The following is a 57,184-nucleotide window of genomic DNA, read 5'->3' on the forward strand; positions in this document are numbered from 1 at the left end:
AGTGGATATGTCCCCACCTACAATCAAAATTGTGAAACTTAAGGAAGAGATGGAGAAAATCTCTAGTATTAATGGAAGTAATGTAATTGTTAAAGTAGCGTTTGAATTAAAAATAGATAATCTTATAGACTCTAAACTTGTACAAATTGTTTCAGTTGAACATGCGAAACAAATGATAAATAAATTATTACAATTATCTGGTGGTGTGGAAGAAGGAATAGAAGAGCAGACGGAAGTGGCGGAAACTGAGGTTGTAGAAGAACATGTTGAGAAAGAGCAGTTAACACAAGAAGAGAAAGATGTGCTTGGTGAAATTGCGAATATTTCAATTGGTTCGGCTTCAACCGTACTATCGACGCTTTTAAATCAGCCTGTTTCTATTAGTACACCAAATGTAGAGGCAATTAATGTTCGTCATTATGACGGAGTGCCAGTCCCATTTGTTATATTAAATGTCGATTTTGTTGAAGGATTAAAGAATGAGAACGTATTCGTATTTACGAAAGATGTTGCTTTAACAATGGTAGATTTAATGATGATGGGAACGGGTGAGATCGATCCGGATAAAGAACTAAGTGAATTAGAGTTAAGCGGTATTAAAGAAATCATGAACCAAATGATGGGGCATGCTGCAACAGCAATGTCAGAAATATTTAAAGAAAAAATGGATATGACACCACCAGATGTTAAATTTGTTTCGTTAAAAGAAGAAATGGAATATTTGGGAGAAGCGATGGAAGTGGACGAGCTCGTTCAAATTACGTTTAACATTGAAATTGGTGACCTTCTTCAGTCAAAGATGTATCAAATACTACCAATATCAGAAGCAAAAGAAATGGCTAGACGACTTCTTTATCCGATGATGGAAGAGCAAGAAGTAATAGTTGAAGAAGTTATTGAAGAGGAAGAAATTCCTGCACCAGTCATACAGCCGATTGAATATCAAGAAGTTAAACAGGTAGAGCCAGTGTATATGGATGCATCTATTCTACAAAATGTAGAAATGAATGTTAAATTTGTATTTGGAAGTACAGTGAGGACAATTCAAGATATTTTAAGTTTACAAGAAAATGAAGCGGTCGTACTGGATGAAGATATTGATGAACCAATTCAAATTTATGTGAACGATGTATTGGTTGCTTATGGAGAGCTTGTAAATGTAGATGGATTTTTCGGAGTAAAAGTGACGAAATCGCTATAGGAGTTTGAACAAATAGATGAAAAACGTAAAGTTTTTTCTAGTGAGTTTGCTATTTTTACATATATGTACTTTCTTCCCGTTGCAGGGGCAAGCGGAAGAAATAAGTGTACAAGAGCAAAATGTAAGTGAAGTGAATGAGCAAGAAGAGCAAAAAGAGCAAAATATAAAAGATCGGGAACAGTCGGAACGAACGGAAATACCCCCGGTTGAAGATGAAAAAAAAGTAGTAGAGAATGAGCAGGAGAAAGAACAACGAGAAGAAAGAAAGATAGAAACAGACCGAGGAATTATTACAGTTAATAAGCAGGAATTACAGGTTGGCGAAGAATTGCGAATTGCTGTAGAGCCAAATGAAAAAAATACTCAAAGTGTAAAAGGTGTATTGCAATTACAAAAAAATGGTGAGCAGTACAGACAGGAAAGGGTAATATCTTTCGAGTATGAAGAAGAAACGAAACGATGGGTCGCTAATTACAAAGTCGGAATGTATGATTTGCAAGGTGATTGGAACCTTCAGTTCGTTGAAAGCTATAAAGAAGATGAGAAGGAAGAAGTAGTAGAGAATGAATTAAATATTCCGCTCATTCGAATAAATAACGAAACACCGACTATAGATAAAGAATTGCCGAAGTTAGAGAAGGTTACTATTGATGAGGCGAAAGAGAACTTCATTGAACGGAAAAAGGGAGAATCCGTTCATATACGAGTAAAGACGGTAGATATAGAATCCGTTGTTAAAGAAGTGCGAGTTATATTAAAGGGAAAAGAAGAAGGTAACGATATTACTTTTTTATTAGACTATAATAAACACGACCTGGATTGGCAGAAAATAATTGAAATAACAGAAGCGTTACCTAGTGGTCCGCACCAACTTATTGTGGAAGTAACAGATGCAGCAGGTAACAAACTTGTGACAGAGAGTGAATATATCATTTCTATCATCGAACAAAAAGTGGAAGATAATGAAAAGATAGAAGAACATGAGAATCAAAATAAACTAGAAGATAAGAAAGAAGCTGAGAAGCAGGAAGATTCGAAAATAGCGACTCCGCTTCCGGAAGAAAAACTTCCAGTTGTTCAAATCCCAAAACAAGAAGAGACAGTAAACTATTTTATAAAAGAGCCGTTGAAAGAGAAAGAGGAAATAAATTACGTTATAAAAGAGTCAGCGACAGACAATAAGGAAGTAAATAATGTGAAGGCTCATAAAGAGAAAAAAAGTAAAAATGATGATCAAGTTGTTTCTAAAAAGAAAGAAAAAATAGAAGAACAACAAGAGAAGAAAGAAGAAAAAAGTGAGCAGGGAGTACAAGCCTCTAATGTGTTTGCTATTATGTCAGGATTATTTGTACTGTTTTTAGTTTTAAAGAGTAATAAAGAGTGGGGCTAATAATTTGATAGTAGTGGAGGCGCTTAAATGGAAATTAAACGTACTACAATTGAAAATAAGACGCTACACCCATTAAAACAGCCTGCAGCTATTTCAGAACATGAAATTCAGAAAGAACGAAAACAAAGTAACCTTGTGTTTACGGGGCAGTCCCAAATCATTTCGAAAAATAATGAAATAGGGATTATACTTGCGAGTTTAGGTGATGGAAAGATTGTAAAAGAAATGCTTTCTAAAGAAATGGATACAGTGTTGCAGTTGTTTTCAAAGCTACATATGTTGTCCGAGGAGGGAAAGCAATCGGAAAAAATATATGAACAGATTGTTAGAAGTTTGCATGGGCTTATTAAACAAGCGCATATAAAGGGAGTTCCGTTATTAGACGGAACGTATGATTTTGCTGAAGTGCAGCTTTCGTTTGGAAGAAAAGTGCATATTCCGTTACTTGATGTAAGTGCGCTCATTTCTAGAGTGGAACAAGATACATCAGAAGGAAATACGAATTTAATGATCACAGTTATTACAGCTTACATGACAAAATTGTCTAACGAAACAATTTTAATTAGCGGTACGGATCGCATTTCTAAAGAACGTGATGCAAGTGTGTGGAGAGCACTTGCAGAAATGAATATGACGCAATTATCGCATGCGTTGAAACATACGATTCAAGAGCATAAATGGTCTGTTACAGCTCTATTTCTCTTTATATGGGTTATAGGTATTATATTGATTCGTATTATATAATAAAAAAAGGTCGTCATTTCAATTATGACGACCTTTTTCTATATTTTTTCGTAGAAGAATGTATCAAAACGCTGAAGGTTGTAGCGTTCGGGTGTTAAAATTTGTTCTGTGCTACCAACGAATAGTACGCCGCCTTTTCGTAAAGAACGACTAAATTTTTCATAGAGCTTTATTCTGGCTTCTTCTGTAAAGTAAATCATTACATTTCGACAAATGATTAAGTCGTAGTTCGTATCAAATGTCTGCATTAATAAATCATGTTGTTTGAATGTAACTTGCTGTTTAATATTTTGATGCAATATATATGTATCATCTTCTTTTGTGAAATGACGTTGTTTTAAATCATTAGGTAATTCTTTCAAAGAGCGTTCTATATATTGACCACGCTTCGCAGTTTCTAAAACATGAAAATCAAGATCCGTTGCTTGAATGTCATACCGAAACGGAGCTAGATGCTTCGATAAGATTAAAGAAAGCGTATATGGTTCTTCACCGGCAGCACAAGCAGCACTCCAAATTTTTAATTTGCCGTTATTTTGTTCAAGTAGCTTTGGTAGAGCTTTTGTCTCTAGTGTTTGCCAGCGTTCTTTATTTCTGAAAAACTCTGAAACGTTAATCGTAATGTAGTCAATAAAACTTAAAAATAATGTTTGATCGGTGCGTAAACTGTTTAAAAAGTTTGTATAATTGTCAAAACCTTTTCTTGAAATGAAAGCATCGATTCTTCTGCGCATTCTATCTTGCTTATAGGAAGCGATATCCATATTAAATAGCTGTTTAAAACTCGTAATAAAATGATCATAATCTTGTTCAGTTTTCATATTTACAATAGGCACAATAACGATATTGTGCCTCCCCCTTTACATCATACGAATTTTTTGTTCAAAGCTTTTTTTCATCTGCTTTTCATGTAAGCCTGGTAAATCATAAATAACTGCGTCAACTCCTGCTTCTTTTGCAATGTCAATAGGAATGACAGACGTATGTTTATCCCCATTATAAAAACAGAGAACTAAATCAGTATCTTCGACAATTTGCTTTACAAAAAACATATAATCTGATCGATAAATGGAGTCGGAAGGATGATCAAAAGCAATATATTCAGCCCCGTGTTTTTTTAAATAATCAACGACTTCTTGAAATTCGTCTGTTAATACATGTAACGGTTGTAGCGTATAAAGGCATAAATTTTGAGCGAGTCTTTCGTTTTCAATGAAAAAACGAAGAACTTCATTTTCAATAGCTTTATAGCATAATATGTAAATTTTATGTTTGTGAGCATAGTCAATTAAAAATTTTTTTATTTCTTCTTGATCTAATGCTGTTAATTGATTTGAACCACAAAGAAAAATATTCATAGATTTGTGCCACCTCATGCTAAATTGTAACATATCTTCTATAAAAAATAACTGCAAAATATGAGTGTTCAGAGTATAATTATAAATAACTGGATTTTACGATTAAGTTTTGAAAGAAATAAAAAAATAAATAGGTGATATATATGCTGCGTTCTATCTCGCATAATCCAATTTTATCGCATATACCGCCTGCTACTCAAATGCCGAAAGAAGCAAATGTCAGGACAGGACTTGCATTTTCGGATAATTTGCATGCAGATCCGAAAAAAGATAAATTGTTAGAACAAATGGAAGCGCTAGTTGATAACATTGGGGAAATTAAAGAGAAAATTGAATTAGAGTTAACGCTTGATAATGTTATGGAATACAAAAATACTGTGAAATCATTTTTGAATTTTTACGTTGATAACTTACTGCAATATAAAGACGTTATGTCTCGTCATCCGCGTTATGGATATTCGCAGAAAATGACAATTGTAAAACAAGCTGAAGTGGGATTAAATGAAATGGAAGATGTTATGAATTTAATTAATACGAAAACAGGGCATTTAGAAATGTTAAATCAAATTGGAGAAATTCATGGTTTAATTGTAAATTTAGTCTTGTAAAAGGGAAGGAAGCTATATGTACATACAATTATATGAAAAGCTTGTTATCATTCAAAAAGCATATGAAAATATTCAAACGCTTGGAGAACAAATATATGAGAATTTAAAACATAAAAATGTAAATGCAGTTCAAAAGCTGCAAGTGGAACAATTGCAGTACATAGAAGGTGTAAAAGGATTATCTCGCTCTTTTGAGGAGATGGTTGTTCAGTTTTGTGAAGAAAAGAAAGTCGAACCATTGCGTATGCGTTCGCTATTTTCGTATTTTTCACCGGAAGAAATTGAAAAAATAGAAGAATTGCAAAAAAGTTTAAATAAATTAGAAGAAAATGTAAAAATGATTCTTTTGAAAAATCAATATTACTTAAACGTACTATTAAAAACTACAGAGAGTATTGTAGATTCCGTTTCTGAATACAATTTGGAGAAAAACAATAATTCGCAAATCTTTATGAATGAACTATTGTAAAGGAGAAGTGAAGCATTATGAGGTTATCTGATTATAATACACCGCTATCTGGTATGCTAGCGGCCCAAATGGGATTACAAACGACGAAACAAAACTTATCTAACATTCATACACCTGGCTATGTGCGTCAAGCCGTGAATTTAGGGTCTGTAGGAGCAAGTAATGGTCATACACCAGGACAGAGAATTGGTTCGGGTGTACAAACATTAGGTGTTGACCGAATTACTGATGAAGTGAAAACGAAGCAATTTAATGATCAGTTGTCACAGTTCTCTTACTATGCATATATGAATTCTACTTTATCACGAGTAGAGTCTATGGTAGGAACTACAGGAAAGAATTCATTATCTAGTTTAATGGATGGTTTTTTTAATGCTTTTCGTGAAGTTGCGAAAAATCCAGAACAATCAAACTACTTCGATACATTAGTTGCTGAAACTGGAAAGTTCACAAGTCAAATAAATCGTCTTGCGAAAAACTTAGATGCAGCGGAAGTACAGACGACAGAAGATATTGAAGCGCATGTCAATGAATTTAATCGTCTTGGTGCTAGTTTAGCAGAAGCGAATAAAAAAATTGGACAGGCAGGAACACAAGTACCTAATCAACTATTAGATGAACGTGATCGCATTATTACAGAGATGTCTAAATATACCAATATAGAAGTGTCTTATGAATCTATGAATCCTAATATCGCGAGTGTTAGAATAAATGGCGTTTTAACAGTAAATGGACAAGACACATATCCACTTCAATTAAATAAGGGGAGCGAACCGATGACTGTTGCGATTTATGGATCGGATATTTCTTTAACAGGTGGAGCCATTCAATCAGCAATAGATACGAAAGGAAAGATTGCTAGTTATAAGAAAAATATTGAAGACTTAATGAGTTCTGTGAAAAATCAAGTGAATACAGTGATGGGAAAAGATTTCTTCGTTGGAGATCATGCGAAAGATATTCAGTTAAATCCTGAATTCGCAAAAGATGTTTCAAAAATGAAAATTTCTGCTGAAACAGCAAATAAACTGGCAGGAATTACAGATGGAGATTATAAAGAAGGTCTTTCTTATAAACAAGCGTTAGACCAATTCATAGTTGGTGTAGCTTCTGATAAAAGTGCAGTGAATGCTTATCAAAATATTCATAAAGACTTATTAGAAGGTATTCAGCAAGAAAAGATGAGTATAGAAGGCGTCAATATGGAAGAGGAAATGGTTAATTTAATGGCCTTTCAGAAATACTTCGTGGCAAACTCTAAGGCCATTACAACGATGAATGAAGTATTTGACAGTCTGTTTTCGATTATTAGATAAAACGTAATAAAAAAGAAAAAGCTTTTTTTATGCTGGAAGAGAGGATCCAGCATAGTGTGGAAGCGGATAGAGCGATGTGAGACCAGAGATATGAAATGATTGGATGGTAGGGAAGAAAATAGCCATACAGTTGTGGTTGCTTCCCCGCGCCAAGTCAAATATAGATAAAGGAGGAGATAGGGATGAGAGTATCTACATTTCAAAATGCAAACTGGGCAAAGAATCAGATGATGGATTTGAATGTGCAGCAGCAATACCACCGAAATCAAGTAACTTCTGGGAAGAAAAACCTTCTTATGAGTGAAGATCCACTTGCAGCAAGTAAATCATTTGCGATTCAACATTCGTTAGCAAATATTGAACAGATGCAAAAAGATATAGCGGATTCTAGAAATGTATTAAGTCAAACGGAAAATACATTACAAGGTATTGTGAAATCTTTAACGAGAGTGGATCAATTAACGATACAAGCGTTAAATGGGACTAATAGTGAAAAAGAATTGCAAGCAATCGGAACGGAAATTGATCAAATTGTAAAACAAGTTGTATATTTAGCAAATACGAAAGAACAAGGACGATATCTTTTTGGTGGTGATAGCGCAGAGCAGCCACCATTTACAGACGATGGTACGTACCAAGGTGGAAAAGATGATGTAATGTGGAAGTTGAACGACGGTTATGAAATAAAAGCGTTTCGTAAAGGTGATGATTTATTAACTCCTGTAATTCAAACGTTGGTAAAGATGAAAGATGCTATGCAAAGTGGTAATCAGGAAGCATTGCAGCCGTTATTGGGAGAAAATAAGAAAAACTTAGATAATGTTATCAACCGTACGACGGAAGTTGGTTCAACGATGAACACTGTTGATACGTTTAAGACCATTTTAAGTGAACAAAATTTAGCGCTTCAAGAAAATCGTAAAGAAATTGAAGATGTTGATTTAGCGGTAGCGATTTCTGACTTAGCTTATATTAATGCGACATATGAAGCAACGCTGAAAGCAGTTAGTACGATGAGTAAAACGAGCATTTTAGATTATATGTAACTAAGATAGGAAGTGAGAAAAATGGCAGGAACAATATCTGATTATGGTGGCAGACAGCAAATATGGAATTTAGGAAATAACATGATAGATACATCTAAGTTAGTAGATTTAGAACTACAAGCATTGGAAATGAAAAAGTCACCATATGCTACAAAAAAGCAAACATTAGCAAATGAAAAAAATGTGTATGCAAGCATGAAAAAAGAGTTTGGAAACTTGGTGCAAGTATTTAAAGATTTTTACGCATTTAAAGGTGACGAAAAGAAAACCACTCTATCGAAAGATGGCTTTATTACAGCACAAGCGGATTCTGCTGTAATTCCTGGAACTCATACAATTACAGTAGAACGATTAGCAGAAAGGCATCAAATAACTACAGCTTCACTTACTCCACCAAAAACTCCTGAAGGCACAGAGCAAAAATTTAGTTTAGATTTAAAACTTGGGGTAGACGATGTATTTAAGATAAATGGAAAAGAAGTTGAAATCACGAAAGACATGACGTATAAAGATCTTGTCAATAAAATTAATAATGGAAATTATGGTGCATCAGTATACACATTAGGGGATCAACTGTTTTTTACAGCTACTACTGCCGGAGAAGAAGGAAAGCTAAAATTAACTGATGGTCCAAATGGATTTTTACAAAATATAGGGCTGGTTACTTCTGAAAAAGATAAGTATGGAGTGAATACCATTGCGCATCAAGTGACAGGAGCGAAAAATGCTGAATATACAATTAATGGGATTAAGGGAACTAGTAAAACAAATAAAATAGATGCAATTCCGGGATTAACCATTAATTTAGACAAGGTGACTACAGAGCCAATTACATTAACTATCGAAGATTCTGATATAAAGAATTCGATAGATTTAATTAAAAAAATGAAAGATGAGTATAATAAGGCTGTTAAAAGTTTAGATTTATTTGCTGGTGAAAATGGAGTAATGCAGGGTAATAATGTTTCGTTTGCAATTAAAAATGCAATGACAAGTATTTTTAAATTTTCTCAAGATGATAAATTTTTATTTTCTTTTGGGGTTCAAATTGATAAATCTGGGAATATGAATCTTGATGAAGAAAAATTAAAAGCGGCTTTTAAAGATAATCCAGAAACTACGAAACAATTTTTCTTTGGTCTCAGTGGTTTAGGTCATGATACAGAGAAAAGATTTGAAGGAATATTTGGAGATGAAGGGATTATTGGAAAACGCTCTAAAAGTATTGAAAAGCAAGTAATAGATTTAGAGAGAAAAATTCAAGATATTGATACGGTTAATAAGGAAAAACAAAAAACAATTATTGATAAATATGCAAAACTAGAAAGCCAGTTAGCATTGCTAGATAGTCAGCTGAAGACAATTCAAGCAATGACAAAAACAAAAAGTGACGATTAATGAAAGATGAGGAAGTGATTATATGCAAGCATGGCAACGTTATATGCAAAATGATATTATGACGAGTAATCCGATTAAAAATACAATTTATATTTATGAGAGATGTATCGTAGAGTTTCGCAAATTAGAAGATTTGTTAAACGGTTTTAAATTACAAGATGGCGATGCTATTCTTGAAAAATTAGAACGTATTTTTGAAGAGTTAAAGCTTCAATTAAATCCTGAGATTACTAAAGATTTATATGATAGTCTATTTGGTTTATACGATTGGATTAGCATTCAAATTCAAACGATGAAAGTAACACGTGAAGCAAAAGACATGGATGCGATTGTGCAAGTGTTACAAGATTTAATAGACGGTTACCGCGGAGCACTTGAAAATGAACAATGATATTTATCGAGCGTTTGTCGGCTGTTTTAATGAAATCGGTGAATTGCAAGTGTCAGATGAAGAATTTGCTGAGAAAAGTGCTATGTTAAATCGCTGGATGATGACCTTGGATGAAAAGACGCGAGCAGATGTTGCAGCGGAAGTGAGTCCATTAATAATAAAGGCAGCTCAACATATTCGAGATAAGCAAAAGATTTTGGAAGAAATGATTATGACAAATGATGGACGAATGAAAGCTAATTCGTTTTACGGTAAATATTAATTGTAAAGTATGGAAACGGGTTCTCCTTATTATAAGGGGAATCCATTCCGTTGTTTGAATAAAAGCGTTCCGCTGATTGAGGTTTCACTTTATGACTGTAATGAAAAAACAGAAATAATCTAAATAATAAAAAAATGAACTTTATTTTATTGTTCTTATATAGAAATGTTATATAGATTACTAAGTGAATACAGTTTTTTTATTCTTTTATATATTTTTGTATTTTTCTAAAGACAACAATGGGAAAATGGAATAAAATATGAAAGGGTACATAATAGATAACATTTTAATAAATACATATAAGGAAATGAATAATAAAGTGAAACTTCCATCAGTGGATGATCATGCCGTAAGCGAGCATGATGGAAAAAAGAAGGGTGTGGAATATGCCGGACTTAGTTAGTGATGTTAGTCATTATATGAATTATTTAGTAACGAAGCGAAATACTGTTTCTAGTAATATTGCAAATGCGAATACACCAGGGTTTAAAGCACAAGATGTAACATTTGCTGAAAAAATGAATATGAATAATCCGCTATTCAAAAAAAATGCTGCGGATTTAAAGAGTAATTCAGACTTATATCAAACGAATGAAATGCACTTACCAACAGTAAATGCGAAAAATACATATGCAAAGATTCAAACGAAATCAATGCAAACGAATAAAGATGGAAATAGTGTGGACGTAACGACAGAAATGCTAGATTTAATGAAAACAAACCAATTATACGGTATCTCAATTAATGCGATTAATACGCAATACGCAATTAACCAAGCAGCACGTGGACGTTAAGAGTAGAAGGAGAGACAACGATGTTCCAAGCAATTAATGCAAGTGGCTCAGGACTAACTACAGCGAGAAAATGGATGGAAGTTACTTCTAACAATATCGTAAATGCAAATACGACGGGAGCGCCGGGCGCAGAGCCGTATCACCGCCGAAGTGTGGTGCTAGAATCAAACAATAGTTTTGCAAGTATGCTAGATGAAGCTCCTACTAACGGAGTGAAAATAAAAAGTATTGAAACGGATCGAAATGAAAATCTTGTGTATGATCCGACGCATCCACATGCAAATGAAGAAGGATATGTACGTTATCCGAACATTGATGTGACAGCTGAGATGACGAATGTAATGGTTGCTCAAAAAATGTATGAAGCAAATACGAGTGTATTAAATGCGAACAAAAAAATGCTCGATAAAGATTTAGAAATCGGCCAAGGATAAGAGGGAAGAGGGGAAATATGAAAATCCAACCAATGTTAAATACACAGCCATTTGGAGCAATTCAGCCAATTGGCGTACCGAAAACTTCAGAAACATCTGTAGTTGAAGGCAAAAAGTTTATTGATTTATTGGAAGATATGAATCAAACGCAAAATAATGCACAAACAGCAGTATATGATTTACTGACAAAAGGGGTAGGAGAAACGCATGATGTTTTAATTCAGCAGAAGAAAGCTGAATCACAAATGAAAACGGCTGCTCTTGTACGAGATAATCTTATTGAGAATTATAAGTCACTAATTAATATGCAAATTTAGGAAAATGGACGGGTGTGTTTAAATGGAAAAGATAAAAAATGTTTTCCAATCGTTGAAAACGTGGCATAAGTTAGTAATTGGTGCTGCGCTTTTAGCGATTGTAACAGGAGCACTTTTATACTTCACCTTGCCAGATAAATATGTTGTTGTATATCAAAATTTAAACGATACAGATAAGCAAGAGATTACAGCAGAATTATCGAAGCTAGGTGTTGATTATCAATTAGCAGCTGATGGTTCGATTCGAGTGCAAAAGAACGATGCTCCATGGGTTCGAAAAGAAATGAATGGAATGGGTTTACCGTTTAATTCAAAAAGCGGTGAGGAAATTTTATTAGAAAGCTCGCTCGGTTCAAGTGAGCAAGATAAGAAAATGAAGCAGATTGTCGGTACGAAAAAGCAATTGGAGCAAGATATTGTAAGAAACTTTGCGACAGTTGAAACGGCGAATGTGCAAATTACATTACCTGAAAAAGAAACCATTTTTGATGAAGAAAAGGCAAAGGGAACAGCAGCAATTACTATTGGTGTGAAACGTGGACAACTATTAACAGCTGATCAAGTTGCAGGTATACAGCAAATGATTAGTGCGGCAGTTCCTGGGGTGAAAGCAGAAGAAGTAAGTGTTATTGATAGTAAAAAAGGTATTATCTCGAAAGGAGCAGATGAAGCACATTCTACTAGTTCCTCTTCTTATGAAAAAGAAGTTGAGATGCAACAACAAATTGAAGGTAAATTAAAGCAAGATATTGATGCGACGTTAATGACGATGTTTAAGCCAAATGAATATAAAGTGAATACGAAAGTGTCTGTAAATTATGATGAAGTTACACGTCAGTCAGAAAAATATGGGGATAAAGGTGTACTTCGCAGTAAACAAGAGCAAGAGGAAAGCTCTACTGCGCAAGAAGGAGCGGATACGAAGCCAAGTGCTGGTATTAAAGCGAATGGTGAAGTGCCAAACTACGGTACGAACAATAATCAAAATGGTAAAATCGTCTACGATAATAAAAATGGTAACAAAGTTGAAAACTATGAGATAGATAAAACAGTTGAAACGATTAAGAAACATCCAGAATTAACGAAAACAAATGTTGTTGTATGGGTCGATAATGATACGTTAGTAAAACGAAGAATTGATATGACAACGTTTAAAGAAGCAATTGGTACAGCTGCTGGACTTCAAGCTGATCCGAATGGAAACTTTATAAATGGTCAAGTTAACGTTGTAACTGTTCAGTTTGATCAACCGAAAGCAGAGAAAGAGAAAGAGCCAGAAAAAATCGGCATTAACTGGTGGTTATTCGGTGGAATTACAGGTGGATTGTTAGCGCTTGGTGGCCTATTATGGTTCTTCTTAGCAAGACGTAAGAAAAAGAAAGAAGAAGAGGAATATGATGAATACTTAGCAGAAGAGGAAGTTGCTGCAAGTAGTGAAAGTATTATGGAAATTCCTGAGGAAAAAATGGTGCCAGAGCCAAAACTAGAACCAGTGCCAGTGAAACCGGCAGAACCTACATTAGATGACCAAGTGCAGGAAGCTACGAGAGAGCATGTAGAAGGTACTGCAAAAGTTATTAAAAAATGGCTAAACGGATAGTAAGGGAGGAAAAACAATGTTAGATGAAATCTCCTCCAAAGAAAAAGCTGCCATCCTCATTCGTACATTAGACGAAGAGGTGGCAGCAAAAGTCATTGAATATATGACGGCTGAGGAAAAAGAAGTGTTACTTCGTGAAATTGCGAAGTTTCGTATATATAAACCAGAAACGTTAGAAAATGTACTAGGGGAGTTTCTGTATGAACTAAATGTAAAAGAATTGAATTTAGTGACTCCAGATAAAGAATACATTCGTCGTATATTTAAAAATATGCCAGAAGACGAATTGGAAAAATTATTGGAAGACCTTTGGTACAACAAAGATAATCCATTTGAATTCTTAAATTCACTTACAGATTTAGAACCACTTCTTACAGTGCTTAATGATGAATCGCCACAAACGATAGCAATTATTGCTTCTTATATTAAGCCTCAACTAGCATCTCAATTAATTGAGAGATTACCAGATCATAAACGTGTAGAAACGGTAATGGGCATTGCGAAGCTAGAGCAAGTAGATGGTGAATTAATTAATCAAATTGGTGAGTTGTTAAAAGCAAAATTAAATAATATGGCATTTAGTGCTATTAATAAAACAGATGGATTGAAAACGATTGTGAACATTTTAAATAACGTTTCACGAGGCGTTGAAAAAACAGTCTTTCAAAAGCTCGATGAAGTCGATTATGAGTTATCTGAGAAAATTAAAGAAAATATGTTTGTCTTTGAAGACTTACTCGGTCTTGAAGATCTTGCACTTCGCCGCGTATTAGAGGAAATTACAGATAACGGTGTTATTGCGAAAGCAATTAAAATTGCAAAAGAAGAAATTAAAGAGAAATTATTTACATGTATGTCTTCAAACCGTAAAGAGATGATTCTAGAAGAGTTAGATGGCTTAGGACCGCTTAAGATGACGGATGCTGAAAAAGCGCAGCAAACGATTACAGGTACAGTGAAAAAACTAGAAAAAGAAGGAAGAATTATCGTTCAAAGAGGTGAAGATGATGTCCTTATTTAAAAACAGAATTCCGAAGAATTCTGTTTCTTTTTCTGAAGAAACGTATGAATTACAATTCCCGAAACCAATATCAGTTCACGCCCAAGAAGAAATACAAGTAGATTATGCAGAACTTCTAGCACAGCAAGATGTATTACATATTGAAATGCATCAACTAAGGCAGCAGCAGCAAATGCTAGAGCAAGAGCGTCAGCGGTTGTTACAGGATAAAGAACAGTTTCAAATGCATATTCATGAACAAATGGAGCAGATGGAAGTAGCGCGTATACAGTTTCAAAAAGAGCAACAAGAAACGGCATATGAATGGACAGAGTTATTATGGAATCAATCTTTTCAATTAGCAGAAAAAATCGTGAATCAAGCGGTAGATTCACGATTATTAGACGTTTTGCCGATTTTAACAGGTATCGTGCAAACATTGCCTACTTCATTTGAAAAATTAACTATAACGGTTCATCCAGAAACATTTGAGCGTATACAAGAAGAGAAAGAAAATACGAAAGAGTATTGGTTACTACAATTAGTAGAATGGAAGTATGATTTTTCTTTACAGTTTGGCGAATTTGTTTTGGAAGAAGAGAAAGAGTTTTTTGAATTTAAATTTGCACCTATATTTGCGAAACTTCGTCATAAATGGGAAGAGGAAAAGTTGTTTGAGGAGCAAAAGGTATGAACAATAAGCTCATGAACGAACATAATAAATGGAATACGTTTATTGAAACGCCGTTTTATACGAAAGTTGGCAAAGTTCATAGTGTACAAGAGCAGTTTTTTGTAGCGAAAGGTCCGAAAGCGAAGATTGGAGATGTTTGTCTCGTTGGAGAACATAGCGTCTTATGTGAAGTTATTGCAATTGAAAAAGAAAACAATATGTTACTCCCATTTGAACAGACAGAAAAAGTGTGTTATGGAGATTCAGTTACATTAATTGCAGAAGATGTCGTTGTGCCCCGTGGTAATCATTTGCTTGGCAAAGTGTTAAGTGCAAATGGCAAAGTGTTAAACGAAGAGGCTGAAAATATTCCAGTGCAAAAAATAAAATTAGATGCACCGCCGATTCATGCATTTGAGCGTGAAGAAATTACAGATGTATTTGAAACGGGAATTAAATCGATTGATTCTATGTTAACGATTGGGATCGGTCAAAAGATTGGTATTTTCGCTGGATCGGGTGTTGGGAAATCTACATTACTTGGAATGATTGCGAAAAACGCAAAAGCTGATATTAACGTTATTAGTTTAGTAGGTGAGCGTGGCCGGGAAGTAAAAGACTTTATTCGAAAAGAATTAGGCGAAGAAGGTATGAAAAAAAGCGTCGTTGTTGTAGCGACGTCAGATGAAAGTCACCTTATGCAACTGCGTGCGGCTAAGCTTGCAACGTCGATTGCCGAATATTTCCGTGATCAAGGTAATAATGTACTACTTATGATGGATTCTGTTACTCGTTTTGCTGATGCACGCCGCAGTGTTGATATTGCAGTAAAGGAATTACCGATCGGTGGTAAAACACTGTTAATGGAAAGTTATATGAAAAAGTTATTAGAGCGATCCGGAAAAACGCAAAAAGGCTCTATAACAGGTATTTATACGGTACTAGTTGATGGTGACGATTTAAATGGTCCCGTACCAGATTTAGCACGTGGTATTTTAGATGGACATATTGTATTAAAGCGTGAGCTTGCGACGCTTAGCCATTATCCTGCCATTTCCGTACTAGATTCGGTGAGTAGGATTATGGAAGAAATCGTATCGCAGAATCATTGGCAACTTGCCAATGAAATGAGAAAAATTTTATCTATTTATAAAGAGAATGAATTGTATTTTAAATTAGGAACAATTCAAGAAAATGAAGAAAATGCTTATATTTTTGAATGTAAAAATAAAGTGGAAGCTATAAATAAGTTTTTAAAACAAGGTCGAACGGATAGCTTTCATTTTGAAGATATTGTCCAAGCGATGTACCATATTGTATAAGACCTCGCCCTTTGAGGTCTTATTTTTTTGATTTTAATATTTCACAGATTTTTTTGTAAAAAAACTATATAATAGAAAAAGGGAACGTTATAATAGGAAGGGGCTATGAAAACAGGTGGATAAGCAGCAGTACGACACGATAAAATTGCAGATTAATCAAGAGAAAGAACAAATCTTGAAAGAAGTGTACGAACTAACAGCTGAAAAAAGAAAAATAGAACAAAAAAAAGAATATGATCTGTATGTTGTGAAATCACGTAGTAAAGTCGTACAAACTGGGCAACGTATTATGGCTGGTATGCTGTCTTCACATACATTTTCACCTGAAAGAATAGAAGAATGGAATCGGAAAATTAAAAAAACAGAAGGTTTTATTCAAAAAAATGAAAGCCTTTTAGAGAAAATAAAAGAAAAAGAACGTGTCATTGATGAAATGTATCAAGAAGATTGTAAGAAGCTTGTGAAAGTAAAAGAAAAGTTAGAAGAAAAAATGCTTCTTGATTTAAAAATGTGTATGAACGGATGAGGTGGATGTAGTGATACAATTTGTATTACCGGTGCAGCAAAGTTTACCTCCGCAAAAAGATAAAGGGCTAGAAGTGCAATCAAAAAATGAAAATTCTTCATTCGATAATACAATGAGAATTGAAAATAAAAAACAGCCGAAAACGGAGAAACCGAAACGAGAAGAAGCACCAGAAGAAGAGAAGAAAGAATATCTTCTCGCAAAAAAAACGGTAACGAAAGAAGAGCCGATTGTAAAGAAAGAAGAAAAAAAAGAGACAGAAAAATTATTACTAGCTGTATCTGAGCAAATGATTGCAATTGAGCAATTACGTGTGCAGCCAGAATTGTTATATCAATACATACAAAAAATACAAGAATTATATAAAGAATACGGAAATATTAAACTGAACGAATTGCCTGCAGCTGAATTACAACAATTACAAGAACTCCTTTCGAACATGAATATTAAAAATGTCATATGTTTAGAAGATACAATGCAAATGGCGTTAGACAAGGTGACAATGCCAGAGCAGACGTTGCAAGTATTAAAAGTCGTAGAATCAGAAACTTGTAATATTGCAAAGAAACAAGAGGAGTCTAAGGAAGTAGAACTCCCGAAAGCAGAGAGCGATGATGTGAAGGTAGAGTTACCAAAAGTCGATCAGTTAAATGATTCCAGTTCAGCCGGAGCTGAGTTATTAAATAAAGCAACGGGTACTGACCAAATAGGAAAACAAAATAGTGGAGCTGAGAAGGTTACATTGCCTGACTTAGGCAAGAAAATGGAAGCACAAGTAGAAGCTCTGCAAAAGTTTGTAGTGAAACAAGAACGTGTTTTATTCCAGCTAAATCCAGAGAAACTTGGTACATTAACTGTATTTATGAAAAAGCATGGAGATCAAATTGAGGTTCATGTAGAAATGGAAAAACACGATGCGAAAAAACGTATTGAAATGATTTTTGACGATTTGAAGCTAAAGTTAAAAGAAAAAGAAATTAATATTCAAATTAGTTATTCAGAAAAAGATGAACATCGTAAAGAACAACGAGAACAAGAGCAAAGGCAAAAACAAAAATTAGCAAATACGAAACATGAGAAACAACAATCAAAAGAATTTGCGGGATTATTGGAGGAATAAAGCGTGCCAACAGTTGGATTAAATACAACGAGTACAAATCATATTCCGTTACAAGCAGGAGCGCAAAAAAGTAATGTACCTGTTAACGGTGTACAATCGCCAGTTCAACAAACAAATGGAGTTTCAGCAGGGGAGCAAAAAACTCCTGGGGTAATGGGAAAAGATGATTTCCTAAAATTGTTTTTATCGAGTTTCCAACATCAAGATCCATTTAATGCGATGGATATGAATCAAATGATGAACCAAACAGCGCAGTTATCTCTTATGGAACAAGTACAAAATATGACAAAAGCAGTTGACTCTTTAAGAACGACGATGCATTCGACAGCGCTTGATGGTGGAATGAAGTTTTTAGGAAAGTATGTAAGAGGTATTGACGGTGAAGGGAACAAAGTAACTGGTCAAGTAGAAACAGTTCGCCTTGCAGAAAATAACGAAGTACAGCTCGTTATTGATAATAAAGTAGTGTCTCTTCGTTTCGTGGAAAGAGTGTCTGATAAACCAATTGGAGAAACGAATCCAGAAGATGCAAAGAAAGACGATCAAAAAGTAGCTGAAGAAGTAAAAATAACAAATTCATAAGGGAGTGTCCATACGTTATGATTAAAGCGTTATATACAAGTATTACAGGAATGAATGCAACACAAAATGCATTAAGTGTTACTTCAAATAATATTGCCAATGCACAAACAGTTGGTTATAAAAAACAAAAAGCAATGTTTGATGATTTACTGTACAACAATTCAATTGGTGCAAAAGGTGATGGTAAATACGCAGGAACGAACCCGAAAAGTATCGGTAACGGTGTGAAAATGAGCGGAACAGTTACGGACTATAGCGATGGTACAATTACGTTAACGGGTGGTAAAACACAAGCAGCGATGGAAGGTAATGGTTTCTTCGTAGTTGGTGATTCAAAAGGCGGCAACACGGAATTTACGCGTAAAGGTACATTTGGGATATCTTCAGATTACTATATTACGAATACAGAAGGCCAATACGTATTCGCATATCCTGCAAATGCAGCAACTGGTGAAGTAGATTTATCTGGTATTCCAGGACCGTTGCAAATTCCAATGGGATCAGCAATCGGTGGTATTCGAACGTCAAAAGGAGTAATTGGAGGGAATATTCCAACTGATGCAAAACAGATTACGCAAGAATTGCCTGTATATGATGATGCCGGTAATACATGGACAATGCGTGTAGAATTTAAACAAACGAGCGAACATAATTATACATATAAAGTACAGATGCGTAATGATTCGAAAAAAGAAACAGAGTTTCAGGATGTTCAAGGTTCAGGTGGTAATATGACATTTGATGCAGTAGGAAATCCAAATCAGCAAAATCCAGGAGCAGCTATTCCGTTTAATGGCGGAACAGTAAATTTAGATTTTAGTAAATTAACAAACCATCCGACAGAGAAAACATTATCAGTAACAAACGTAGATGGTAGAGCGGCGGCGACTGTTAAAGATTGCTTTATTGCTGACGGTGGATATGTGATGGTAAAATATTCTGATGGAAGTATGAAATCTGCTGGTCAATTAGCTGTTGCAATGTTCCCAAATGAGGGCGGTTTAATGAAAAACGGAAATGGTAACTATACAGCGACAAATACAACTGGTATTTTAGCAATGGGCGTATCTGGTCAAAACGGTGCAGGAAAAGTACGTGGTGGCGCACAAGAAGGTGCAAACGTAGATTTATCTGTAGAATTCGTTGATTTAATGTTATACCAACGCGGATTCCAAGGAAATGCGAAAGTAATTAAAATTTCAGATGAAGTATTAAATGAAGTTGTGAACTTAATTCGATAATACATCGTAAAGAAAAATTGTAACGTAGTAGAAAGGGTTTTTTATTCGTATGACAAGACAAGAGCGAATTTTACAATTGCCTTTTTTCGAAAATAAACGTGAGCTTGCTGAGCAAGTGTTAAAAATAGAACGAGAAGAGCATGTATATTTACCAGATCAATTTGAAATCAAACAAGTGCCTCCATATTCGTTTGGTGAAAAACAAGCAGTCATTGGCCTTATACACGAGTTTTATTTCGTAAGTATTGGTAGTAATGGTGTTTGGCAGTATCAATTGTTTAAAGATGAGATGAAGTGCCGTGAGTTTTTCGTTATGTTGCCGGATATTACGGATCAGCAGCTTGCTTTTTGGTTCAATAACATTGAGTTGTTGAAAGGGGCTTAAAAGCTTTCTTTTTAGGTTTTGAGAGAGGGCCTATGAGCAGTGATTTGAAATAGATTTAGATTAATTTAAGATAGTTGTGCTATAGTGTACAATTAGACTAAGTTTATATAAAAGGAGAGGTGAGGAGGATGGCGCAGAATAAGTATCGCGTTACATTCATTTCGCCAAGTGAGGTTGAGCAACGTACTGTAATGACGGCGAGTAGTTTGCCTAATTTAATACGTCAAGTAGAGAGTATTATTGCAGATCCGAACGGTTATTTTGTAAATGATAAAAAGAATAATTGCTATTTTAAAGTGATTAAAGAAAATGTTACGTTTATTCAATATGAGTTACTATTTTCGGATAAGGAAATTCACATTGAAAAGTTAAAACATATAGCACCGGCGGTATTGAAACAAGTATTTAAAAAAATAAACGATCCGGAATTATATGCACTTGCACTCCTTGATGTTGATATAGCTACAAAGGAATATGTGCTAGGAGAAATGAATCCAGAGTTTAGAGTGAGAGTGGAAACAGAGCTTACAAAAAAATGGGAAGCGATGCCGACAGAAATTGTAGGAGCGCAAGAAGTGTTACTAGAGGCACTTGCTTCGTTTATACAAGATTAAGCTTTACCACTGTTTTTATTACTTTAAAACTATAAGGCTCAGTCAACTACCCCTATTTTCATATAGGTAGTTGACTTTTGGGATTTATTAAAGCTTAATAATTAGATATACGGAATTAATGAAAGGGGAGCGACACCTTTATGTCACAAGCACAAAGTATTTTATTAGAAAGTGGAACAAACGAATTAGAAATCGTAACTTATACTGTTGGTGAAAATTTATTTAGCATCAATGTAATGAAAGTGCGTGAAATTATTAATCCATTCCCTGTTACAACTGTGCCGGAATCTCATCATGCAGTTGAAGGTGTTGTTCAAGTACGCGGTGAAATCTTACCTGTTATTAACTTAGCGACAGCTCTTAATTTAAAATCTATAAAGCCACTTGATCAAACGAAATTTATCATCTCGGAATTAAACCAAATGAAAGTTATCTTTCGTGTTGATGAAGTGCATCGTATTCAACGCATTTCTTGGGAACAAATTGATGAACCAGCTTCATTATCTATGGGACTAGAAGAAACGACGTCTGGAATTGTAAAACTAGATGGGAAAATTATCTTATTGTTAGATTATGAAAAAATTGTTTGCGAAATTAGTAACAGTGGTTATGACAATAAAACACTTTCAGGATTAGAGCAAAAAACAGATCGCGCTGAAAAAGTTATTTATATTGCAGAAGATTCAGCGATGCTTCGCCAAATACTAGAAGAAACATTATCAACAGCTGGATATACGAAAATGAATTTCTTCAGCAATGGTGCAGAAGCGTTAGCGCAAATTGAAAAACTAGCAAAAGAGCAAGATGAAAAAATGTTTGAACATATTCATCTGCTTATTACAGATATTGAAATGCCAAAAATGGATGGACATCATTTAACGAAAGTAATTAAAGACAGTGAAGTAATGAAGCAATTACCAGTTATTATTTTCTCTTCTTTAATTACGAATGAATTATTCCATAAAGGTGAGGCAGTTGGAGCGAATGCTCAAGTGAGTAAGCCGGATATTCAAGAGTTAATTGGTTTAGTTGATAAGTTAGTGTTGTAAAAAAGTTTTGAAAAGCGTTTTTTTTTGTTGGGATAGAGGAACTAGCCGAGTGAGGAAGCGGTCAGTGCCTAATAGGTTTCCATGCGATGTAAGACCATAAATATTGAGTGTTTTTAGGTAAGTGAAAGAAGTGAGCCTCCGAGTGAGGGTTTGAAGAACCGGTTTACAACTCTTTTCTATTTAGTGGGAATAGAGGAACTAGCCATGTATAGTACTGGTTAGTTCCTTTTTAGTATTCTATGCTTTGTACAGGCAGAGAAATCAAACGTTTCTGGAGTGTTTATGACTGTATGTATTAATAATCTTTTTCGTGTAGTTAGCTGTTTTTATTTAGGGATTATTGATTGGTTTAATTAATAAGTAGTAGGCTTTTCATTTAAAAATATAAGAGAATGTATCTTTGGATAGTGTTAGTAATATTTCGTGATAGCGCAAAATTTTTCGGTGAAATTATATTGGGAATACCGTATAATATAATTAAACACATTTTATTAATATAGCATCGTGTTGGATTTTTTTATTATTTTCTTTAAAAAAATCTTTACTATTATTTACAAACTTTTTATACCTTTTTGTATGTTTATTATTTGACGGACAATTTTGAAATGTTATAATATGGATATGTGGAAATTTCTATTTTCTTAAAAGGCATGGGAGTCAGATGAGAATTGTGAAAGGATGAGGGGGAAGTGACACAGAATATGTATCACCACACAGCAATCAACGTATTAAATATTTTACAAAACATGTCAAATAATAAAACGAACGATATGAAATTAGAGGCGGAATTTAAAAAAATAGAGAAACAATTCCGAATAAAGTATGAAGAGCTTATCGATTTATATAATAGAATGGTATTATTTCAAATAGATATAGAAAAAAATGGCGGTATGCGAGTATATGAAAAATCAGAGATTACATGGTTAAAGTCTGAGCTAGAACTATTGTATGAAGTATATCAATTTTGTCAGCGTCAAGGTTTAAACATCGCAAATATTTCAAAATATGTTAGTAAAAATGAACTGAATTTATTTCCAAAAACGGAAAGTCAATTACAGAACACGTATTATAAATTAAAAAAACAAGAAATCCCGTTTGAAAATATTGAAAAACAAAAGCCGGGTCGAAAACGCAAATATACACCTGTAAAAGATATAGTTTTTGAGGCGAAACAAGAAAGAAAACAGGAAGTAAAAGAAGAATTCCGAAGTGAAGAGGACGAAAAAAATCTCGTAACAGTCATATCTGGTATCGTTGATAATTTTGAAACAATTAGTCAATCCCGTGAAAAGAAAGAGCATGAATTACATCAGTTTATGGAGGGAATCTATAAACTTTCTAGCATGGCTGCAGAGCGTTCGAAAGAAGAAAAGAATGCTCGAGGTCTTGAAGGTGAAGTACATTCATTACGAGCTGAAAATGAAAGATTAAAACGAGAGAAGGAAGACCTTGTACATGATATTAAAGAAATGACGCATCATTTAACTCATTTCATTAAGAGCTCTGATATCGATCAAATTCGTACGTTGCCTTTCTTCGTAAAAGAGTGCAAACAAGATTTACATAAGTTGGGATTATATAACGCTCAAGACGGAAAAATGAAAATTATGGTTGATAGTAGCGGTCAGGTTATGACCGTACCACAATAAAAATGGGTACAAAATAAAAGGGAAATACATATACACTATGTATTTCCCTTTTATTTTGTATGAAAATGTTCAAAAAAAGAAATATGTATTTTGTAAAAACATTGGTAGTGAAACTGAAATTAATAATGTGTGATTAACGATAAATCAAATGTCGACGTGGCTTGGAAAAAGAGGCCATGTCATTCGTTTACGGTTTTGATACGGATGAAAAGCACAATCTAAACCTGTTTTTTTGTAGAAATTCTAAAAAATAGAGGACAGAAAATTGACTGTCTAAATGTTTTAGTCGTAAGTTTTAGCATTTAATTTGGCTTAATAGGAAATTCTATTGATAGCAAAGTCTTTACCTCATTTTTGTTTTAGAAAGGAGAGAAGTGGATGGATTCAATATGGCTAGAGTATGCGTGGGCATTATTAATTTTAATCGGATTAGAAGGATTGTTATCGGCTGACAATGCCCTTGTACTAGCAGTTATAGCCAAGCATTTACCTGAAGAAGAGAAAAAACGAGCTATAAATTATGGGATCATTATGGCCTTCGTTTTTCGATTCGCAGCCCTTTTTGCCATATCATTTATTGCAAATGTGTGGCAAATACAGGCGATAGGAGCAGCTTATCTCCTTTATTTAGGATTAAAGCATGTCATTCAGGCGCAATTCAGAAAAGACAATCAAAAAATTCATGAGGAAGATGAAAAGGCAGCAGCAGGTAAAAGCTACTGGTTCACGGTAGGAAAGATTGCATTAGCTGATCTTGCTTTCGCGATTGATTCAATATTAGCCGCAGTTGCTCTTGCTCTGGGGCTTCCGGATTCACCACTTGACGATTTCGGAGGTATGGATGGAGGACAGTTCATTGTTGTACTTCTTGGAGGAATTGCCGGACTTATTTTAATTAAATTTGCGGCAACTTGGTTTGTGGGGCTTCTTGAGAAACGGCCAGCATTGGAAACAACGGCATATGCGATTGTTGCTTGGGTTGGTGTCAAATTAGCTGTAATTACACTGGCTCATGAGGATATTGGTATTTTAGACCATGATTTTCCGCACAGTACAACTTGGACGTTGATCTTCTATGGAGTATTAGTTGCGATCGCACTAATTGGTTGGTTTGCTCCGGGAAATAAGTCAGCCGAAAATAATCCCGAAAGGTAATAAAAGGGTCAGAGCATTATGTGCTTTGTCCTTTTTAATGATAATTATATTGTGTATTTTTCGATTTAACGCTATAATTACAGTGTTAAAGATGGAATCGTGATATGACCTGTTATGAATCTATCATTTTATTTATGAATAAATGGATTGGTATTTTAGCAAGATGTGCTAATAAACTACTCCACCATGATGATAACGTGCCAAAAATGTGGTGCGTATATTTTCGTGGTGGAGTTTTTTTTATTCTCAAAAAGGGGGAGTAACCATGAACGACAGCATGGTTCATATTACAATTGACGGCAAAGAGTATAATGCTGAGCCTGGTTCAACTATACTAGGCATTATTAATGAGAACGAAATTGAACATCCACAAATTTGTTACGTGCCGGAAGTGGATCCTATTCAAACGTGTGATACTTGTATTGTAGAAGTGAATGGAAAGCTAGTGCGATCGTGTTCTACAGTAGTGACGAGCGGTATGAATATTGAGTTGTCCTCTATTAGTGCAAAGGCAGCACAACATGAGGCGATGGACCGTTTACTAGAAAATCATTTACTTTACTGTACGGTATGTGACAACAATAACGGGAATTGTAAATTGCATAATACGGCAGAATTAATGGAAATTGAGCATCAAAAATATCCTTACGAACCAAAAGTTGATACAGGCGAAGTTGATATGTCCCATCCATTTTATCGCTATGACCCGAATCAATGTATTGCGTGCGGTCAATGTGTAGAGGTGTGTCAAAACTTACAAGTAAATGAAACGTTATCTATTGATTGGGAGGCAGAGCGCCCGCGTGTTATTTGGGACGAAGGAGTAGATATTAACGATTCTTCATGTGTAAGCTGCGGTCAATGTGTAACAATTTGTCCTTGTAATGCATTAATGGAGAAATCGATGCTCGGTGAAGCTGGATTTATGACAGGGTTAAAACCGGATATTATGGGGCCTATGGTTGATCTTATTAAAGAGGTTGAACCTGGATATAGCGGTATTTTCGCTGTGTCAGAAGTAGAAGCTGCGATGCGCGACACTCGTACGAAGAAGACGAAAACAGTATGTACGTTTTGTGGTGTAGGTTGTTCATTTGAGGTATGGACGAAAGGGCGCAAAATTTTAAAGGTGCAACCGACTTCTGAAGCACCAGTTAATGCAATTTCTACTTGTGTAAAAGGAAAATTCGGTTGGGATTTCGTGAATTCTGAAAAACGACTTACGAAACCTTTAATTCGTAAAAATGGAGTGTTCGTGGAATCAACTTGGGAAGAAGCGCTTCATGTAGTGGCAAAAAAAATGGGCTCTATTAAAGAAGAGTACGGTAAAGGTTCTATCGGCTTTATTTCTTCTTCTAAAATTACGAATGAAGATAATTATGTTATTCAAAAATTAGCACGACAAGTGTTCGAAACGAACAATATTGATAACTGCTCACGTTATTGCCAATCACCAGCGACAGATGGATTGTTCCGTACAATTGGTATGGGCGGAGATGCAGGGACGATTAAAGATATCGCGCAATCGGGTCTTGTTATTATCGTCGGTTGTAATCCAACAGAAGGTCACCCAGTATTAGCGACTCGTGTGAAACGTGCGCATAAACTTCACGGTCAAAAACTAATTGTTGCAGATCTTCGTAAAACTGAAATGGCAGAGCGTTCAGATATCTTTATTAGTCCAAAGCAAGGAACAGACCAAGTATGGTTAATGGCTGTTACGAAATATATGATTGATCAAGGTTGGCACGATCAGCAGTTCATCGACGAGAATGTAAACTTCTTTGAAGATTTCAAAGATAGTCTTGCGGAATATACGCTTGAATATGCAGAAGAGATTACAGGCATTTCAAAAGAAACGCTCGTTAAAATGGCAGAAATGATTCGTGATGCAGATGGTACTTGTATTCTTTGGGGAATGGGTGTAACGCAAAATACGGGTGGTTCAGATACTTCTGCTGCAATTTCAAATTTACTACTTGCAACAGGAAACTATCGTCGTCCAGGTGCTGGTGCATACCCGCTTAGAGGTCATAATAACGTACAAGGTGCTTGTGATATGGGAACACTTCCAGGCTGGCTTCCAGGATATCAGCACGTTACTAACGATGTAGAACGTGCAAAGTTTGAAATAGCTTACGGAGTAAAAATTGATAACAAACCAGGTCTTAATAACATTGAAATGCTTCACGCAATTGATGAAGGTAAAATGAAAGCTATGTATCTTGTTGGAGAAGATATGGCTCTCGTAGACTCTAACGCAAATCATGTACATGAAGTGTTATCAAGTCTTGAGTTCTTTGTCGTTCAAGATGTGTTTCTTTCTAAAACAGCTCAATACGCTGATGTAGTATTACCAGCAGCGCCATCTCTTGAGAAAGAAGGTACTTTTACAAATACAGAACGTCGTGTACAAAGATTATATCAAGTGCTTCCGGCGCTAGAAGATGCGAAACCAGACTGGTGGATCGTACAGGCAATTGCTAATAAGTTAGGTGCAAACTGGAACTATAATCATCCAAGTGAAATCTTTGCTGAAATGGCGAGTTTATCACCACTATTCGCACACGCAAACTATGAAGTGCTTGAAGGGTGGAACAGTTTCCACTGGGGAAGTTTTGATGGAACGAATACGCCGCTTCTATTCAAAGATGGATTTAACTTCCCAGACAAAAAGGCTCGTTTTGCGATAGCTGATTGGGTACGTCCTGCTGAATTCCCAGCAGAATACGATCTTCACATTAATAACGGTCGTATGCTTGAACATTTCCACGAAGGTAACATGACAAATAAATCAACTGGTATTCAATCGAAAGTACCAGGTGTTTTCGTCGAAGTTTCTCCAGAATTGGCAAGGGAACGTGGAGTGAAAACTGGTTCGTTAGTACGCCTTGTTTCCCCATTTGGAGCACTTAAATTACGTGCACTTGTAACGGATCGTGTAAAAGCGAATGAACTGTATTTACCGATGAACTCGACGGATAAAGATTCGGCAATTAATTTCTTAACAGGTCCTGCTGTTGACTTACGTACAAACACGCCTGCATATAAACAAACGAAAGTACGTATGGAAGTGTTACAAGTAGAAGGTGAAAATCCGATGCCAAAAACGAATCCACGTAATAAAAAGCGTCATCCTCAAAACGGCATTGAGGTAAATCGCAAGTGGGCTCGTCCAGGATACGTACATTTAACGGATAAATAGGGAGGAGAAAAGAATATGGCAGCACCTATTCAAGCAATCCAGAAGCAGGAGCTAACTGAGGAAGAACTCAAACAACAAAAACTCGAAGATTTAAAAGAACTTCTAGCGAATAATGAAGAAGCTTTAAATCAAATGTTTAATATAGTAGGTGAACTAAATGACATTGGGATGCTGGAAGCTGCAAATTCTATGCTGAAAGCGAAAGAACCAATCACAAAAATTGTTCTAGGCCAAGTCACTCGTGAACCAGTTACAAATTTAATTAATAATATGATGGGCGCTGCAGGAGCTTTAACAGAACTTGATCCGGAACTTACGAAAAAGCTTATAGGTAGTTTATTAGTAGGGCTGGAAGAAGGTAATGAGCATCTACAAAGTAATAAAAAAGTTGGGGTATTCGATCTTATGAAAGTACTAAAGGATCCAGATATTAATCGTGCTATCGGATTTGGTCTTCATTTCTTAAAAGGCATGGGTAAAGGGTTAAAAGAAGAATAGATAAGCAACAATAATAGTAATTCATCTTTACACTTATTTGAAATCATGTGTAAAGATGAATCTTTTCGTCTCAATTTAAGTGAATAGTTTAGATGAAAGGGTCATTTTGGTAGAATAGTTATGATGAAAGAATATGCGAAAAGTTAGTGTTGATGAACAGGGAAGGAATGAGAGTATGTCAAAAATGGTACACGAATTTAATGATATGATCCGAAAGCTTCGAAAGGATTTATTCGGAAAAGGGCCGGAGCGAATTCATACTGTATTTGCTGAAAATATGGCGATTGCTACACTTTATGGGAATTTGACACCTACTGAGAAATTTATTTCGGGAACGATGGATGGTGCGGAAATGGTTCATATGGCTCGAACGAAAATGATTCAAGAAGTGTATGCTGTTAATTCTCGTGAGCATTTAGAAGAACTTGTTGGTGCGAAGTTAGTTCATCTGTTTTCTGATATGAAAGTGGATGAAGATATTGCAGTTTCGGTGTTTGTCTTTGATAAAAATATAACGTGAGAGAAGGATACTCATCGTGAAATCGATTCAGGTGGAACGGGGAATTTTTAAATATGAGCAAGGGGAATTCAAGCATATAGAGGATAGCATTGTAACAGAGTTTCCTGTTACGGTTAAAATTAACGGCCAGGAATTTGTTACAATGGTTAGTACTCCAGAGTATATTGAAGATATGGTAATTGGCTTTTTAGCCTCTGAAGGCGTTATCCGAAAGTATGAAGATATTGATGAAATATGGGTGCAAGAAAAAGAAGGCTATGTACATGTAAAAACGACGAAAATCAATCCTTATTATCGTGACATGCAAAACAAACGTTATATTACTTCGTGCTGTGGAATGAGTAGGCAAGGGTTTGTTTTCGCAAACGATGCGCTGACTGCGAAAAAAATGAATGATATTCGCGTAAAAATCTCTGCCGAGGATTGTTTTCGTTTAATGAATGATATGCAGCAATCTGCGTCTACGTTTCAACATACAGGCGGCGTTCATAATGCAGCTTTATGTGATGTGAGTGGAATTGTTTTAAGCCGCATGGATATAGGAAGACATAACGCTTTAGACAAAATTTATGGTTATTGTTTAAAAAATAACATTTCGATTGGTGATAAAATTATTGTCTTTAGCGGTCGTATATCTTCTGAAATTCTATTAAAAGTTGCGAAAATTGGCTGTGAAGTAATATTGTCAAAATCAGCTCCAACTGAGTTAGCATTAGAGCTAGCAGAGCAGTTAGGGATTACTACAATAGGATTCATTCGTAATAAATCTTTAAATGTATATACGCATCCAAAGCGGATTATAAATATAAAATAAGTAGAAACGAGGCAATAATCATGAAATCTGTTACATTAGACAAATTAGATCGTCCTTTAAAGGATTTACGTATTTCTGTTACTGATCGCTGTAATTTTCGCTGTCGATATTGTATGCCAGAAGAAATATTTGGTCGTGATTATTCTTTTTTGTCTAATGATAAAATTTTATCTTTTGATGAAATTGAAAGGATTACACGTATTTTCGTTTCTTTAGGTGTAAGAAAGTTACGCATTACTGGGGGAGAGCCATTACTTCGAAAAGACCTACCTGAACTCATACAGCGGTTAAACGAAATTGACGGAGTAGAGGATATTGGTTTAACGACAAATGGATCATTACTTAAAAAATTTGCTCCGGATTTATATAAGGCGGGCTTATCTCGTGTGACAGTTAGTTTAGACTCGTTAAATGAAGAGCGATTCTCTTATTTAAATGGGAATAGAAGTAAAGTGAAAACGGTTCTTGCAGGAATACAGGCTGCAGCGGAAGCCGGAATGAAAATTAAAATGAACATGGTTGTTCAAAAAGGGAAAAATGAACAAGACATCGTTCAGATGGCAGAGTACTTTAAAGAGAATAAGCATATCCTTCGGTTCATTGAATATATGGATGTCGGAAATTTTAACGGATGGGAATTAGGCGAAGTAGTTTCTAAGCAAGAAATAGTAGAGATGATTCATAAAGTGATGCCGCTTGAACGTATTGAAGCGAACTATCCTGGTGAAGTTGCGACACGTTATCGCTATATCGGCAGTGATGAAGAAATAGGAATTATTTCATCTGTAACAGATTCGTTCTGTTCATCATGTACAAGAGCGCGTATTTCCGCAGAAGGAAAGTTGTATACATGTTTATTTGCGTCTAAAGGAAACGATCTTAAAGAATTACTTCGTTCTGGATATACAGATGAGGAGATTATTAATGTTATTCGTGATATTTGGAATAATCGTTCAGACCGTTATTCAGATGAACGACTAAGCGATATAAATAAAAAAACAATGCCGAAAATTGAAATGTCGCATATCGGCGGCTGAGAAACTATTATGAATGTAGACTCTCTTTGTTAACGTAAATAGTGGGAAATGTGCAAGTTTTGTACACTTTCTATAAGTATAGTAAAAATGATGATTGATATTTCTGTAAGAGATATGCAGAGAGATTAAGCAGCATTCAAAAATCCTTACGATGTTAAGGGTTTTTGGTGCTGCTTTTTTTAGATGAGAAAAATGGAGGAATTGGTTATGGCATTTCATAAACCGGAACAAATTGCTGCGCTTGTGATTGAATCCGGTGTTCAAAAGGTAAGGCAACCGCTATCCGCGATGCTTATCCTTGGTTTTTTAGGAGGAGCATTCATTTCGTTAGGATTTTTACTTAATATTCGTGTGCTAGGTAATGTACCGGAGCAATGGGGGAGTTTAGTCAATTTTATAGGAGGAGCGGTTTTTCCTATCGGACTGATGCTCGTTGTGTTAGCGGGAGGAGAATTAATTACGGGAAATATGATGTCGATGTCCATGGCACTTTATGCACGTAAAATCTCATTGAAACATGTGTTAAACAATTGGGCTTGGATTACTTTAACTAATTTCGTAGGTGCGCTTTTCGTCGCGTATTGTTTCGGGCATCTTGGCGGGCTTACAGAGGGAGCGTATTTAAATAAGACGATAGCGATAGCTCAAGATAAGTTACATGAATCTTTCGGGAGAACGTTAATTTTAGCAATTGGTTGTAACTGGCTCGTTTGCCTAGCAATTTGGTTAGCATACGGAACAAACGATTTAATTGGGAAGATTGTTGGAATTTGGATTCCGATTATGGCATTTGTCGTAATTGGATTTCAGCAAGTGGTAGCGAATATGTTTGTCATTTCAGCCGTTATTTTTGCGGGACACCTTACGTGGATGGACCTTGCGAAAAACTTCGTACCTGTCTTTATTGGAAATGTAATTGGTGGAGCTGGCTTTGTTGGGTTCGCTTACTTTTCTTGTTATCAGAAACAAAGTGCTACCGAAAAAGATGTATTGAAAAAATAACAGTATATGAAGCGGATTTTTATATGAAAGGAAGGCTATCTCATGATAGAGCGGTATTCACGACAACAGTTGTTCACTCCTATTGGAAAAGAAGGGCAAGAGAAGATTAGAAATAAGCATGTGTTAATAATAGGGGCAGGTGCATTAGGAAGTGCCAGTGCAGAGGCGTTTGTACGTGCAGGTATCGGGAAATTAACGATTATTGATCGTGATTACGTAGAATGGAGTAATTTACAGCGGCAACAGCTTTACGCGGAACAAGATGCGATAGACAAGTTGCCAAAAGCAATCGCAGCGCAGAATCGTCTCAAACAAATTAATTCAGACGTGCAAATTCAAGCACTAGTAATGGATGCAAGAGTAGATAATATGGAAGCTTTATTAGGTGGTGTCGATGTCATTATTGATGCAACAGATAATTTTGATATTCGGTTCGTGATCAATGATATATCACAAAAACACAATATCCCTTGGATTTACGGTTCTTGTGTCGGAAGTTATGGCATGAGCTATACAATTATTCCGAAGAAAACACCGTGCTTACATTGTGTGTTGAAAAGTGTTCCTGTTACAGGGGCGACATGTGACACAGTTGGAATTATTAGTCCTGCCGTTCAAATCGTCGCAGCGTATCAAGTAGCAGAAGCATTCAAAATTTTAGTAGAAGATTGCACAGCAATTAGAAAAACTTTTTTAATGTTTGATATATGGAGTAATCAATATCAGTCTATCAAACTAGGAAAAATCAAAACAGAAGATTGTCCTTCGTGCGGAACAAATAGAACTTATCCTTATTTATCATACGAAAATCAAACGAAGACAGCTGTGTTATGCGGAAGAAATACAGTTCAAATTAGACCGGCGCATAATAGTCATTACAACTTTGATGAGTTAGAAAAAGTATTAAAAAACCACGGGAAAGTAGATCGGAATCCGTATTTGCTCTCTTGCCAATTAGAAGATTATCGCATCGTCATTTTTCAAGATGGGCGTGTATTTATTCATGGAACGAATGAAATTCAAAAAGCGAAACAACTATACTATCGGTTATTAGGGTAATAGAAAGGGATTGGTAATGATGGAAAGAAGAGTGCCGATTACAGTTGAAGAGGCTGTTCGTAAAGTAATGGGATTTGCTAATTGTGGTGTAAAAGAACTAGTACCACTTGAATTATCGTACGGACGTACATTAGCAGACGATTTAGTAGCGGATCACGATGTCCCTTCTTTCGATCGCTCGCCATATGATGGATTTGCTATTAGGGCAGAAGATACTTCGCGGGCAAGTCGTGAGAATCCAATCGTATTCGAAGTAATCGGTGAAATTGGAGCAGGTTCCGTATTCCATAAAGAAGTCGGAGCGTTTCAAGCAGTTCGCATTATGACAGGGGCACAAATTCCGAAAGGATGTAACACGGTCGTCATGCTAGAACTGACTCGCCATCGTCAATATGAGAATATCGGAAAAAGCTATATGGAAGTGAGGCGCTCATTTAAAGAAGGGGACAACATATCCTTTCAAGGTGAAGATGCACGTAAAGGAACCGTTCTCGCAAAAAGAGGTTGTTACATTAATCCAGGTATTTCAGCTCTTCTTGCTACATTCGGTTATAGCGAAGTGTCAGTAGCGAAAAAGTCTGTCATTGGACTATTAGCGACAGGGAGTGAACTTCTCGATGTAAATGAAGAACTACAACCTGGGAAAATTCGAAATAGTAATACGTATATGATATCGTCTCAAATTCGAAGAGCAGGTGGAAGAGTAAAATACTTTGGAAAGTTTAGCGACGATTTTAATACGTGCTACGAAGCAGTGAAGAAAGCGTTAAGTGAAGTGGATATGTTAATTACAACTGGTGGTGTTTCGGTAGGGGATTACGATTATTTGCCAGCGATATACGAAAAATTAGGCGCATCAGTTCTTTTTAATAAAGTAGCCATGCGGCCGGGAAGCGTCACGACTGTAGCACAATTAAACGGGAAATTATTATTCGGATTATCAGGAAATCCTTCTGCTTGCTACGTAGGTTTTGAGTTATTCGTAAAATCTAGTATTCGTGCGTATATGTTTAGCGAAAAACCACATGTGAAACGAGAGAAAGCAATGCTCGGAGAAGATTTTCTAAAACCGAATCCATTTACAAGATTTGTACGAGCAAAGCTGAAGTATAACGAAGGACAACTAGTCGCTTATCCATTAGGATTCGATAAATCTAGTTCCGTTTCTTCATTAGCAGAATCAAACATTTTTATCGTACTACTAGGCGGTACGAGAGGATATAAGAAAGGGATGTTTGTAGACATTCTCTTATTAGAAGATAACGAAGGTAGTGAATGGCCTTGGACATTCCGTAAAGTAGGGAGAGGGTTTGATGGGACAAGCACCATTTGAAATTGTAGATAGTCCGATTGTAGTTGAAGAAGTAACGAATAAAGTAGCAAGACGCGAAGCGGGAGCAATTACAATTTTTATTGGAACGGTAAGAGAATTAACGAAAGGAAAAAGAACGTTACATCTTGAGTATGAAGCGTATAAACCGATGGCAGTAAAAAAGCTTACTGAAATTGGAGAAGAAATTAAGGAAAAGTGGCCGGATGCGAAAATAGCAATCACGCACCGAGTAGGACGATTAGAAATAATGGATATCGCAGTTGTCATTGCAGTATCGTCTCCGCATCGTAAAGTGGCGTATGAAGCGAATGAATACGCAATTGAACGTATAAAGAGAATCGTCCCAATTTGGAAAAAAGAATTTTGGGAAGATGGAACGGAGTGGATTGGAGATCAACTTGAAAATACTCCATATCCAGAAGGAAAACCAAAGAAAGAAGAATGAGAGAATGATTACAATTTTACTGTTCGCAAATTTACGAGAAGAAGTCGGTTCAGAGAGATTAGCAATAATAGAAAAACGAGAGATGAATGTTCATCAATTGAAAAAATGGCTGAAAGATCACTATCAATTACAGACGCTAGATAAAGTTATGGTGGCAATTAATGAAGAATTTGTAACGGACGAAGATACTGTAAAAGCCGGAGATACCGTTGCGTTTATCCCGCCTGTAAGTGGAGGTTAATTTTTTCTATTTGAGTATTAAAATTTTCATACGTTAAGGAGAATCATTATGAGTGAATTTTCGCACTGGAATGAAGAGGGAGGAGCTAAAATGGTTGATATCTCTCAAAAGGATAGTTCAACACGCACAGCTGTTGCGCAAAGTACAATTTCTTTATCAAATGAACTATTTGAAGCAATTCAAAGTGGTGGGTTGAAAAAAGGAGACCCGCTTCAAGTAGCACAAGTTGCTGGCATAATTGGTGCTAAAAAAACAGCGGACATAATCCCGATGTGTCACCCGATATTAATCCAAGGAACAGACTTTACGTTTCATTATGAAAAGAAAACCGATGGCTATGAGTTGATAATACGAGCGACATTAACATGTAGTGGGAAAACAGGTGTAGAAATGGAAGCATTAACTGCCGTAACGATTGCAGCTCTTACTTTTTACGATATGTGTAAAGCTGTTGATAAAACGATGGTTATGAAAGAAACATATTTAGTACAAAAAACGGGTGGGAAAAGCGGAGACTTTTTTCACAAGGTAAAATAATTACAATGGAAGGAATGTGTATGATGATTACTCAAGAACAAATAATGAATGCGTTAAGCCATGTAGAAGATCCAGAGTTACACAAAAGTATTGTGGAACTAAATATGGTTAGAAATATAAAAATAGATGGTACAGAAGTTGGGCTAGAAGTAGTTTTAACAATTCAAGGTTGTCCGTTGAAAGCAAAAATACAACAAGATATTGAAGATTCTCTTCGAAACATTGGAGCGTCGAAAGTTTCCGTAACATTTGGCTCAATGACACCGGAAGAACGAGCAGCATTAACAGCGTCTTTAAAGAAAGAAGCTAGAACAGAAACAGGCATGCCTAGTATGCTTCGACCTGATTCGGGTGTGCGTTTTATTACTGTAACGAGCGGGAAAGGAGGAGTTGGTAAATCAACTGTGACGATTAACCTTGCTACTGCTTTAGCACGTATGGGAAAAAAGGTTGGGATCTTAGATGCAGATATATACGGATTCAGTATCCCTGCTATGATGGAAACGAATGAAAAGCCAACAATGATCGATCAAACCGCAATTCCAGTCGTTAGTCACGGTGTTAAAATTATGTCGATGGGATTCTTCACAGAAGGAAATAACCCAGTTATGTGGCGCGGACCGATGTTAAACAAATGGATTCAAAACTTCCTTGTGAACACGCACTGGGGAGAACTAGACTATCTTCTTCTTGATTTACCACCTGGAACAGGAGACGTTGCGATAGATGTCGCTGCAATGATTCCACAAGCGAAGGAAATTATCGTTACAACGCCTCATAACGTAGCTTCATTTGTCGCGTCTAGAGTAGGAGTAATGGCAAAACATACGAAACACGATATTTTAGGTATTGTGGAAAACATGGCATATTACGAAGAACAAGATGGCTCAAGAAACTACCTCTTTGGACAGGGCGGCGGCGAAATGCTAGCAGAACAACTGCAAACAGAAGTGATCGCTCAAATACCGTTTGCAAAACGTGAAGAAAATAAAGGCACGTGTGTATATGATGAAGATTCGCTTGTTGGGGAGATTTTTACTTCTTTAGCGGAGGATATTATTTATAAAGGATAAGTTGAAATAAAAGTGGGATGCATAATACGTATGTATCTCGCTTTTTATTTTTTATGGAGTTATTTTAATAATTTTAAAAGTTATATGTAAGACTGCAATAACTTCGAAACCATACTAAGTGCAACATTCATACGTTTTTCATTCTCATACAACGACTGCCTAGCATTCATACTCAATACATTCGTACCAATACGCATAATAGACACCTCTTCTAGATTGATATATGGTAGGTATTTTAAAGTTAATAAACGGCTATGGAAGGATAAAAAGACTTATGCTTATTGTATCTTTTTGTTTCAAAACAAAGGAAGAGACCTAAAATAAGCCCTGACCGCTTCAAAATATGGCTAGAGCTTCTATTTAAGCCAAAAAAAGCTTTTAATCTATCTATATAGAAAGAATAAACCTCTCTGCAAGCAGAGAGGTTTATTCTTGAAGCTAACTCAAATGGCTTATTGTAATAATTTAGAAACCATTTGTGGAGTTTGGTTTGCTTGAGAAAGCATGCTAATACCAGCTTCGTTCAAGATTTTGAACTTTGTCATTTCAGACATTTCTTTCGCCATGTCAGCGTCTTCGATTTGAGAAGCGGCCGCTGCCATATTAGTAGCTTGACTGTTCACATTGTTTAAGTTGTGATCTAAGCGGTTTAACTGAGAACCAAACGTTGCACGCATGTCAGCAACTTTTTGGATAGCATCATCTAGTTGAACAATGGCACCCGCAGCGTCGTTAGTATCTGGAGCAGGTACTGCAGGCGGTTGTGGTGCAGGTGCTGGTGCTCCGATAGTTTTGTTAAGGCCAAGTCCTGTAGTAGCTTTTGCATCAACAGCTGTAAGTGTAAGATTATCGCTAGATACATCAGAAAGCTGAATGTTAATATTCTTATCTGCTCCAGCTCCAGCTAATAAACTTTTCCCATTAAAGTTTGTTTTTCCTGCGATGTGATCAATTTCCTCTTGTAATGCTGTAAATTCTAAGTTTAGGGAATCTTTATCTTTGCCGTCATTTGTACCGTTCGCAGATTGAGTAGCAAGGTCACGCATACGAAGTAAAATGTTAGAAATAGAATTTAAAGCAGAGTCAGTTGTACGTAAAGCAGACATAGCGTCTTGTGTGTTACGCGCTCCAACGTTTAATCCGCCTTCTTTCGCACGCATACGAGTAGCGATAGCAAGACCAGCCGCATCGTCAGCCGCGCTATTAATAGATTTACCGCTAGATAAACGGTTCATAGAAGTGTTCATTTTGTCTTGGTTTTGACGCATGTATTCTTGTGTACGCATGCTATTAATGTTTGTATTAATTCTCATGTTAAGAACCTCCAGTAGTTGATAATATATAAAATGAATTATTGTAATAATTTAGAAACCATTTGAGGAGTTTGGTTAGCTTGAGAAAGCATGCTAATACCAGCTTCATTCAAGATTTTAAACTTAGTCATGTTAGACATTTCTTTTGCCATATCTGCATCTTCAATTTGAGAAGCAGAAGCCGCCATATTAGTAGATTGGCTGTTGACATTGTTTAAGTTATGATCTAAGCGATTTAATTGAGAACCGAATGTCGCGCGCATATCAGCAACTGATTGGATAGCTTTGTCAAGTTCTTTAATTGATTCCGCAGCATCCCCGCTAGCTCCAATAGTTTTCGTAAGATTGAGTCCAGTTGCTCCTGTTGTTGCATCAACAGATTTAATTGTAAGTTTATCGCCAGATACATCAGAAAGTTGGATATCAATATCTGCTCCCTTTGCAGCTAATAAATTCTTACCATTAAAGTTAGTTTTTCCTGCGATATGACCAATTTCTGTGCTTAATTCGTTGAACTCTAATTGTAAAGAATCTTTATCTTTGCCGTCATTTGTACCATTAGCAGATTGAGTAGCAAGGTCACGCATACGAAGTAAAATGTTAGAAATAGAATTTAAAGCAGAGTCAGTTGTACGTAAAGCAGACATAGCGTCTTGCGTGTTACGCGCTCCGACGTTTAATCCGCCTTCTTTCGCGCGCATACGAGTAGCGATAGCAAGACCAGCCGCATCGTCAGCCGCACTGTTGATTGATTTACCGCTAGATAAACGATTCATAGAAGTGTTCATTTTGTCTTGGTTTTGACGCATGTATTCTTGCGTACGCATGCTATTAATATTTGTATTAATTCTCATGTTAAGAACCTCCAGTAGTTTATAATAATATATAAAATTACTCTCTGTACAACAGAGAGTAATTTTTACTTAATATCGTCAAATGAATTATTGTAGTAATTTAGAAACCATTTGAGGAGTTTGGTTAGCTTGAGAAAGCATGCTAATACCAGCTTCATTCAAGATTTTAAACTTAGTCATGTTAGACATTTCTTTTGCCATATCTGCATCTTCGATTTGAGAAGCGGCCGCCGCCATATTAGTAGCTTGGCTTGTTACGTTGTTTAAGTTATGGTCTAAACGGTTTAATTGAGAACCGAAAGTAGCACGAGCGTCAGCGGTGTTTTGAATAGCAGTGTCTAGTTTCACCATTTCTCCAGCTGCCGTAGCACCTGTCAAAGTGCCTAATGTCGTACTTGTAATGGCTTTAACATTGATAGCTGCAATAACAAGGTTATCATTTGCTGTATCAGAAAGCTGGATTGTAAGGTCTTTACCGCCACCAGTTTTATCTAAGAATGTATTTCCATTAAAATTAGTTTTTTCGGCAATATGAATAATTTCATCTTTCAATTGTCCGTACTCTTCATTTAGAGAGGTAATATCTTTAGTGTCATTTGTTCCGTTTGAAGCCTGAGTAGCAAGGTCACGCATACGAAGTAAGATATTAGAAACAGATCCTAATGCAGCATCGCCAGTACGAAGTGCCGACATAGAATCTTGTGTGTTACGCGCCCCAACGTTTAATCCGCCCTCTTTTGCACGCATACGAGTAGCGATAGCTAAACCAGCAGCATCGTCAGCCGCACTGTTGATTGATTTACCGCTAGATAAACGGTTCATAGAAGTGTTCATTTTGTCTTGGTTTTGACGCATGTATTCTTGCGTACGCATGCTATTAATGTTTGTATTAATTCTCATGTTAAGAACCCCCAGTAGCTTTTAGATATATATAATTACTCTCTGTAATACATAGAGTAAGAAACCATCAAATGAATTATTGTAATAATTTAGAAACCATTTGAGGAGTTTGGTTCGCTTGAGAAAGCATGCTGATGCCAGCTTCGTTCAAGATTTTAAACTTAGTCATGTTAGACATTTCTTTTGCCATATCAGCGTCTTCAATTTGAGAAGCGGCCGCGGCCATATTAGTAGATTGGCTGTTGACATTGTTTAAGTTATGATCTAAGCGATTTAATTGAGAACCGAAAGTAGCTCTATTATCAGCAACTGTTTGAATAGCTTTGTCAAGCTCAGTAATAGCATCACTAGCGTTTTTCGCAGTAGTAATATCTTTTGTAATTTTAAGATCAGCCGCTTTGGCACTAACACTTGAAATCGTAAGTTTATCACCAGATACATCAGAAAGTTGAATGTCAATATCAGTTCCTGCTCCAGCTAGTAATTTTTTACCATTAAAATTAGTCTCACCAGCAATGTGATCAATTTCTGTTTTTAATGCTGCAAATTCTAAGTTTAAAGATTTTTGGTCTTCTGTACCATTTGTACCGTTCGCAGATTGAGTAGCAAGGTCACGCATACGAAGTAAGATGTTAGAAATAGAATTTAAAGCAGAGTCAGTTGTACGTAAAGCAGACATAGCGTCTTGCGTGTTACGCGCTCCAACGTTTAATCCGCCTTCTTTTGCACGCATACGAGTAGCGATAGCTAAACCAGCTGCATCGTCAGCTGCACTATTAATAGATTTACCGCTAGATAAACGGTTCATAGAAGTGTTCATTTTGTCTTGATTTTGGCGCATGTATTCTTGCGTACGCATGCTGTTAATGTTTGTATTAATTCTCATGTTAAGAACCCCCATTTTTTTATATTGATTTTTCTGTTAATTAATAAACGCAAATATGCAAAAAAACAATTTCGAATTAATTGTAATCCGTGGTATATATCGTGTCAACGAATAATTGTAATTAATAAATATAAAAAAATAACAGTTTAACAATGTAGTCATTTTTTTATTGCAAAGGATTATTGCAAACTTTTTTAAAAAACTCTAATATTAGATTATCTTTGTTTACCGAAAAGGTGATATTATGGTAGTTGGAAATATAGTAAAAGAAGTTCTTGCATATAAAAAAGGACAAATTCAGCAAAAGTTAAGTAGTCCGCAGGCGTTCGTTAGTAGTCGTTTTCAAGATCAATTGCAGAGTGAACCTGCGAAGGAGACGAAGGTTACTCCGCAAACGGCAAAAGTAGAAGATATGAGTCAGCCGGTACAATCTACGAAAATAGAAACGGTTGTTAATAAACCGGTAGAGCCTATAAAAGTAGAGGAAACGAGTAAGCTTGAGGAGACGGAGAAAGCTGAAACGAAGAAAGTGGATGAAGTGCAAGTCGCGCAAAAAGAGTTTGAGCGACGTTTCCCAGAAACGAAAAATGAGACTGCTGATACGTGGGGATTAACGAATAAGTATAATATTCAGAAAATACGTTCTTCAAATGAAGGTAAGTATGAGGATATTATTGATCGCGCTAGTCGTACATATGGAATTCCGAAAACGTTAATTCAAAAAATGATTGAAGTAGAGTCTAATTTTAATCCGAAAACGGTGTCAAATGCAGGGGCGATGGGGCTTATGCAGCTTATGCCAGCAAACGTGAAAGAGATGGGTATAAAAAATCCATTTTCACCAGCTGAAAGTATTGAGGGCGGTGTGAAAGAGTTAAGCGGTTATTTAAAGAAAAATAACGGTGATCTCGTATTAGCGCTTGCTTCTTATAATGCTGGTCCTGGTAATGTGAGAAAGTACGGAGGCGTACCGCCATTTAAAGAAACGCAAGGATATATTAAAAAAATATTAAATATCGACGTTTCGAAATAAGAAATTTCATTTATATATAAAGAGAATATGGAATTTTCGTGAACATGATATGGGAGTTGGCTAGATTGAAATTACAAGATGATATTCCGTTAACAATTTATTTTGAAATCGGAAATACAAAAAAGAAAATTGAAGATCTGCTTCATATTACGAAAGGTACATTGTATCGTCTTGAAAATTCAACGAAAAATACGGTGCGTCTTATGCTTGAGAATGAAGAGATTGGAACCGGAAAGATTTTGACGAAGAATGGAAAAATGTACGTTGAAATCGTTGAATTGAAAAGGTAGGGAAGGGGATTTTCATGAGTGGCGATAAATTAAGCCAAGAGCAAATTGATGCCCTGCTGAAGGCGGTAAATGAAGGCGAGGAAATGCCAGCTTTCGCACAAGAAGCAGGGAAGCAAGATAAATTTCAAGAGTATGATTTTAATAGACCGGAGAAGTTTGGTGTTGAGCATTTACGTAGTTTGCAAGCAATTGCGTCGACTTTTGGCAAACAGACGTCACAGACGTTGTCAGCTCGTATGCGTATTCCGATTGAACTAGAGCCTTCGACCGTTGAACAAGTTCCGTTTACGAGTGAGTATGTGGAGAAAATGCCGAAAGATTACTATTTATATTGCGTTATTGATCTGGGCCTTCCAGAGCTTGGAGAAATCGTAATTGAAATTGATTTAGCGTTCGTTATTTATATTCATGAATGCTGGCTTGGCGGAGATAGTAAGCGTAACTTTACGATGCGTAGACCGTTAACTGCGTTTGAGTTTTTAACGCTTGATAATATATTTGCTCTTCTTTGCAAAAATTTACAGCAATCATTTGAAAGCGTTATTGCGATTGAACCGAAATTTGTAACGACGGAGACAGATCCGAATGCGCTGAAGATTACGACAGCGAGCGATATTATTTCACTATTAAATGTAAATATGAAAACAGATTTTTGGAATACGACAGTTCGTATCGGTATTCCGTTCTTATCTGTTGAAGAAATTATGGATAAGTTGACGTCTGAAAATATTGTCGAACATTCTTCGGATAAGCGTAAAAAGTATACGTCTGAAGTAGAAGTGAAAGTAAATCAAGTGTACAAGCCTGTTCACGTTGCGATTGGTGAGCAAAAGATGACAATGGGCGAGATTGAGCAAATTGAAGAAGGCGACATTATTCCGCTTCATACGAAAGTAACAGACCAACTACGTGGTTATGTAGATGGAAAACATAAATTTAATTGTTTTATCGGGAAAGATGGAACGCGTAAGGCGCTCCTATTTAAAAGTTTTATAGAGTAGGAGGATTTATATGAAGCATGAAGTATCTCCTGTGTCATTAATGGGATTAGAAGAATTTGCCGGGAAGCGAAATGAAGCGGGGAAGGCACATATTGATACCGTTTCAGATATTTCAATTGAACTTGGAGTAAAGCTTGGGAAGTCATCTATTATGCTTGGTGATGTGAAGCAATTAAAAGTTGGCGATGTTCTTGAAGTAGAGAAAAATTTAGGACATAAAGTAGATGTATATTTAAGTGATATGAAAGTCGGTATTGGTGAAGCGATAGTAATGGATGAGAAGTTCGGCATTATTATTTCTGAAATTGAAGCTGATAAGAAACATGCAGCGCTTATGAAGGCGCAAAATCAAATGCAGGATAAAGAGTAGAGGAGGAGTCATATGTCGTATATGACGACCTTATTTCAAGTCGTTTTACTGTTTGGTGCGCTCGGCTATGGTGCATATTATATGACGAAAAAGACGCGCAAACAGCAGTTTTTTAAGCAAGGTGAAAACGGACACATTCAAGTGAAAGACGGCGTGTATTTAAATCATCAAACGAGCGCCTTTTTGTTTGAAGTGGACGGAAAGCAAGTGTTCACTGTTATTAGTAATAACGGTGTACAATCTGTGCAGTTAACAGGGACAGGAAATCAGTTTCAACAAGCGCTAGAAGACGCGGTGAAGAGTGAAACGAAAAAAGTAGAGGATCCATCATGAGAATAAAGAAACAGTTATCGTTATTTGCCGTTATTTTCGCATTTTCTATTATTTTTTCATTTGTTTTTGTAAATCCAGCGTATGCAGCCCCGAACGGCTTTATTAATTTCGAAAATGGAAAAGAGTTTACGAGTAATTCAAGTGTACAACTATTCGCGCTCGTTACCCTTCTATCATTATCTTCTTCTATCGTTCTTTTATTTACGCATTTTACTTATTTTATGATTGTTCTTGGGATTACTCGTCAAGGGCTTGGAGTTATGAATTTACCACCGAACCAAGTGCTTGTTGGACTCGCATTATTTTTATCGCTGTTTACAATGCAGCCAGTGCTTGGTCAATTAAAGAGTGATGTGTGGGACCCGATGACGAAAGAAAAAATAACAGTAAGTCAAGCTGCGGAGACGACAGCTCCGATTATGAAAGATTATATGTCGAAGCATACGTATAAGCATGATTTGAAAATGATGCTGAAAGTGCGCGGAGAAGAGTTGCCGAAAGATTTAAAGGATCTTTCACTGTTTACGCTTGTGCCATCCTTTACGTTAACGCAAATTCAAAAAGGTTTACTTACAGGGATGTTCATTTATTTAGCGTTTGTCTTTATTGATTTAATTATTAGTACACTTTTAATGTACCTTGGGATGATGATGGTACCGCCGATGATTTTAAGTTTACCATTTAAAATACTCGTTTTCGTATATTTAGGTGGATATACAAAAATCGTCGATATTATGTTTAAGACGGTCGCCTGAAGCTTTTGATGCTATGTGATAGGAGTCATATAAATGAATACGTCACCAATTATAGATATTTTCCAAACCTTTTTTTATAAAGGGGTTATGATTTTAATGCCGATTGCCGTTGTAAGTATGATTGTCGTTATTATTATCGCGGTTATTATGGCGATGATGCAAATTCAAGAGCAAACGCTGACGTTTTTACCGAAAATGGCGAGTATTGTGCTCGTTATTATCATTTTAGGTCCGTGGATGTTTCAAGAGTTAACAATGCTTATTTTAGATTTATTTGATAAAATCCCATCGCTATTGCGTTCGTACTAAGATAGGTGAACTGAAATGAATATGGAATTATGGGCGGCGACGTTTTTTGCGTTTTGCCGCATTACTTCATTTTTATATTTTTTACCGTTTTTTTCAGGGCGATCAATTCCAGCAATGGCGAAGGTTACATTTGGACTTGCTCTTTCGATTGCAGTGGCCGATCAAGTGGATGTCTCTCACATAAAGACAGTTTGGGATGTAGCAGCTTATGCAGGAACGCAAATTGTAATTGGATTATCACTTTCAAAAATTGTAGAGATGCTGTGGAATATTCCGAAAATGGCAGGACATATTTTAGACTTTGATATCGGTTTATCACAGGCAAGTTTATTTGATGTAAATGCAGGATCACAATCTACTTTACTATCAACAATTTTTGATATATTTTTTCTTATTATTTTTATTTCACTTGGCGGCATTAACTATTTCGTTGCCACGATTTTAAAGTCGTTTCAATATACAGAGGCGATTTCAAAATTGTTGACGACTAGTTTTTTAGATAGTCTACTTGCAACGTTATTATTTGCAATTACATCAGCGGTTGAAATTGCTTTGCCACTTATGGGCAGTCTATTCATTATTAATTTCGTCCTTATTTTAATCGCAAAAAATGCACCGCAATTAAACGTTTTTATGAATGCGTACGTAATTAAAATAACGTGTGGTATTTTGTTTATTGCGATGAGTGTACCGATGCTCGGTTATGTGTTTAAAAATATGACAGACGTATTACTGGAAGAGTATACGAAACTATTTAACTTTTTCTTAACGAAGTAGGGGGACGCGCATGGCAAAGGATAATAAAACAGAAAAGGCCACCCCGCAGAAGCGTAAAAAATCGCGTGAAGAAGGGAATATCGCCCGGAGTAAAGATTTAAATAATTTATTTTCCATTCTTGTATTAGCAGTTGTCGTTTACTTTTTCGGAGATTGGCTCGGTTATGAGATCGCGAATTCCGTAGCGGTACTGTTTGATCAAATTGGAAAAAATACAGATTCGACCGAGTATTTTTATTTAATGGGCATATTACTTCTGAAAGTATCGGCTCCTATATTAATACTTGTATATGCTTTTCATTTGTTCAATTATATGATTCAAGTTGGTTTCTTATTTTCTTCTAAAGTACTTAAGCCGAAAGCATCACGTATTAATCCGAAAAACTATTTTACGAGATTGTTTAGTCGTAAAAGTTTAGTAGATATTTTGAAATCACTGTTTTATATGGGATTAATCGGTTACGTTTCGTACGTTCTCTTTAAAAAGAATTTAGAGAAGATTGTTAGTATGATTGGATTTAACTGGACAGCGTCACTTACTGAAATTATTAGCCAAATTAAATTTATCTTTTTAGCCATTTTAATTATTTTAATCATTCTTTCTATTATTGATTTCATTTATCAAAAATGGGAGTACGAACAAGATATTAAGATGAAAAAAGAAGAAGTGAAACAAGAGCATAAAGATAATGAAGGGGACCCGCAAGTAAAGGGGAAACGAAAAAACTTTATGCATGCTATCTTGCAAGGGACAATTGCGAAGAAGATGGATGGTGCAACGTTTATTGTGAACAACCCGACGCACATTTCGGTTGTGCTTCGTTACAATAAACAAGTTGATGCAGCGCCTATTGTCGTTGCAAAAGGGGAAGATGAGCTCGCATTATATATACGAACGCTTGCCCGTGAACAAGAAATACCAATGGTGGAAAACCGTCCGCTTGCTCGTTCTTTATATTATCAAGTTGAGGAAGACGAGACGATTCCAGAAGATTTATACGTAGCTGTAATTGAAGTTATGCGCTATTTAATTCAAACGAACGAACTTGAAGTATAATAGCGCGTTTGGAGGGGATCTCTTTGTTTAAGATGGATTCTGCAAGAACCTATTTTTCTATCTTTTTAGCAGCGTCATTCGTTGTGGCGCTCTTAATTCCACTTCCACCATTTATACTTGATATCGTTATCGTTTTTCTACTAAGTATGTCAGTGCTTATTTATATGCGAGCTACAAGTATTAACGAGTGGGATGAATTAAAGTCATTTCCGACGATGTTGTTATTAATCGGGATTTTCCGCGTATCGATTAACGTTTCGACGACGCGAGCGATTTTAACAGACGGAAATGCGGGTCATGTTATTGAAGAGTTCGGCCAGTTCGTAATTGGCGGGAACTTATTAATTGGTATCGTTATTTTTATAGTTTTAATCATATTCCAGTTTATTGTTGCAAACGGTGCGTCTCGTACTGCTGAAGTTGCAGCTCGTTTTACACTTGATTCTTTACCAGGGAAACAAATGTCTATCGATGCTGACTTGAATCAGCGTCTTATTACAGAAAAAGATGCACAGGCAAAACGAAAAAAATTAAATATGGAAACAGAGTTTTACGGAGCGATGGATGGTGCTGGAAAGTTCATTAAAGGGGACGTTATTTTCGGGATTGTCATTTTATTTGTAAACATTATTTTCGGTTTAATTGTTGGTATGATGCAGCAAGGAATGAGCTTTGCAGATGCGGCTATTCACTATACACAGTTAACTGTCGGTGACGGAATCGTAAACCAAATCGGTTCGTTAATGCTTGCGATTTCAACAGGGATTATCGTAACGCGAGTATTTGACGGTTCATCTGATACAGTAACTGAAGGAATCTTTAAAGAGTTATTAGCGCATGAAGTTGTTGTATATGCGCTTGGTGGTTTATTTATCGCAATGGGTGTTTTTACACCGTTACCATTTCTACCATTTGCTCTCGTTGGAGGCACGATTGTTTTCTTAGGAGTTCGTAATAAAAAGCGAATAAAGAAAGAAAAAGAAGACGAGCTTCAAAAAGAATTAGAGATGATTCAAGGCGATGAAGAGCAACTGCAACAAGTGGAAGATTCATTCGGAGTCTTTACGGATAAATATCCAATTATTGTAGAGCTCGGATTAGATTTAGCGGCACTTGTAAAGCAGAAGATTAACGGGGAAACAGCTCGAGATAAAGTTGTTCTTATGAGGAAGTCAATTATTACCGACCTTGGTATTAACGTTCCTGGAATTAACTTTAAAGATAATACGAGCTTTAGACCACGTGGACGTTACATTATTCGTATTAAAGGTGCAAAGGCGGCTGAAGGTGTTTTAAAATCAGGTTATTTATTAGCACTGAAAACACCGAACGTAATGGCTGATTTAGATGCAGAACCAGCGAAAGATCCAATTTTCGGCGAAGATGGATATTGGATTTTGGAGCATATGGTACAAGATGCACAAATGAAAGGCTATCAAGTGTTAGAGCCGCTCAGCATATTAATTACGCATTTAGATGTTGTCGTTAGACGTAACCTTCATGAGTTAATTCAGCGTCAACATGTGAAAGACTTGATTAACTCGCTTGAAACTGATAATGGCGTTTTATTAGAAGAAATTAAGAAGAAAGAAATCGATTTATCACTTGTTCAAAATGTTATTAAACAACTGCTGAAAGAAGGAATTTCAATTCGTGATTTACCAACGATTATTGAAGGTATTATTGACGGGAAAGAAATTTATCAAAACCATGTGGATGGTGTCACTGCATTTGTACGTGAATGTATTTCAAAAGTTATTTGTGAGAGTGCGAAAAATCCTGACGGGAAAATTTATGCAGCGCTTTTCGCTGATTCAATCGAGTTAGATGCGGATGTTGTTAATAATTCATATCAAGGTTATTTATTAAACTGGGATTTAGATTTAGAAACGCGAGTAGTAGAGCAAGTAGAGCGCGTTTTCAAACAAGCTCGTTTAATGGGAAGAGAGCCAGTATTATTAACGCGCAGAAAAGATTTCAGGTTTGCGATTGTGAGACTTCTTGAACGTTATCAAATAGAAGCTAAAGTATTATGTATTAGTGAACTAGCACCAGAAATTGTTGTAGATCAAATTGCTTATATTGAATAGTAGGGGGTGAAGTAATGGAAAGTACAGAAAAAAAAGAAGCGTTAATGCGAATAAAAGCAGCTTCGAAAAATGAATTGTATCGAAAGTTATTTGACCAATATGGTACAGATTATTACTACGTTGTCGATGAAAGTGTAAAACGAAACATCCCGTTTTTTTGGAAGAAGAATTATGAAATGTTAGTCGCTTTTCCTGAAGATAAACAGGAAGAAAGTAACGAAGGCATAGCTCAGTTTCATGACCAATTAATGGATGTTATAAATGAACCTTCAAAAGAAATTGTGAAGGCAAATGGAATTCAATCGGTACTGCACAATTTAGAAAACGTAACGACTTCTATGCCGTACGCAGCGATGCAAACAGGAAATAGTGAAGAATGGGCAAGAAAAAAAGAGAAACTATTACAACTGTTTGAAAAAGGGATTGTCGTTGTGAAACGTGCGGAGGCGACGAAAGTAACGAAAAAACAGCCTGCTGTGAAACAAGCTATTCCTGTCAAGAAAGAAGAGGTAGTTGTTAAAAAAGAAAAGCAGGAATCTGTGCCATTTATTATTCAAAAAGTAATTCGGATGTTAGAACAAAGCGATGTGGAACAATATTTCATTCATGCATATGCTGAAAAATTAAAAGTGAAGTTTGAGAATGCAACGATGATTACAGAAGAGGAAGTCATCGGATACATATTGGAAGATATGAGATCTCATTTCAATACTGAAAACGTATTTGAAAAAGAAGTACAAACGATTGCATTAATCGGTCCAACTGGCGTTGGAAAAACGACGACACTTGCGAAAATGGCATGGCAGTTTCACGCTAAGAACAAAACAGTTGGTTTTATTACGACGGACCACTCTCGCATTGGAACAGTGCAGCAATTACAAGATTACGTAAAAACAATTGGGTCAGAAGTAATCGCTGTGCGAGATGAAGCAGCAATGACAAGGGCGCTCACTTATTTTAAAGAAGAAGCGTGCGTCGATTATATATTAATAGATACAGCCGGGAAGAATTATCGCACGTCAGAAACGGTTGAAGAAATGATTGAAACGATGGGACAAGTAGAGCCAGATTATATTTGTTTAACGTTATCAGCTTCTATGAAAAGTAAAGACATGATTGAAATCATTACGAACTTTAAAGATATTCATATTGATGGTATCGTGTTTACGAAATTTGATGAAACAGCGAGCAGTGGTGAATTGTTGAAAATTCCAGCTGTATCATCAGCTCCAATTGTATTAATGACAGATGGACAAGACGTGAAGCAACATATACATATCGCTACAGCTGAACATTTAGCAAAACAAATGTTACGAACATCGTAAGAAAAGAGGTGAAGAATAAGGCACTTGCCTTATTCAAACAAGTATGAACGGTCTTTATATAGGTTCTATGGGTATGATGAATTACATGCAACGTTTAAATGTACACTCTAATAACGTCGCAAATGCCCAAACGACAGGATTTAAAGCAGAAAACATGACTTCTAAAGTATTTGATGTGCAAGACACATATCGCCGCGGAGACGGATCGGCGACAAATATCGGTTCGGTCGATTACGCTGTCGTACCAGCTGCGACGCATGTGAACTTAGTACAAGGAAATGTACAAATGACAAATAGTGCTACAGATTTCTTTTTAGACGACGGTGCGGCTGGCACATCATCATTTTTCGTTACATCTAAAAATGATGAAACGTTGTTAACGAGAGATGGAAACTTTACAGTAAATAGTGATCGTTATTTACAAACATCTGCAGGTGCTTATGTTATGGATGTAAATAATGAACGTATTCGTATTCCTGAAAATGTTGATTTCTTCGTATCTAATAATGGAGAAATTTATAGAGAAATTAATGAGGGTACTGAATTTAAACCAGATATTAAGAGGATAGTAATTGCACAGTTGCAAACAAAAACAGTAGATGCAGAAACGAATGCTCGTCTCGTGCAACGTGAAAACAAAAGCTTTACACTAGCAGAAGGTAACATCGCTGATTTACCGAATGGAACAGGGATTGTGAAAAATCATATGCTAGAAAATTCAAATGTTGATATGACGAAAGAGATGGCAGATTTAATGACGAATCAAAAAATGATTCAAGCATCGCAGCGCATCATGACTTCGTTTGATAAAATTTATGAAAAAGAAGCGAATGAAATATTGAGATAAAGGACTTCCCATTAGTGGGAGTCTTTTTTTAATCCCGTAAAAGCCCGATTGGTGAAGGCTAATAATCAGAGGGGGGCCCCCCTCTGATTAAAGTTTCATTTTATTGTTGCTTTTATTATAGTTACATCATAAAATGATAATGATTATCAATATCATTTTATCTTTAATAAGAATAGAAGCTGCGATGGTCGTATCACTTGTTTAACTAGGTGAATTAAAAACTAAGGGGAAGGTGTGTACATATGTCTACAAAAAAACAGCTTTGCATTGGGTTATGTTTGATTTCTAGAAAGAAAGAAGAAGAGAATAAGTTTGATTCAGGAATCGGTGAACAAGTAGAGTTAGCACAACTGGCAGAGAAGGCTAAGTTAGATTTTGTTTTTAAAGCGGATTATTTAGTGGCACATCCAGATTTAATTGCACGTAATAAGGGGAATGTAATTTTAGATCCAACATTACTTTTTACTGCTATTGCGTATGCGACAGAAAAAATTGGAGTCGTTACGACCGCTTCAACCTCATTTTATCCACCATATATACTAGCGAGGCAACTACAATCTTTAAATTGGATTAGTAACGGTCGAGTAGGGTGGAACATTGTCACATCAATTGATGGTGCTGAAAACTTTGGTGAGGCAGGGATGCCACCATCTGAGGAACGATACGCGAAAGCGGCAGAATGTACAGAGTTAGTCAGAAAACTTTGGAGGAGTCATCCTTATGAAGTTTTGAAAGAAGACAACGCAGATGTAATTAGAGAGATGGTACAGCCAATTGAGCATCGTGGTGAGCATTTTGAGGTGAAAGGTCCACTTAATGTTCCGCAACATATTTCTGGGGAAATGCCTTTATTTCAAGCTGGTGCTTCAGAGTCTGGCCGGAATTTCGCTGCTTCTGTTGCGGATGCAATTTTCGCCGCGATGCCAGATGTAGAGTCAGGAATCGAACTTCGTCAAGATTTAAGAAGAAGAGCAGAAAAGCATGGCCGAAAGCAAGATGATATACGTGTATTGCCTGGTTTATATGTCTTTATTGGTGATTCATATGAAGAAGCACTAGAAATGCACAGGCAAGCTCATCAACACCTTACAAAAGAGAAGAGGTACGCTTTACTCGAAATGGTTCTCGGGTTAGACGTTAGAGGGCTTCCATTAGAAAGTAAGGTTACTGAACATATGCTACCAAGTAGGAATCAAACTGTACGTAGTAAAACACATGCCGAATTATTACGAAATTTCATCATTAAAAATGAACCAACTGTTGAGCAAATATTAGAACGACCAGAAGTTGTTGGTTCTGCTCATTGGGTCGCTATTGGCACACCACAAGACATTTTTAAACAAATTATGGAAAGATTTGAAGCAGGAGCACTAGATGGATTCATTGCAATTCCAGGTGGACCTCCTAAATCATTGGATTTATTCTTTAGTGAAGTGATTCCTTTATTCGTGAGAGCAGGTGTATTTAGAGAAGAGTATACAGGTTCAACTTTACGTGAGTATTTGGAGGATAATATATCAAATTCTTTGCAGTTAAAATAATAGGAACATTAAGTACAAAAAGCCTTTTAAAAGGAGGCTTTTTTATTTGTGTTTTAAAATTCAGAATCATCAGTTGACTATGAGGAACTTCTTTTCTATATTAGTAGTTATAACAATAACTACTATCAGAAAATGGAATTAGAGCTATATAGATTGTGATGGATGAAATAATAAAGGAATTGGGTTTTCCCAGTATGAATGTAAAGCTTATATAGGTGTATTAAAACATTACCTAGCAACTGGTTATGAAGTAAGTAAACAAACAGGCGTACCTCGTTCCATGATTTACGAGGTGCTCGGCAAGTTGATGGATAAAGGCGCAGTGCATTTGTTTCCTTCTGAACCAGTGAAATATGTACCTGTAGCAGCAACTGAGCTAATGGATCGAATGCGAAAAGCTTTTGAAAGATCCTTTGAATTGTTAGATCAAAATTAAATTATTTAGAACAGGAGCGACAAATGGATGTAAGTATAGATTTAGTTCATGTCGTAATAGGAAAACGTAGTATGGAAGAAATGGAGGGAGAGAAAGGTGAATAAAGCTCAAGCACATATGACATTACAGAGCGATGATACATTTCAACAAGGTGTAAAGGATTGTTTACCAACTGTATTTGGATATTTGAGCATTGGTATAGCGGCTGGTGTAATTGCGAAAACAGCTGGTTTCTCCATCATTGAAATTGCTTTTATGTCCACTTTAATTTACGCAGGTTCTGCTCAATTTATATTAGCAGGTATGTATGCTGCCGGTGCTCCTGCTTCGGCAATCATTTTTACCGTATTTTTTGTTAATCTACGGCACCTTTTAATGAGCGCTGCGCTTGCGCCCTACTTCACGAAAATTCCTCTATTTAAAAACTTAATAATCGGTTCGCAAATTACAGATGAAACTTTCGGCGTTGCAGTGCAGCAAGCAGCACAAAAAGGTTATTTAGGTGAAAAGTGGATGCTAGGATTAAACGTAACAGCATATTTAAATTGGATTATCGCTACAATTATTGGTGGACTCTTTGGTGAATGGATACCAGATCCTCATACGTACGGGATGGATTATGCCTTACCAGCAATGTTTATTGGATTATTTGTTCTCCAGCTTATAAGTAGTAAACCGAAACTAGCAATTCATCTTACGGTTGCGATTGTAGCTATTGTTATTGCATACGTTTCACACTTGTTTATGCCAGATAGCATAGCAGTTATTATCGCAACGCTGTTAGCTGCGACGATTGGAGTGGTGATTGAGAAATGGAAATGAGATTAGACGTATTATTACTTTTACTAGCAGCAGGAGCAGTTACACTTGTGCCTCGTATATTACCTCTTCTCGTATTTAGCAAACTGCAAATTCCAGATTGGGGCTTAAAATGGTTAAATTACATACCGATTGCGATATTAGCAGCACTTTTAGCGCAAGTATTATTTATGCATGAGACAGTGCAGTGGGATTATATCATAGCGGCAATTCCAACATTTTTCGTAGCGATATATACTCGTAGTTTATTAGGAACAGTATTAACTGGAGTCATTGTAATTATTTTGTTACGTTTATTTTTCTAAAAAGGATTCAGCTCATATAATAGCGAAAGGTGTAATAACATGAAATATATAGGGGTGGTGTTATGATACTTTTAACGATAGGCGCTATTTTATTAACGGTATTCATTTTCTTTGTTATCGTTTTTATTACGTTTATGATGGTTGTTGATAAGGCGACACCTCAAATTTATTACACACCTTGTGAATCAGTGACAGTGAAATCTAAAGATAAAAATAGAAGGAAGAAAAGTTGAGTGTTGGCTTTTCTTCCTTCTGTTTTTATATTCCCGAAAGAACTAACAACAATAATCCAAATAGAAAACTAATAAAGTGAAACTTTAATCAGTGGGGGGGTTGTTCATCCCCCACTGATTATTAGTTGAACCAATCGGGCGTTTACGGGCAGTTAATCTCTCACCTAACTTCTTTGCTTCAGCCGAATTTTGAGGTGGGAGTCTTACTGCCCGTTAATGCGGGATAAAAGAAAGAAAACCGATAGAGATGGAAAAAATACGATTGTTCTTCCATTCGCGTGCGAAAACGATAAAGCCTAAAACGCAAAGGAAAAACCAAATAGGTAGAAACATAAATCGACTAACTTTCTCAGGTAGTAATGAATAAAAATTTGTTAAATATAATATCCAATTCGCAAAAAATAGAGCACATACGATGAACGATTGTAAGTAGGGTCGTGTTAAAAAAGTTCCTTTTTTAATTGTCATAAAAATGAGAGCTAATGCTGAAATGAAGGGAATTATTATGAATATGAGCAATAGTAACATTAGTGGCATATGAAACGCCTTTACAAAATTTCTCTCTGAAACTTATATTCTTTCTCAACAAGGCAGATACGCAGGTGGAAGTTTTCATACCATTGCTCACGGCCTCTTTTTTTCGCTTCTTTATGTAAGGTGTTCTTTTTCCAATTTTCAATTGCTTCAAGTGACTCCCAATAAGAAATTGTAATTCCGAGTCCAGAATTATCACGTGCGCTTTCGATACCTAAAAATCCAGGTTGCTGTTTCGCAAGGTCATCCATTTTTTCGGCAACGTTACTATAATCTATTGTATCATTTGATAGGTTAGAAGTGAATATAACTGCATAATAGGGCTTGTTTTTTTCTAAATCATATTTCATTATTTTTCCCCCTTAATGTATAGTGCGAATAATTAATTCATAGTTTGTATTTTAGCAGGTTAAAAAAAGAAAAGAAGTAGAAGATTCTTATTTTTTTAGGTGTTGTAAAACAGAGGATAGAAGGGATTTATATTAAGTAATCTAAAGTAAGAAAAATGCCACTTCAAAAAAAAGAAGTGGCATTTTTTATATTTCCTCTAAGCTATTAACTGGAACTGTTAATTCGCGTCCTGGATTTTTCACTTCATATATGCGGGCGGTTTCGTTGCTTTCGTCGACGTGTTGAATCGTAACAGGCATGCCTTGAAAATTGACATTAGCAAGTTCTGATGACACAGAAAGCTCTTTTGCGCGTTGTATATTCATTTATATTCCTCCCATCATTATTATCTTTGCTAAAAAAGAGGAATAATATACCATTTCGAGACATTCTTAAAGTTTTTGTATTATTTGTAATGTTTCTTTAATAAATGAAGAGAAGGTGGAATCAGGATAGGACTGTATGATTTCATGTGCTTCTGTTATTTCCTCCAGAGCCCTTTTTTTATCGTTAAGTTTTACATAACAAAGGGCACGATATGCACCAGCTGTTGTAAGCCACGCTTGATCAAGTGGATGGTTCATATAATCCGGCATGATACCACGTTGCAATGTTTGTAAAGCCTCCTCATAACGTTTTAAGCCGTATAAAGCTTTTCCTTTTTCAAGATAATACAATCCATCGTCTTGAAAAATTGGTTCATCTTTAAGTTTTTCTCGAAATTGTTCTAGGTGTTCTAATGCAATTGTATATTCATTAGTAATTGTGTTGTAGTAGTAAGCTTTTAAAAGATCAATAATAGCAATGGATAAAGTATCTTCTGTAAAAATGGCGAATTGCTCCGATTTTTTTATGTAATATAAATATTTTTCTTTATCAGCTGTAATGACTTTTTGGTAAGATAAAATACGGTAAAATTCGTCTGTTTTATAATACACTTGATGTTTTTTTGAAAATGCGAGTGCTTCTAATATGTTTTTTTCACATGTTTCATAATCGCCACATGCTAGTAAAATGATGGCTTCATATAAACATAACTCGATATGTATAATGAGATCCATTTCTAAATGTTTCTCTTCGTAGTCATTTCGGATACTAGCTATAAGTTGTAAACATTCAGCGTACTTTTTACGTGTGAATATCGTAAAGGATAATTTTAATTTTGTTTCCGTACTGTCGCGGTATAACGTATATTTTTCAAAAATAGAAGTAGCCTTTTCAACGTAATATTCAATGTTATAATCTTTCATAATCGCCGCAGCTGTTACAAATTGTTTATATAAACGAGCGGTATTTAAAGTAGAAGGTAGTTCTTTTTGAACGATAGGTAGTAAAGTCTCGTATACTTCATCACATTTATTTGCCTTTATTAGTTGTTCCATTTGTTGAATGAGTTCTACAATTTCTACATCATCTTCTTCTAGTAAAAAACTCGTTTCGCATCCAAGTTTTTCAGCGATGTATTGTAATGTTTTCATGGAAGGTGTAGCTTTTCCATTTTCAATTTGACTTAGCATACTTTTTGTCAGTTCTGAACCTGCTAGCTCAGTTTGAGTAAGCTTTTTTTCTTTTCGTAACGTTTTAATTTTTTCGCCTAGAGTAGCCATCATATGCTCCTTTATAATTAAAAAGTTAAATACAATTAAACTTTTTTGTTGTAAAAATTGGAAAGTTGATTATATAATAAGTTTAACACAATTTAACTTTTAAGGGGAGAGTGTCATAATGGGGGATCTAAGTATAGGTCAAAATGATTCAAAAATGAAGATTGCAACGAGAAATATTATGCTAATGATGATTGGGAAAATGACATCTTTATTAGGTGCAGGTATTTATACGTTTGCAATGGGATTATACGTATTAAAGACAACGGGTTCAGGAATGGGATTTGCAACTACGCTAATTTGCGGATCAATACCAAGAATGATCTGTGGACCAATTGCAGGTGCTGTAGCTGACCGTGTGAACCGAAGATGGCTTGTCATTGGTACTGATTTATTAAGTAGCTTAACGATGCTTATTATGTTTATTCTGGCTACTATGTTTGGACCATCACTTCTGTTTATTTATGTTTCAGCAGCATTATTATCAATTTGTGCAAGTTTTTATTCTGTTGCAGTAACTTCGTCTATTCCTAATTTAGTAGATGAGGAGCGTATTCAAAAAGCGAGTGCTTTGAACCAGACGGCAGCATCTTTATCAAATATTTTAGCGCCAATTATTGGCGGAGTTGTATTTGGTTTCTTTTCGATTAAATCGTTTTTCCTGCTAAATAGCATTACATTCTTTTTAGCGGTTATTGTGCAATTATTTATCGTATTTGATTTATATAAAAAAGAAATGGCTGAAAGTAAAGAGCATTTTTTGACGAGTATAAA

General features: G+C 35.9%; 65 protein-coding genes and 3 pseudogenes (2 of these 68 only partly in view). 57 read left to right on the forward strand and 11 right to left on the reverse strand.

The window, feature by feature from the left end; genetic code table 11:
• The 3 genes in view from NSQ47_RS03050 to NSQ47_RS03060 are tightly spaced (at most 27 nt apart) and all read left to right on the forward strand, a layout consistent with a single transcriptional unit that may run on beyond the window.
• Positions 1-1,201, forward strand: partial view of a flagellar motor switch protein gene (locus NSQ47_RS03050; RefSeq protein ID WP_341036056.1) — the 3' portion only. The gene continues 446 nt to the left of window position 1, outside the view; the window shows 1,201 of its 1,647 coding nt (coding positions 447-1,647); its start codon lies beyond the left edge, outside the window; its stop codon occupies positions 1,199-1,201.
• 16 nt (positions 1,202-1,217) lie between these two features.
• Positions 1,218-2,591, forward strand: a complete 1,374-nt coding sequence (locus tag NSQ47_RS03055) for a transglycosylase (RefSeq protein ID WP_341036057.1) — start codon at positions 1,218-1,220, stop codon at positions 2,589-2,591.
• A 27-nt stretch (positions 2,592-2,618) separates the two neighbouring features.
• Positions 2,619-3,335 (forward strand): hypothetical protein, encoded by a 717-nt coding sequence (locus NSQ47_RS03060; protein ID WP_078173047.1) that lies wholly within the window; start codon positions 2,619-2,621, stop codon positions 3,333-3,335.
• Between the two features lie 38 nt (positions 3,336-3,373).
• Here NSQ47_RS03060 and NSQ47_RS03065 read toward each other — a convergent pair whose 3' ends face one another.
• The gene (locus tag NSQ47_RS03065; RefSeq protein ID WP_341036058.1) at positions 3,374-4,156 is read right to left on the reverse strand and encodes a CheR family methyltransferase; all 783 of its coding nucleotides are present in this window, start codon (positions 4,154-4,156) and stop codon (positions 3,374-3,376) included.
• A 39-nt stretch (positions 4,157-4,195) separates the two neighbouring features.
• On the reverse strand, positions 4,196-4,693 hold the full coding sequence (locus NSQ47_RS03070; protein ID WP_002201059.1) for a flagellar motor switch protein FliG: 498 nt from the start codon (positions 4,691-4,693) through the stop codon (positions 4,196-4,198).
• Positions 4,694-4,836: 143 nt separating this feature from the next.
• Between NSQ47_RS03070 and NSQ47_RS03075 the strand changes: the two genes are divergently transcribed.
• From NSQ47_RS03075 to NSQ47_RS03250, 36 genes and pseudogenes are all read left to right on the forward strand, one after another.
• On the forward strand, positions 4,837-5,301 hold the full coding sequence (locus NSQ47_RS03075) for a YaaR family protein (protein WP_002149161.1): 465 nt from the start codon (positions 4,837-4,839) through the stop codon (positions 5,299-5,301).
• A gap of 16 nt (positions 5,302-5,317) precedes the next feature.
• Positions 5,318-5,770, forward strand: a complete 453-nt coding sequence (flgN, locus tag NSQ47_RS03080) for a flagellar export chaperone FlgN (protein ID WP_341036059.1) — start codon at positions 5,318-5,320, stop codon at positions 5,768-5,770.
• Positions 5,771-5,787: 17 nt separating this feature from the next.
• Complete coding sequence (flgK, locus tag NSQ47_RS03085; protein ID WP_341036060.1) at positions 5,788-7,086, forward strand: flagellar hook-associated protein FlgK; 1,299 nt, start codon at positions 5,788-5,790, stop codon at positions 7,084-7,086.
• Between the two features lie 182 nt (positions 7,087-7,268).
• The gene (locus NSQ47_RS03090) at positions 7,269-8,132 is read left to right on the forward strand and encodes a flagellar hook-associated protein 3 (protein WP_215570105.1); all 864 of its coding nucleotides are present in this window, start codon (positions 7,269-7,271) and stop codon (positions 8,130-8,132) included.
• Between the two features lie 21 nt (positions 8,133-8,153).
• Entirely contained in the window at positions 8,154-9,530 is a 1,377-nt protein-coding gene (locus NSQ47_RS03095) for a flagellar hook-associated protein 2 (protein ID WP_341036062.1), read from the forward strand.
• 22 nt (positions 9,531-9,552) lie between these two features.
• Positions 9,553-9,921, forward strand: coding sequence for a flagellar export chaperone FliS (locus tag NSQ47_RS03100; RefSeq protein WP_341036063.1), 369 nt, complete (start codon positions 9,553-9,555; stop codon positions 9,919-9,921).
• The gene (locus tag NSQ47_RS03105; protein ID WP_002201054.1) at positions 9,911-10,183 is read left to right on the forward strand and encodes a hypothetical protein; all 273 of its coding nucleotides are present in this window, start codon (positions 9,911-9,913) and stop codon (positions 10,181-10,183) included. The genes NSQ47_RS03100 and NSQ47_RS03105 overlap by 11 nt, the downstream gene beginning before the upstream one ends.
• 386 nt (positions 10,184-10,569) lie before the next feature.
• Complete coding sequence (flgB, locus tag NSQ47_RS03110; protein ID WP_341036064.1) at positions 10,570-10,977, forward strand: flagellar basal body rod protein FlgB; 408 nt, start codon at positions 10,570-10,572, stop codon at positions 10,975-10,977.
• A 20-nt stretch (positions 10,978-10,997) separates the two neighbouring features.
• Positions 10,998-11,411, forward strand: coding sequence for a flagellar basal body rod protein FlgC (flgC, locus tag NSQ47_RS03115; RefSeq protein WP_341036065.1), 414 nt, complete (start codon positions 10,998-11,000; stop codon positions 11,409-11,411).
• Between the two features lie 17 nt (positions 11,412-11,428).
• The gene (gene fliE, locus NSQ47_RS03120) at positions 11,429-11,728 is read left to right on the forward strand and encodes a flagellar hook-basal body complex protein FliE (protein ID WP_033714758.1); all 300 of its coding nucleotides are present in this window, start codon (positions 11,429-11,431) and stop codon (positions 11,726-11,728) included.
• A 22-nt stretch (positions 11,729-11,750) separates the two neighbouring features.
• On the forward strand, positions 11,751-13,328 hold the full coding sequence (gene fliF / locus NSQ47_RS03125) for a flagellar basal-body MS-ring/collar protein FliF (RefSeq protein ID WP_341036066.1): 1,578 nt from the start codon (positions 11,751-11,753) through the stop codon (positions 13,326-13,328).
• Between the two features lie 16 nt (positions 13,329-13,344).
• On the forward strand, positions 13,345-14,349 hold the full coding sequence (locus tag NSQ47_RS03130) for a flagellar motor switch protein FliG (RefSeq protein ID WP_078180524.1): 1,005 nt from the start codon (positions 13,345-13,347) through the stop codon (positions 14,347-14,349).
• Positions 14,336-15,022, forward strand: coding sequence for a FliH/SctL family protein (locus NSQ47_RS03135; RefSeq protein WP_204207915.1), 687 nt, complete (start codon positions 14,336-14,338; stop codon positions 15,020-15,022). Before NSQ47_RS03130 ends, NSQ47_RS03135 begins: the two co-directional genes overlap by 14 nt.
• Positions 15,019-16,323, forward strand: coding sequence for a flagellar protein export ATPase FliI (fliI, locus tag NSQ47_RS03140; protein ID WP_078180526.1), 1,305 nt, complete (start codon positions 15,019-15,021; stop codon positions 16,321-16,323). The genes NSQ47_RS03135 and fliI overlap by 4 nt, the downstream gene beginning before the upstream one ends.
• Before the next feature lie 115 nt (positions 16,324-16,438).
• Complete coding sequence (locus NSQ47_RS03145; RefSeq protein ID WP_088078220.1) at positions 16,439-16,849, forward strand: cytoplasmic protein; 411 nt, start codon at positions 16,439-16,441, stop codon at positions 16,847-16,849.
• Between the two features lie 10 nt (positions 16,850-16,859).
• A complete protein-coding gene (gene fliK / locus NSQ47_RS03150; protein ID WP_341036070.1) occupies positions 16,860-17,969 on the forward strand; it encodes a flagellar hook-length control protein FliK in 1,110 nt (369 codons plus the stop codon).
• Between the two features lie 3 nt (positions 17,970-17,972).
• On the forward strand, positions 17,973-18,551 hold the full coding sequence (locus tag NSQ47_RS03155; RefSeq protein WP_016104397.1) for a flagellar hook assembly protein FlgD: 579 nt from the start codon (positions 17,973-17,975) through the stop codon (positions 18,549-18,551).
• Positions 18,552-18,568: 17 nt separating this feature from the next.
• Complete coding sequence (locus NSQ47_RS03160) at positions 18,569-19,792, forward strand: flagellar hook protein FlgE (protein ID WP_341036071.1); 1,224 nt, start codon at positions 18,569-18,571, stop codon at positions 19,790-19,792.
• Positions 19,793-19,841: 49 nt separating this feature from the next.
• Positions 19,842-20,177 (forward strand): DUF3964 family protein, encoded by a 336-nt coding sequence (locus NSQ47_RS03165; protein ID WP_016104399.1) that lies wholly within the window; start codon positions 19,842-19,844, stop codon positions 20,175-20,177.
• Between the two features lie 128 nt (positions 20,178-20,305).
• On the forward strand, positions 20,306-20,791 hold the full coding sequence (locus NSQ47_RS03170; RefSeq protein WP_341036072.1) for a LysR family transcriptional regulator: 486 nt from the start codon (positions 20,306-20,308) through the stop codon (positions 20,789-20,791).
• 140 nt (positions 20,792-20,931) lie between these two features.
• Positions 20,932-21,840, forward strand: coding sequence for a chemotaxis protein (locus NSQ47_RS03175; protein WP_215572625.1), 909 nt, complete (start codon positions 20,932-20,934; stop codon positions 21,838-21,840).
• 701 nt (positions 21,841-22,541) lie between these two features.
• Complete coding sequence (locus NSQ47_RS03180; RefSeq protein ID WP_341038199.1) at positions 22,542-23,489, forward strand: DNA-binding domain-containing protein; 948 nt, start codon at positions 22,542-22,544, stop codon at positions 23,487-23,489.
• Positions 23,490-23,867: 378 nt separating this feature from the next.
• Positions 23,868-24,644, forward strand: coding sequence for a TerC family protein (locus NSQ47_RS03185; RefSeq protein ID WP_070139054.1), 777 nt, complete (start codon positions 23,868-23,870; stop codon positions 24,642-24,644).
• Between the two features lie 104 nt (positions 24,645-24,748).
• Positions 24,749-24,941, forward strand: a pseudogene (locus NSQ47_RS03190) (hypothetical protein).
• On the forward strand, positions 24,910-27,849 hold the full coding sequence (fdhF, locus tag NSQ47_RS03195) for a formate dehydrogenase subunit alpha (RefSeq protein WP_341036073.1): 2,940 nt from the start codon (positions 24,910-24,912) through the stop codon (positions 27,847-27,849). Before NSQ47_RS03190 ends, fdhF begins: the two are co-directional and overlap by 32 nt.
• A gap of 15 nt (positions 27,850-27,864) precedes the next feature.
• A complete protein-coding gene (locus NSQ47_RS03200; RefSeq protein ID WP_341036074.1) occupies positions 27,865-28,347 on the forward strand; it encodes a DUF1641 domain-containing protein in 483 nt (160 codons plus the stop codon).
• 175 nt (positions 28,348-28,522) lie between these two features.
• Positions 28,523-28,867, forward strand: a complete 345-nt coding sequence (locus NSQ47_RS03205; RefSeq protein ID WP_002168730.1) for a DUF2294 domain-containing protein — start codon at positions 28,523-28,525, stop codon at positions 28,865-28,867.
• Positions 28,868-28,883: 16 nt separating this feature from the next.
• On the forward strand, positions 28,884-29,681 hold the full coding sequence (fdhD, locus tag NSQ47_RS03210; RefSeq protein WP_341036075.1) for a formate dehydrogenase accessory sulfurtransferase FdhD: 798 nt from the start codon (positions 28,884-28,886) through the stop codon (positions 29,679-29,681).
• 20 nt (positions 29,682-29,701) lie between these two features.
• Positions 29,702-30,718, forward strand: coding sequence for a GTP 3',8-cyclase MoaA (gene moaA, locus NSQ47_RS03215; RefSeq protein WP_341036077.1), 1,017 nt, complete (start codon positions 29,702-29,704; stop codon positions 30,716-30,718).
• Between the two features lie 207 nt (positions 30,719-30,925).
• Positions 30,926-31,720, forward strand: coding sequence for a formate/nitrite transporter family protein (locus NSQ47_RS03220; protein WP_341036078.1), 795 nt, complete (start codon positions 30,926-30,928; stop codon positions 31,718-31,720).
• A 42-nt stretch (positions 31,721-31,762) separates the two neighbouring features.
• Positions 31,763-32,779 carry a molybdopterin-synthase adenylyltransferase MoeB gene (locus NSQ47_RS03225; protein ID WP_341036079.1) on the forward strand — a complete coding sequence of 339 codons (1,017 nt, stop codon included), beginning with the start codon at positions 31,763-31,765 and terminating at the stop codon, positions 32,777-32,779.
• A gap of 19 nt (positions 32,780-32,798) precedes the next feature.
• Positions 32,799-34,112 (forward strand): molybdopterin molybdotransferase MoeA, encoded by a 1,314-nt coding sequence (locus NSQ47_RS03230; protein ID WP_341038200.1) that lies wholly within the window; start codon positions 32,799-32,801, stop codon positions 34,110-34,112.
• Positions 34,093-34,557, forward strand: a complete 465-nt coding sequence (locus tag NSQ47_RS03235) for a molybdenum cofactor biosynthesis protein MoaE (protein WP_341036080.1) — start codon at positions 34,093-34,095, stop codon at positions 34,555-34,557. The genes NSQ47_RS03230 and NSQ47_RS03235 overlap by 20 nt, the downstream gene beginning before the upstream one ends.
• 4 nt (positions 34,558-34,561) lie before the next feature.
• A complete protein-coding gene (gene moaD, locus NSQ47_RS03240) occupies positions 34,562-34,798 on the forward strand; it encodes a molybdopterin converting factor subunit 1 (RefSeq protein WP_341036081.1) in 237 nt (78 codons plus the stop codon).
• A 48-nt stretch (positions 34,799-34,846) separates the two neighbouring features.
• Positions 34,847-35,335 carry a cyclic pyranopterin monophosphate synthase MoaC gene (moaC, locus tag NSQ47_RS03245; protein WP_341036082.1) on the forward strand — a complete coding sequence of 163 codons (489 nt, stop codon included), beginning with the start codon at positions 34,847-34,849 and terminating at the stop codon, positions 35,333-35,335.
• A 20-nt stretch (positions 35,336-35,355) separates the two neighbouring features.
• Complete coding sequence (locus tag NSQ47_RS03250; protein WP_341036083.1) at positions 35,356-36,408, forward strand: P-loop NTPase; 1,053 nt, start codon at positions 35,356-35,358, stop codon at positions 36,406-36,408.
• A gap of 116 nt (positions 36,409-36,524) precedes the next feature.
• On the opposite strand, the pseudogene NSQ47_RS28155 reads toward NSQ47_RS03250, so the two are convergent.
• The 5 genes and pseudogenes from NSQ47_RS28155 to NSQ47_RS03270 all read right to left on the reverse strand — a co-directional run.
• A pseudogene (locus NSQ47_RS28155) lies at positions 36,525-36,605 on the reverse strand (flagellin); the annotation flags it as partial.
• Positions 36,606-36,860: 255 nt separating this feature from the next.
• Entirely contained in the window at positions 36,861-37,721 is an 861-nt protein-coding gene (locus NSQ47_RS03255; protein ID WP_341036084.1) for a flagellin N-terminal helical domain-containing protein, read from the reverse strand.
• A 38-nt stretch (positions 37,722-37,759) separates the two neighbouring features.
• Positions 37,760-38,575 (reverse strand): flagellin N-terminal helical domain-containing protein, encoded by an 816-nt coding sequence (locus tag NSQ47_RS03260; protein WP_341036085.1) that lies wholly within the window; start codon positions 38,573-38,575, stop codon positions 37,760-37,762.
• Positions 38,576-38,662: 87 nt separating this feature from the next.
• The gene (locus tag NSQ47_RS03265) at positions 38,663-39,475 is read right to left on the reverse strand and encodes a flagellin N-terminal helical domain-containing protein (protein ID WP_341036087.1); all 813 of its coding nucleotides are present in this window, start codon (positions 39,473-39,475) and stop codon (positions 38,663-38,665) included.
• A 76-nt stretch (positions 39,476-39,551) separates the two neighbouring features.
• Entirely contained in the window at positions 39,552-40,361 is an 810-nt protein-coding gene (locus NSQ47_RS03270) for a flagellin N-terminal helical domain-containing protein (RefSeq protein ID WP_341036089.1), read from the reverse strand.
• A 244-nt stretch (positions 40,362-40,605) separates the two neighbouring features.
• On the opposite strand from NSQ47_RS03270, the gene NSQ47_RS03275 reads away from it, so the two are divergent.
• The 17 genes and pseudogenes from NSQ47_RS03275 to NSQ47_RS03355 all read left to right on the forward strand — a co-directional run bounded on the left by NSQ47_RS03275 (position 40,606) and on the right by NSQ47_RS03355 (position 53,882).
• Positions 40,606-41,394 (forward strand): lytic transglycosylase domain-containing protein, encoded by a 789-nt coding sequence (locus NSQ47_RS03275; protein WP_341036090.1) that lies wholly within the window; start codon positions 40,606-40,608, stop codon positions 41,392-41,394.
• 65 nt (positions 41,395-41,459) lie between these two features.
• Positions 41,460-41,684 carry a flagellar motor switch protein FliN gene (locus tag NSQ47_RS03280; RefSeq protein WP_000775712.1) on the forward strand — a complete coding sequence of 75 codons (225 nt, stop codon included), beginning with the start codon at positions 41,460-41,462 and terminating at the stop codon, positions 41,682-41,684.
• 14 nt (positions 41,685-41,698) lie between these two features.
• Positions 41,699-42,685 carry a flagellar motor switch protein FliM gene (gene fliM / locus NSQ47_RS03285; protein ID WP_131231711.1) on the forward strand — a complete coding sequence of 329 codons (987 nt, stop codon included), beginning with the start codon at positions 41,699-41,701 and terminating at the stop codon, positions 42,683-42,685.
• Positions 42,686-42,695: 10 nt separating this feature from the next.
• The gene (locus NSQ47_RS03290; RefSeq protein ID WP_002202516.1) at positions 42,696-43,055 is read left to right on the forward strand and encodes a flagellar motor switch protein FliN; all 360 of its coding nucleotides are present in this window, start codon (positions 42,696-42,698) and stop codon (positions 43,053-43,055) included.
• A gap of 12 nt (positions 43,056-43,067) precedes the next feature.
• Positions 43,068-43,388, forward strand: coding sequence for a hypothetical protein (locus NSQ47_RS03295; RefSeq protein WP_000121176.1), 321 nt, complete (start codon positions 43,068-43,070; stop codon positions 43,386-43,388).
• Positions 43,385-44,143 carry a flagellar type III secretion system pore protein FliP gene (locus NSQ47_RS03300; protein ID WP_002126633.1) on the forward strand — a complete coding sequence of 253 codons (759 nt, stop codon included), beginning with the start codon at positions 43,385-43,387 and terminating at the stop codon, positions 44,141-44,143. Before NSQ47_RS03295 ends, NSQ47_RS03300 begins: the two co-directional genes overlap by 4 nt.
• A 33-nt stretch (positions 44,144-44,176) precedes the next feature.
• Positions 44,177-44,452, forward strand: coding sequence for a flagellar biosynthetic protein FliQ (locus NSQ47_RS03305; protein WP_002011993.1), 276 nt, complete (start codon positions 44,177-44,179; stop codon positions 44,450-44,452).
• Between the two features lie 15 nt (positions 44,453-44,467).
• Positions 44,468-45,229 (forward strand): flagellar biosynthetic protein FliR, encoded by a 762-nt coding sequence (locus NSQ47_RS03310; RefSeq protein WP_204207904.1) that lies wholly within the window; start codon positions 44,468-44,470, stop codon positions 45,227-45,229.
• A 10-nt stretch (positions 45,230-45,239) separates the two neighbouring features.
• The gene (gene flhB, locus NSQ47_RS03315; protein ID WP_078180560.1) at positions 45,240-46,286 is read left to right on the forward strand and encodes a flagellar type III secretion system protein FlhB; all 1,047 of its coding nucleotides are present in this window, start codon (positions 45,240-45,242) and stop codon (positions 46,284-46,286) included.
• A 23-nt stretch (positions 46,287-46,309) separates the two neighbouring features.
• Positions 46,310-48,376: a flagellar biosynthesis protein FlhA gene (flhA, locus tag NSQ47_RS03320; RefSeq protein WP_341036093.1), complete on the forward strand. Its 2,067-nt coding sequence runs from the start codon at positions 46,310-46,312 to the stop codon at positions 48,374-48,376.
• Positions 48,377-48,390: 14 nt separating this feature from the next.
• Entirely contained in the window at positions 48,391-49,701 is a 1,311-nt protein-coding gene (gene flhF, locus NSQ47_RS03325; protein WP_341036095.1) for a flagellar biosynthesis protein FlhF, read from the forward strand.
• 43 nt (positions 49,702-49,744) lie between these two features.
• Positions 49,745-50,548, forward strand: coding sequence for a flagellar basal-body rod protein FlgG (locus tag NSQ47_RS03330; RefSeq protein ID WP_341036096.1), 804 nt, complete (start codon positions 49,745-49,747; stop codon positions 50,546-50,548).
• Positions 50,549-50,790: 242 nt separating this feature from the next.
• Positions 50,791-52,089 (forward strand): NtaA/DmoA family FMN-dependent monooxygenase, encoded by a 1,299-nt coding sequence (locus NSQ47_RS03335; RefSeq protein WP_341036097.1) that lies wholly within the window; start codon positions 50,791-50,793, stop codon positions 52,087-52,089.
• 178 nt (positions 52,090-52,267) lie between these two features.
• Positions 52,268-52,608 (forward strand): annotated as a pseudogene (locus tag NSQ47_RS03340) (TrmB family transcriptional regulator); the annotation flags it as partial.
• 34 nt (positions 52,609-52,642) lie between these two features.
• Positions 52,643-53,347, forward strand: a complete 705-nt coding sequence (locus NSQ47_RS03345; RefSeq protein WP_206771738.1) for an AzlC family ABC transporter permease — start codon at positions 52,643-52,645, stop codon at positions 53,345-53,347.
• On the forward strand, positions 53,338-53,649 hold the full coding sequence (locus NSQ47_RS03350; RefSeq protein WP_070141625.1) for an AzlD domain-containing protein: 312 nt from the start codon (positions 53,338-53,340) through the stop codon (positions 53,647-53,649). Before NSQ47_RS03345 ends, NSQ47_RS03350 begins: the two co-directional genes overlap by 10 nt.
• A 62-nt stretch (positions 53,650-53,711) precedes the next feature.
• Positions 53,712-53,882, forward strand: coding sequence for a DUF3951 domain-containing protein (locus tag NSQ47_RS03355; RefSeq protein ID WP_341036098.1), 171 nt, complete (start codon positions 53,712-53,714; stop codon positions 53,880-53,882).
• Between the two features lie 213 nt (positions 53,883-54,095).
• Here the strand turns inward: NSQ47_RS03355 and NSQ47_RS03360 are convergent, their stop codons facing one another.
• The 4 genes from NSQ47_RS03360 to NSQ47_RS03375 all read right to left on the reverse strand — a co-directional run bounded on the left by NSQ47_RS03360 (position 54,096) and on the right by NSQ47_RS03375 (position 56,413).
• Positions 54,096-54,419, reverse strand: coding sequence for a hypothetical protein (locus tag NSQ47_RS03360; RefSeq protein WP_341036099.1), 324 nt, complete (start codon positions 54,417-54,419; stop codon positions 54,096-54,098).
• 11 nt (positions 54,420-54,430) lie between these two features.
• Positions 54,431-54,766: an antibiotic biosynthesis monooxygenase family protein gene (locus tag NSQ47_RS03365; RefSeq protein ID WP_341036101.1), complete on the reverse strand. Its 336-nt coding sequence runs from the start codon at positions 54,764-54,766 to the stop codon at positions 54,431-54,433.
• A gap of 186 nt (positions 54,767-54,952) precedes the next feature.
• Positions 54,953-55,132 (reverse strand): H-type small acid-soluble spore protein, encoded by a 180-nt coding sequence (locus NSQ47_RS03370; RefSeq protein WP_002158456.1) that lies wholly within the window; start codon positions 55,130-55,132, stop codon positions 54,953-54,955.
• Positions 55,133-55,198: 66 nt separating this feature from the next.
• A complete protein-coding gene (locus tag NSQ47_RS03375) occupies positions 55,199-56,413 on the reverse strand; it encodes a helix-turn-helix transcriptional regulator (protein WP_341036103.1) in 1,215 nt (404 codons plus the stop codon).
• 118 nt (positions 56,414-56,531) lie between these two features.
• On the opposite strand from NSQ47_RS03375, the gene NSQ47_RS03380 reads away from it, so the two are divergent.
• Positions 56,532-57,184, forward strand: partial view of an MFS transporter gene (locus tag NSQ47_RS03380; protein WP_341036104.1) — the 5' portion only. Its footprint extends 616 nt past the window's final position; the window shows 653 of its 1,269 coding nt (coding positions 1-653); its start codon is at positions 56,532-56,534; the stop codon falls past the right edge of the window.

This window comes from Bacillus sp. FSL R10-2780 (assembly GCF_038006125.1).
GTDB lineage: Bacteria > Bacillota > Bacilli > Bacillales > Bacillaceae_G > Bacillus_A > Bacillus_A cereus_U.

Bases quoted from the DNA above. Each gene is read 5' to 3' on its own strand.
- fdhF (WP_341036073.1), top strand. From the start codon at position 24,910: ATGAACGACAGCATGGTTCATATTACAATTGACGGCAAAGAGTATAAT.
- NSQ47_RS03270 (WP_341036089.1), bottom strand. From the start codon at position 40,361: ATGAGAATTAATACAAACATTAACAGCATGCGTACGCAAGAATACATG.
- NSQ47_RS03305 (WP_002011993.1), top strand. From the start codon at position 44,177: ATGAATACGTCACCAATTATAGATATTTTCCAAACCTTTTTTTATAAA.
- NSQ47_RS03105 (WP_002201054.1), top strand. From the start codon at position 9,911: ATGAACAATGATATTTATCGAGCGTTTGTCGGCTGTTTTAATGAAATC.
- NSQ47_RS03300 (WP_002126633.1), top strand. From the start codon at position 43,385: ATGAGAATAAAGAAACAGTTATCGTTATTTGCCGTTATTTTCGCATTT.
- NSQ47_RS03255 (WP_341036084.1), bottom strand. From the start codon at position 37,721: ATGAGAATTAATACAAACATTAATAGCATGCGTACACAAGAATACATG.
- fliF (WP_341036066.1), top strand. From the start codon at position 11,751: ATGGAAAAGATAAAAAATGTTTTCCAATCGTTGAAAACGTGGCATAAG.
- fliM (WP_131231711.1), top strand. From the start codon at position 41,699: ATGAGTGGCGATAAATTAAGCCAAGAGCAAATTGATGCCCTGCTGAAG.
- NSQ47_RS03375 (WP_341036103.1), bottom strand. From the start codon at position 56,413: ATGGCTACTCTAGGCGAAAAAATTAAAACGTTACGAAAAGAAAAAAAG.
- flgC (WP_341036065.1), top strand. From the start codon at position 10,998: ATGTTCCAAGCAATTAATGCAAGTGGCTCAGGACTAACTACAGCGAGA.
- flhF (WP_341036095.1), top strand. From the start codon at position 48,391: ATGGAAAGTACAGAAAAAAAAGAAGCGTTAATGCGAATAAAAGCAGCT.
- NSQ47_RS03330 (WP_341036096.1), top strand. From the start codon at position 49,745: ATGAACGGTCTTTATATAGGTTCTATGGGTATGATGAATTACATGCAA.
- NSQ47_RS03350 (WP_070141625.1), top strand. From the start codon at position 53,338: ATGGAAATGAGATTAGACGTATTATTACTTTTACTAGCAGCAGGAGCA.
- flgB (WP_341036064.1), top strand. From the start codon at position 10,570: ATGCCGGACTTAGTTAGTGATGTTAGTCATTATATGAATTATTTAGTA.
- NSQ47_RS03065 (WP_341036058.1), bottom strand. From the start codon at position 4,156: ATGAAAACTGAACAAGATTATGATCATTTTATTACGAGTTTTAAACAG.
- NSQ47_RS03370 (WP_002158456.1), bottom strand. From the start codon at position 55,132: ATGAATATACAACGCGCAAAAGAGCTTTCTGTGTCATCAGAACTTGCT.
- NSQ47_RS03200 (WP_341036074.1), top strand. From the start codon at position 27,865: ATGGCAGCACCTATTCAAGCAATCCAGAAGCAGGAGCTAACTGAGGAA.
- NSQ47_RS03260 (WP_341036085.1), bottom strand. From the start codon at position 38,575: ATGAGAATTAATACAAATATTAATAGCATGCGTACGCAAGAATACATG.
- NSQ47_RS03290 (WP_002202516.1), top strand. From the start codon at position 42,696: ATGAAGCATGAAGTATCTCCTGTGTCATTAATGGGATTAGAAGAATTT.
- flhB (WP_078180560.1), top strand. From the start codon at position 45,240: ATGGCAAAGGATAATAAAACAGAAAAGGCCACCCCGCAGAAGCGTAAA.
- NSQ47_RS03310 (WP_204207904.1), top strand. From the start codon at position 44,468: ATGAATATGGAATTATGGGCGGCGACGTTTTTTGCGTTTTGCCGCATT.
- NSQ47_RS03235 (WP_341036080.1), top strand. From the start codon at position 34,093: ATGGGACAAGCACCATTTGAAATTGTAGATAGTCCGATTGTAGTTGAA.
- NSQ47_RS03135 (WP_204207915.1), top strand. From the start codon at position 14,336: ATGTCCTTATTTAAAAACAGAATTCCGAAGAATTCTGTTTCTTTTTCT.
- NSQ47_RS03100 (WP_341036063.1), top strand. From the start codon at position 9,553: ATGCAAGCATGGCAACGTTATATGCAAAATGATATTATGACGAGTAAT.
- NSQ47_RS03160 (WP_341036071.1), top strand. From the start codon at position 18,569: ATGATTAAAGCGTTATATACAAGTATTACAGGAATGAATGCAACACAA.
- NSQ47_RS03250 (WP_341036083.1), top strand. From the start codon at position 35,356: ATGATGATTACTCAAGAACAAATAATGAATGCGTTAAGCCATGTAGAA.
- NSQ47_RS03165 (WP_016104399.1), top strand. From the start codon at position 19,842: ATGACAAGACAAGAGCGAATTTTACAATTGCCTTTTTTCGAAAATAAA.
- NSQ47_RS03130 (WP_078180524.1), top strand. From the start codon at position 13,345: ATGTTAGATGAAATCTCCTCCAAAGAAAAAGCTGCCATCCTCATTCGT.
- NSQ47_RS03225 (WP_341036079.1), top strand. From the start codon at position 31,763: ATGATAGAGCGGTATTCACGACAACAGTTGTTCACTCCTATTGGAAAA.
- fliE (WP_033714758.1), top strand. From the start codon at position 11,429: ATGAAAATCCAACCAATGTTAAATACACAGCCATTTGGAGCAATTCAG.
- NSQ47_RS03345 (WP_206771738.1), top strand. From the start codon at position 52,643: ATGACATTACAGAGCGATGATACATTTCAACAAGGTGTAAAGGATTGT.
- NSQ47_RS03265 (WP_341036087.1), bottom strand. From the start codon at position 39,475: ATGAGAATTAATACAAACATTAATAGCATGCGTACGCAAGAATACATG.
- NSQ47_RS03355 (WP_341036098.1), top strand. From the start codon at position 53,712: ATGATACTTTTAACGATAGGCGCTATTTTATTAACGGTATTCATTTTC.
- NSQ47_RS03170 (WP_341036072.1), top strand. From the start codon at position 20,306: ATGGCGCAGAATAAGTATCGCGTTACATTCATTTCGCCAAGTGAGGTT.
- NSQ47_RS03365 (WP_341036101.1), bottom strand. From the start codon at position 54,766: ATGAAATATGATTTAGAAAAAAACAAGCCCTATTATGCAGTTATATTC.
- NSQ47_RS03175 (WP_215572625.1), top strand. From the start codon at position 20,932: ATGTCACAAGCACAAAGTATTTTATTAGAAAGTGGAACAAACGAATTA.
- NSQ47_RS03070 (WP_002201059.1), bottom strand. From the start codon at position 4,693: ATGAATATTTTTCTTTGTGGTTCAAATCAATTAACAGCATTAGATCAA.
- fliI (WP_078180526.1), top strand. From the start codon at position 15,019: ATGAACAATAAGCTCATGAACGAACATAATAAATGGAATACGTTTATT.
- NSQ47_RS03295 (WP_000121176.1), top strand. From the start codon at position 43,068: ATGTCGTATATGACGACCTTATTTCAAGTCGTTTTACTGTTTGGTGCG.
- NSQ47_RS03060 (WP_078173047.1), top strand. From the start codon at position 2,619: ATGGAAATTAAACGTACTACAATTGAAAATAAGACGCTACACCCATTA.
- moaA (WP_341036077.1), top strand. From the start codon at position 29,702: ATGAAATCTGTTACATTAGACAAATTAGATCGTCCTTTAAAGGATTTA.
- NSQ47_RS03075 (WP_002149161.1), top strand. From the start codon at position 4,837: ATGCTGCGTTCTATCTCGCATAATCCAATTTTATCGCATATACCGCCT.
- flgN (WP_341036059.1), top strand. From the start codon at position 5,318: ATGTACATACAATTATATGAAAAGCTTGTTATCATTCAAAAAGCATAT.
- NSQ47_RS03220 (WP_341036078.1), top strand. From the start codon at position 30,926: ATGGCATTTCATAAACCGGAACAAATTGCTGCGCTTGTGATTGAATCC.
- NSQ47_RS03095 (WP_341036062.1), top strand. From the start codon at position 8,154: ATGGCAGGAACAATATCTGATTATGGTGGCAGACAGCAAATATGGAAT.
- NSQ47_RS03205 (WP_002168730.1), top strand. From the start codon at position 28,523: ATGTCAAAAATGGTACACGAATTTAATGATATGATCCGAAAGCTTCGA.
- NSQ47_RS03360 (WP_341036099.1), bottom strand. From the start codon at position 54,419: ATGCCACTAATGTTACTATTGCTCATATTCATAATAATTCCCTTCATT.
- flgK (WP_341036060.1), top strand. From the start codon at position 5,788: ATGAGGTTATCTGATTATAATACACCGCTATCTGGTATGCTAGCGGCC.
- NSQ47_RS03090 (WP_215570105.1), top strand. From the start codon at position 7,269: ATGAGAGTATCTACATTTCAAAATGCAAACTGGGCAAAGAATCAGATG.
- moaC (WP_341036082.1), top strand. From the start codon at position 34,847: ATGAGTGAATTTTCGCACTGGAATGAAGAGGGAGGAGCTAAAATGGTT.
- NSQ47_RS03180 (WP_341038199.1), top strand. From the start codon at position 22,542: ATGTATCACCACACAGCAATCAACGTATTAAATATTTTACAAAACATG.
- NSQ47_RS03275 (WP_341036090.1), top strand. From the start codon at position 40,606: ATGGTAGTTGGAAATATAGTAAAAGAAGTTCTTGCATATAAAAAAGGA.
- NSQ47_RS03185 (WP_070139054.1), top strand. From the start codon at position 23,868: ATGGATTCAATATGGCTAGAGTATGCGTGGGCATTATTAATTTTAATC.
- moaD (WP_341036081.1), top strand. From the start codon at position 34,562: ATGATTACAATTTTACTGTTCGCAAATTTACGAGAAGAAGTCGGTTCA.
- NSQ47_RS03335 (WP_341036097.1), top strand. From the start codon at position 50,791: ATGTCTACAAAAAAACAGCTTTGCATTGGGTTATGTTTGATTTCTAGA.
- NSQ47_RS03230 (WP_341038200.1), top strand. From the start codon at position 32,799: ATGGAAAGAAGAGTGCCGATTACAGTTGAAGAGGCTGTTCGTAAAGTA.
- NSQ47_RS03055 (WP_341036057.1), top strand. From the start codon at position 1,218: ATGAAAAACGTAAAGTTTTTTCTAGTGAGTTTGCTATTTTTACATATA.